The organism is Streptomyces prunicolor NBRC 13075 (assembly GCF_000367365.1).
Lineage (GTDB): Bacteria > Actinomycetota > Actinomycetes > Streptomycetales > Streptomycetaceae > Streptomyces > Streptomyces prunicolor.
Genome location: NZ_BARF01000027.1, coordinates 1 through 55,936 on the forward strand (window position 1 = coordinate 1; position 55,936 = coordinate 55,936).

Annotated in this window: 55 protein-coding genes and 1 riboswitch (1 of these 56 cut by a window edge); of the genes, 24 read left to right on the plus strand and 31 right to left on the minus strand. The window is 69.7% G+C overall.

Features of this window, described 5'->3' with window-relative positions; translation table 11 throughout:
• From SPR02S_RS58925 to SPR02S_RS11885, 3 genes are all read right to left on the minus strand, one after another.
• Positions 1 to 1,363 (minus strand): glycosyl hydrolase (locus SPR02S_RS58925; protein WP_019057181.1); only part of this gene is annotated, 1,363 nt, incomplete at its 3' end.
• A gap of 77 nt (positions 1,364 to 1,440) precedes the next feature.
• Positions 1,441 to 2,697 carry a DUF1266 domain-containing protein gene (locus SPR02S_RS11880; protein ID WP_019057182.1) on the minus strand — a complete coding sequence of 419 codons (1,257 nt, stop codon included), beginning with the start codon at positions 2,695 to 2,697 and terminating at the stop codon, positions 1,441 to 1,443.
• 275 nt (positions 2,698 to 2,972) lie between these two features.
• Complete coding sequence (locus tag SPR02S_RS11885) at positions 2,973 to 3,548, minus strand: TerD family protein (RefSeq protein WP_019057183.1); 576 nt, start codon at positions 3,546 to 3,548, stop codon at positions 2,973 to 2,975.
• A gap of 198 nt (positions 3,549 to 3,746) precedes the next feature.
• On the opposite strand from SPR02S_RS11885, the gene arfB reads away from it, so the two are divergent.
• Complete coding sequence (arfB, locus tag SPR02S_RS11890; RefSeq protein ID WP_043258234.1) at positions 3,747 to 4,175, plus strand: alternative ribosome rescue aminoacyl-tRNA hydrolase ArfB; 429 nt, start codon at positions 3,747 to 3,749, stop codon at positions 4,173 to 4,175.
• Between the two features lie 40 nt (positions 4,176 to 4,215).
• Here arfB and SPR02S_RS11895 read toward each other — a convergent pair whose 3' ends face one another.
• Both SPR02S_RS11895 and SPR02S_RS11900 read right to left on the minus strand, forming a co-directional pair.
• Positions 4,216 to 4,704 (minus strand): GNAT family N-acetyltransferase, encoded by a 489-nt coding sequence (locus tag SPR02S_RS11895; protein ID WP_019057185.1) that lies wholly within the window; start codon positions 4,702 to 4,704, stop codon positions 4,216 to 4,218.
• Between the two features lie 48 nt (positions 4,705 to 4,752).
• Positions 4,753 to 5,325, minus strand: coding sequence for a flavin reductase family protein (locus SPR02S_RS11900; protein ID WP_019057186.1), 573 nt, complete (start codon positions 5,323 to 5,325; stop codon positions 4,753 to 4,755).
• A 317-nt stretch (positions 5,326 to 5,642) separates the two neighbouring features.
• Here SPR02S_RS11900 and cdgB point away from each other — a divergent pair, with 317 nt between their 5' ends.
• Entirely contained in the window at positions 5,643 to 7,301 is a 1,659-nt protein-coding gene (gene cdgB, locus SPR02S_RS11905) for a diguanylate cyclase CdgB (RefSeq protein ID WP_019057187.1), read from the plus strand.
• Between the two features lie 153 nt (positions 7,302 to 7,454).
• A complete protein-coding gene (locus SPR02S_RS11910) occupies positions 7,455 to 8,417 on the plus strand; it encodes a carbohydrate-binding protein (RefSeq protein ID WP_019057188.1) in 963 nt (320 codons plus the stop codon).
• Between the two features lies 1 nt (position 8,418).
• On the opposite strand, the gene SPR02S_RS11915 is transcribed toward SPR02S_RS11910, so the two are convergent.
• From SPR02S_RS11915 to SPR02S_RS11925, 3 genes are all read right to left on the minus strand, one after another.
• Entirely contained in the window at positions 8,419 to 9,351 is a 933-nt protein-coding gene (locus tag SPR02S_RS11915; protein WP_026150442.1) for a 1-phosphofructokinase family hexose kinase, read from the minus strand.
• 116 nt (positions 9,352 to 9,467) lie between these two features.
• Complete coding sequence (nagA, locus tag SPR02S_RS11920; RefSeq protein ID WP_052346968.1) at positions 9,468 to 10,598, minus strand: N-acetylglucosamine-6-phosphate deacetylase; 1,131 nt, start codon at positions 10,596 to 10,598, stop codon at positions 9,468 to 9,470.
• 104 nt (positions 10,599 to 10,702) lie between these two features.
• Positions 10,703 to 11,647: an ROK family protein gene (locus SPR02S_RS11925; protein WP_019057191.1), complete on the minus strand. Its 945-nt coding sequence runs from the start codon at positions 11,645 to 11,647 to the stop codon at positions 10,703 to 10,705.
• A gap of 110 nt (positions 11,648 to 11,757) precedes the next feature.
• Here SPR02S_RS11925 and SPR02S_RS11930 point away from each other — a divergent pair, with 110 nt between their 5' ends.
• The 4 genes from SPR02S_RS11930 to otsB all read left to right on the plus strand — a co-directional run bounded on the left by SPR02S_RS11930 (position 11,758) and on the right by otsB (position 15,742).
• Positions 11,758 to 13,023, plus strand: coding sequence for an extracellular solute-binding protein (locus tag SPR02S_RS11930; RefSeq protein ID WP_444545436.1), 1,266 nt, complete (start codon positions 11,758 to 11,760; stop codon positions 13,021 to 13,023).
• A 172-nt stretch (positions 13,024 to 13,195) separates the two neighbouring features.
• A complete protein-coding gene (locus SPR02S_RS11935; RefSeq protein WP_019057193.1) occupies positions 13,196 to 14,494 on the plus strand; it encodes an extracellular solute-binding protein in 1,299 nt (432 codons plus the stop codon).
• 56 nt (positions 14,495 to 14,550) lie between these two features.
• Positions 14,551 to 14,805 carry a DUF3263 domain-containing protein gene (locus SPR02S_RS11940; RefSeq protein ID WP_019057194.1) on the plus strand — a complete coding sequence of 85 codons (255 nt, stop codon included), beginning with the start codon at positions 14,551 to 14,553 and terminating at the stop codon, positions 14,803 to 14,805.
• 73 nt (positions 14,806 to 14,878) lie between these two features.
• Positions 14,879 to 15,742, plus strand: a complete 864-nt coding sequence (gene otsB / locus SPR02S_RS11945; RefSeq protein WP_020684169.1) for a trehalose-phosphatase — start codon at positions 14,879 to 14,881, stop codon at positions 15,740 to 15,742.
• On the opposite strand, the gene SPR02S_RS11950 is transcribed toward otsB, so the two are convergent.
• Together SPR02S_RS11950 and SPR02S_RS11955 are read right to left on the minus strand one after the other, a co-directional pair.
• Positions 15,730 to 17,229, minus strand: coding sequence for an alpha,alpha-trehalose-phosphate synthase (UDP-forming) (locus SPR02S_RS11950; protein ID WP_078622867.1), 1,500 nt, complete (start codon positions 17,227 to 17,229; stop codon positions 15,730 to 15,732). The genes otsB and SPR02S_RS11950 overlap by 13 nt on opposite strands.
• A 105-nt stretch (positions 17,230 to 17,334) precedes the next feature.
• A complete protein-coding gene (locus tag SPR02S_RS11955) occupies positions 17,335 to 18,279 on the minus strand; it encodes a glucosyl-3-phosphoglycerate synthase (protein ID WP_019057197.1) in 945 nt (314 codons plus the stop codon).
• Between the two features lie 190 nt (positions 18,280 to 18,469).
• A riboswitch (SAM riboswitch) is annotated at positions 18,470 to 18,627 on the plus strand.
• 15 nt (positions 18,628 to 18,642) lie between these two features.
• Between SPR02S_RS11955 and thrC the strand changes: the two genes are divergently transcribed.
• From thrC to SPR02S_RS11970, 3 genes are all read left to right on the plus strand, one after another.
• Positions 18,643 to 19,947, plus strand: a complete 1,305-nt coding sequence (gene thrC, locus SPR02S_RS11960) for a threonine synthase (RefSeq protein WP_019057198.1) — start codon at positions 18,643 to 18,645, stop codon at positions 19,945 to 19,947.
• A gap of 120 nt (positions 19,948 to 20,067) precedes the next feature.
• Positions 20,068 to 20,343, plus strand: a complete 276-nt coding sequence (locus SPR02S_RS11965; RefSeq protein WP_019057199.1) for a MoaD/ThiS family protein — start codon at positions 20,068 to 20,070, stop codon at positions 20,341 to 20,343.
• Positions 20,344 to 20,800: 457 nt separating this feature from the next.
• Positions 20,801 to 21,007 carry a cold-shock protein gene (locus SPR02S_RS11970; RefSeq protein WP_019057200.1) on the plus strand — a complete coding sequence of 69 codons (207 nt, stop codon included), beginning with the start codon at positions 20,801 to 20,803 and terminating at the stop codon, positions 21,005 to 21,007.
• Positions 21,008 to 21,113: 106 nt separating this feature from the next.
• Here SPR02S_RS11970 and SPR02S_RS11975 read toward each other — a convergent pair whose 3' ends face one another.
• Genes SPR02S_RS11975 through SPR02S_RS11990 form a run of 4 tightly spaced genes read right to left on the minus strand, consistent with a single transcriptional unit; the run spans position 21,114 to position 26,169 of the window.
• Positions 21,114 to 22,388, minus strand: a complete 1,275-nt coding sequence (locus SPR02S_RS11975; protein ID WP_218006576.1) for a hypothetical protein — start codon at positions 22,386 to 22,388, stop codon at positions 21,114 to 21,116.
• 13 nt (positions 22,389 to 22,401) lie between these two features.
• The gene (locus SPR02S_RS11980) at positions 22,402 to 23,409 is read right to left on the minus strand and encodes an EamA family transporter (RefSeq protein WP_019057202.1); all 1,008 of its coding nucleotides are present in this window, start codon (positions 23,407 to 23,409) and stop codon (positions 22,402 to 22,404) included.
• Positions 23,410 to 25,362, minus strand: a complete 1,953-nt coding sequence (locus tag SPR02S_RS11985; RefSeq protein WP_019057203.1) for a KedN5 family methylcobalamin-dependent radical SAM C-methyltransferase — start codon at positions 25,360 to 25,362, stop codon at positions 23,410 to 23,412.
• Positions 25,363 to 25,398: 36 nt separating this feature from the next.
• A complete protein-coding gene (locus SPR02S_RS11990) occupies positions 25,399 to 26,169 on the minus strand; it encodes a B3/B4 domain-containing protein (protein WP_019057204.1) in 771 nt (256 codons plus the stop codon).
• A 354-nt stretch (positions 26,170 to 26,523) separates the two neighbouring features.
• On the opposite strand from SPR02S_RS11990, the gene SPR02S_RS11995 reads away from it, so the two are divergent.
• The 4 genes from SPR02S_RS11995 to SPR02S_RS12010 all read left to right on the plus strand — a co-directional run bounded on the left by SPR02S_RS11995 (position 26,524) and on the right by SPR02S_RS12010 (position 32,170).
• Positions 26,524 to 27,381 carry a HalD/BesD family halogenase gene (locus tag SPR02S_RS11995; RefSeq protein WP_245607553.1) on the plus strand — a complete coding sequence of 286 codons (858 nt, stop codon included), beginning with the start codon at positions 26,524 to 26,526 and terminating at the stop codon, positions 27,379 to 27,381.
• A 187-nt stretch (positions 27,382 to 27,568) separates the two neighbouring features.
• Positions 27,569 to 28,879, plus strand: a complete 1,311-nt coding sequence (locus SPR02S_RS55595; RefSeq protein WP_019057206.1) for a cation:proton antiporter — start codon at positions 27,569 to 27,571, stop codon at positions 28,877 to 28,879.
• Between the two features lie 290 nt (positions 28,880 to 29,169).
• Positions 29,170 to 30,798 carry a chaperonin GroEL gene (gene groL, locus SPR02S_RS12005; protein WP_019057207.1) on the plus strand — a complete coding sequence of 543 codons (1,629 nt, stop codon included), beginning with the start codon at positions 29,170 to 29,172 and terminating at the stop codon, positions 30,796 to 30,798.
• Between the two features lie 241 nt (positions 30,799 to 31,039).
• Positions 31,040 to 32,170: an NADH:flavin oxidoreductase gene (locus SPR02S_RS12010; protein ID WP_019057208.1), complete on the plus strand. Its 1,131-nt coding sequence runs from the start codon at positions 31,040 to 31,042 to the stop codon at positions 32,168 to 32,170.
• A gap of 35 nt (positions 32,171 to 32,205) precedes the next feature.
• Here the strand turns inward: SPR02S_RS12010 and SPR02S_RS12015 are convergent, their stop codons facing one another.
• Positions 32,206 to 32,481: a hypothetical protein gene (locus SPR02S_RS12015; RefSeq protein ID WP_019057209.1), complete on the minus strand. Its 276-nt coding sequence runs from the start codon at positions 32,479 to 32,481 to the stop codon at positions 32,206 to 32,208.
• Complete coding sequence (locus SPR02S_RS62980; RefSeq protein ID WP_019057210.1) at positions 32,478 to 32,624, minus strand: hypothetical protein; 147 nt, start codon at positions 32,622 to 32,624, stop codon at positions 32,478 to 32,480. Before SPR02S_RS62980 ends, SPR02S_RS12015 begins: the two co-directional genes overlap by 4 nt.
• Positions 32,625 to 32,735: 111 nt before the next feature.
• Here SPR02S_RS62980 and SPR02S_RS12025 point away from each other — a divergent pair, with 111 nt between their 5' ends.
• Positions 32,736 to 33,602 (plus strand): metallophosphoesterase family protein, encoded by an 867-nt coding sequence (locus tag SPR02S_RS12025; protein ID WP_019057211.1) that lies wholly within the window; start codon positions 32,736 to 32,738, stop codon positions 33,600 to 33,602.
• Between the two features lie 26 nt (positions 33,603 to 33,628).
• Here the strand turns inward: SPR02S_RS12025 and SPR02S_RS12030 are convergent, their stop codons facing one another.
• From SPR02S_RS12030 to SPR02S_RS12050, 5 genes are all read right to left on the minus strand, one after another.
• Positions 33,629 to 34,195, minus strand: a complete 567-nt coding sequence (locus SPR02S_RS12030) for a hypothetical protein (protein ID WP_019057212.1) — start codon at positions 34,193 to 34,195, stop codon at positions 33,629 to 33,631.
• A 73-nt stretch (positions 34,196 to 34,268) separates the two neighbouring features.
• Complete coding sequence (locus SPR02S_RS12035; protein WP_019057213.1) at positions 34,269 to 34,940, minus strand: SCO4225 family membrane protein; 672 nt, start codon at positions 34,938 to 34,940, stop codon at positions 34,269 to 34,271.
• Positions 34,941 to 35,065: 125 nt separating this feature from the next.
• On the minus strand, positions 35,066 to 35,233 hold the full coding sequence (locus SPR02S_RS55600) for a hypothetical protein (protein ID WP_019057214.1): 168 nt from the start codon (positions 35,231 to 35,233) through the stop codon (positions 35,066 to 35,068).
• Positions 35,234 to 35,273: 40 nt separating this feature from the next.
• The gene (locus tag SPR02S_RS12045) at positions 35,274 to 35,480 is read right to left on the minus strand and encodes a DUF397 domain-containing protein (protein ID WP_019057215.1); all 207 of its coding nucleotides are present in this window, start codon (positions 35,478 to 35,480) and stop codon (positions 35,274 to 35,276) included.
• The gene (locus tag SPR02S_RS12050; protein WP_019057216.1) at positions 35,464 to 36,303 is read right to left on the minus strand and encodes a helix-turn-helix domain-containing protein; all 840 of its coding nucleotides are present in this window, start codon (positions 36,301 to 36,303) and stop codon (positions 35,464 to 35,466) included. The genes SPR02S_RS12045 and SPR02S_RS12050 overlap by 17 nt, the downstream gene beginning before the upstream one ends.
• A 113-nt stretch (positions 36,304 to 36,416) precedes the next feature.
• Between SPR02S_RS12050 and SPR02S_RS12055 the strand changes: the two genes are divergently transcribed.
• Positions 36,417 to 36,809, plus strand: a complete 393-nt coding sequence (locus tag SPR02S_RS12055; RefSeq protein ID WP_019057217.1) for a hypothetical protein — start codon at positions 36,417 to 36,419, stop codon at positions 36,807 to 36,809.
• A gap of 110 nt (positions 36,810 to 36,919) precedes the next feature.
• Positions 36,920 to 37,606 carry a class I SAM-dependent methyltransferase gene (locus SPR02S_RS12060; protein ID WP_026150447.1) on the plus strand — a complete coding sequence of 229 codons (687 nt, stop codon included), beginning with the start codon at positions 36,920 to 36,922 and terminating at the stop codon, positions 37,604 to 37,606.
• A gap of 83 nt (positions 37,607 to 37,689) precedes the next feature.
• On the opposite strand, the gene SPR02S_RS12065 is transcribed toward SPR02S_RS12060, so the two are convergent.
• Both SPR02S_RS12065 and SPR02S_RS12070 read right to left on the minus strand, forming a co-directional pair.
• Positions 37,690 to 38,595 (minus strand): TIGR03620 family F420-dependent LLM class oxidoreductase, encoded by a 906-nt coding sequence (locus tag SPR02S_RS12065; RefSeq protein ID WP_026150448.1) that lies wholly within the window; start codon positions 38,593 to 38,595, stop codon positions 37,690 to 37,692.
• An 88-nt stretch (positions 38,596 to 38,683) separates the two neighbouring features.
• Entirely contained in the window at positions 38,684 to 39,721 is a 1,038-nt protein-coding gene (locus SPR02S_RS12070; protein ID WP_019057220.1) for an AraC family transcriptional regulator, read from the minus strand.
• An 88-nt stretch (positions 39,722 to 39,809) separates the two neighbouring features.
• On the opposite strand from SPR02S_RS12070, the gene SPR02S_RS12075 reads away from it, so the two are divergent.
• Positions 39,810 to 40,952, plus strand: coding sequence for an acyl-CoA dehydrogenase family protein (locus SPR02S_RS12075; protein WP_019057221.1), 1,143 nt, complete (start codon positions 39,810 to 39,812; stop codon positions 40,950 to 40,952).
• Between the two features lie 16 nt (positions 40,953 to 40,968).
• On the opposite strand, the gene SPR02S_RS12080 is transcribed toward SPR02S_RS12075, so the two are convergent.
• The 3 genes from SPR02S_RS12080 to SPR02S_RS12090 all read right to left on the minus strand — a co-directional run bounded on the left by SPR02S_RS12080 (position 40,969) and on the right by SPR02S_RS12090 (position 44,418).
• Entirely contained in the window at positions 40,969 to 42,387 is a 1,419-nt protein-coding gene (locus SPR02S_RS12080; RefSeq protein ID WP_019057222.1) for a PTS transporter subunit EIIC, read from the minus strand.
• Positions 42,388 to 42,403: 16 nt separating this feature from the next.
• Positions 42,404 to 43,339 (minus strand): N-acetylmuramic acid 6-phosphate etherase, encoded by a 936-nt coding sequence (murQ, locus tag SPR02S_RS12085; protein ID WP_019057223.1) that lies wholly within the window; start codon positions 43,337 to 43,339, stop codon positions 42,404 to 42,406.
• A 158-nt stretch (positions 43,340 to 43,497) separates the two neighbouring features.
• Positions 43,498 to 44,418, minus strand: a complete 921-nt coding sequence (locus tag SPR02S_RS12090) for a MurR/RpiR family transcriptional regulator (protein ID WP_026150451.1) — start codon at positions 44,416 to 44,418, stop codon at positions 43,498 to 43,500.
• A 55-nt stretch (positions 44,419 to 44,473) separates the two neighbouring features.
• Between SPR02S_RS12090 and SPR02S_RS58930 the strand changes: the two genes are divergently transcribed.
• Together SPR02S_RS58930 and SPR02S_RS12100 are read left to right on the plus strand one after the other, a co-directional pair.
• Positions 44,474 to 44,905, plus strand: a complete 432-nt coding sequence (locus SPR02S_RS58930; RefSeq protein WP_245607554.1) for a DUF8819 family protein — start codon at positions 44,474 to 44,476, stop codon at positions 44,903 to 44,905.
• The gene (locus SPR02S_RS12100; protein WP_019057226.1) at positions 44,902 to 45,168 is read left to right on the plus strand and encodes a DUF4031 domain-containing protein; all 267 of its coding nucleotides are present in this window, start codon (positions 44,902 to 44,904) and stop codon (positions 45,166 to 45,168) included. Before SPR02S_RS58930 ends, SPR02S_RS12100 begins: the two co-directional genes overlap by 4 nt.
• Positions 45,169 to 45,242: 74 nt before the next feature.
• Here SPR02S_RS12100 and SPR02S_RS12105 read toward each other — a convergent pair whose 3' ends face one another.
• Positions 45,243 to 46,292, minus strand: coding sequence for a GNAT family N-acetyltransferase (locus tag SPR02S_RS12105; RefSeq protein WP_019057227.1), 1,050 nt, complete (start codon positions 46,290 to 46,292; stop codon positions 45,243 to 45,245).
• Positions 46,293 to 46,417: 125 nt separating this feature from the next.
• Complete coding sequence (locus SPR02S_RS12110) at positions 46,418 to 47,098, minus strand: HD domain-containing protein (protein WP_019057228.1); 681 nt, start codon at positions 47,096 to 47,098, stop codon at positions 46,418 to 46,420.
• A 44-nt stretch (positions 47,099 to 47,142) separates the two neighbouring features.
• Between SPR02S_RS12110 and SPR02S_RS12115 the strand changes: the two genes are divergently transcribed.
• Positions 47,143 to 47,826 (plus strand): maleylpyruvate isomerase family mycothiol-dependent enzyme, encoded by a 684-nt coding sequence (locus SPR02S_RS12115; RefSeq protein WP_019057229.1) that lies wholly within the window; start codon positions 47,143 to 47,145, stop codon positions 47,824 to 47,826.
• Between the two features lie 206 nt (positions 47,827 to 48,032).
• Entirely contained in the window at positions 48,033 to 48,725 is a 693-nt protein-coding gene (locus SPR02S_RS12120) for a copper homeostasis protein CutC (protein WP_019057230.1), read from the plus strand.
• 30 nt (positions 48,726 to 48,755) lie between these two features.
• Here the strand turns inward: SPR02S_RS12120 and SPR02S_RS12125 are convergent, their stop codons facing one another.
• Entirely contained in the window at positions 48,756 to 50,819 is a 2,064-nt protein-coding gene (locus SPR02S_RS12125; RefSeq protein ID WP_019057231.1) for a HelD family protein, read from the minus strand.
• A 305-nt stretch (positions 50,820 to 51,124) separates the two neighbouring features.
• On the opposite strand from SPR02S_RS12125, the gene SPR02S_RS12130 reads away from it, so the two are divergent.
• Positions 51,125 to 51,307, plus strand: coding sequence for a hypothetical protein (locus SPR02S_RS12130; protein WP_019057232.1), 183 nt, complete (start codon positions 51,125 to 51,127; stop codon positions 51,305 to 51,307).
• Between the two features lie 26 nt (positions 51,308 to 51,333).
• On the opposite strand, the gene SPR02S_RS12135 is transcribed toward SPR02S_RS12130, so the two are convergent.
• Both SPR02S_RS12135 and SPR02S_RS55605 read right to left on the minus strand, forming a co-directional pair.
• Positions 51,334 to 52,977, minus strand: a complete 1,644-nt coding sequence (locus SPR02S_RS12135) for a DNA repair helicase XPB (protein ID WP_019057233.1) — start codon at positions 52,975 to 52,977, stop codon at positions 51,334 to 51,336.
• 135 nt (positions 52,978 to 53,112) lie between these two features.
• Complete coding sequence (locus SPR02S_RS55605) at positions 53,113 to 55,671, minus strand: tetratricopeptide repeat protein (RefSeq protein WP_052346967.1); 2,559 nt, start codon at positions 55,669 to 55,671, stop codon at positions 53,113 to 53,115.
• A gap of 257 nt (positions 55,672 to 55,928) precedes the next feature.
• On the opposite strand from SPR02S_RS55605, the gene SPR02S_RS12145 reads away from it, so the two are divergent.
• On the plus strand, positions 55,929 to 55,936 hold the beginning of the coding sequence (locus SPR02S_RS12145) for an NUDIX hydrolase (RefSeq protein ID WP_019057234.1). It continues 475 nt past the right edge of the window; the window shows 8 of its 483 coding nt (coding positions 1–8); it begins with the start codon at positions 55,929 to 55,931; its stop codon lies off the right edge, out of view.

Genomic DNA, 55,936 nt, shown 5'->3' on the forward strand with positions numbered 1-55,936 from the left:
AGTGGGCGTGCAGCGACCCCCAAGCGAAGTTCTGCCCGAACCCCGTGCCCGAACCGCCCGTGTACACCTGGTCCGTGGCGTAGTACGTCGCCTTCACGTCCGCGTTCGAGTTGATGGCCGTCTTGGTCAGGCCGGAGCCCCAGGTGCTCCAGATCACCCACGGGCTGCGGGTCAGCGCGTTCGAACCCGCCGCCGTGATCGGCACGTTGTACGACTCGGCGAGCATCCGCGGCTTCGCGTAGTCGACCAGCCCGGTGTAGTACACGTGCGTGAGGTCCGAGGCGGACGGGCTGTAGTCGTCGACGCCGACGACGTCGACGAGGTCGGACCCGGGGTAGAAGTCCCAAGGGACATCGGTCCCCTGCGGGTCCCACGCGCCGGGTGACCAGACGAAGATCAGGTTGTGCAGGCCCTTCGTCTTCACGAGGTAGTCGTACGTGATCCGCCACAGCTTCTTGTAGGAGGCCGGAGTCTTCCCGCCCCACCAGAACCAGTCGCCGTTCATCTCGTGGTACGGCCGCAGGAGCACGGGGACGTCCCACGCGGCGAAGTACGAGAGCGTGGCCGCCAGGAAGGCCAGGTCCGCCAGGAGCGCCCGGTACTCGTCGGTGTCCGACTCCCAGTCGAGGACGCGGTCGAACCACGCCTGGTCGGTGGTGAGTGTCGCCAGGGGGTAGGACGCTTCGCCGCCCGGGTGCTGCCCCGCGACCTGGGTGAGGACCCGGCTCCAGGACTTCACCGCGGAACCGGGGTAGGGCTGGTGGAAGCTCATGCCCACGATGCCGGAGGCCGCGCCGCCGTTGGCGAGGGTCGCCGTCGTACCGTCGAGCCGGACCATCGTGCCGTCCGGGTTGTACGAGCCGTCCGCCGCGCGCGGCAGGCCCTTCCACACACCGAAGGCCAGGTCTACGGCGTCGTCCGTGTACTGCCACGAACGCACCCCCGTCGGCAGCGCCAGCGGGCGGTTGTAGGACCGGTCCCCGTACGTCCCCCAGCCGGTCGCGCCGTAGCCGGGGCCGAGGTCGATCTCGACGAAGCCGGACAGCTTGCCCGTGATGTCCGCGGCCTTCTTGTAGTAGTAGCCGGAGAACGTCGTGCCGCCCGTGTCCCCGTAGCTCGCGTTGTACAGCTCCTGCTGGGTCTCGACGTGCTGGCCGATGATCGTCATCGGGTGGGTGCCGGAGCGCGCCGCGTTCTCCAGTGACACCAGGTGGCTGTAGACCTTCTGCGCGTTCGCCGACGCCGACGGGTCCCGGCCCGTCAGCGTGGACGCTATGAGCGGTGTGGCCGCCCGTGCCACTCCCGGTACGACGGACGCGGCGACGGTGGCGCCGAGGGCGGTGACGAACGTACGTCTTCGCAAGGCTCAACCTCCAGGCAGGGAAAGGATCTTCGCCAGGTTATGGTCCCGCCTGCCGGAACCCGCCTGCCGGAACCCACCTACCGGAAAGGGATGTTCAGCCAAGGACTCCCCGCCTCCGACATGAGGATCCGGTGCGCCGCGACCATGTCCTGGTACCAGTCCCCGAACTCCTCCTCGTCGAAGTGCAGGCAGCGGCCGAGGATGTAGCCGGTGGAGAAGTCGGCCCAGGAGCGGTACGCGAGGGCGGCGGCCCGGCCCGCCCGGATCACCGCCGACTCCGTCTCCGGGAGGGTGGCGAAGCGGGCGCCCAGGCCCCAGCGGGCCATCTTCGAGGCGCGGCCCAGGTCCCAGGCCTCCACCGAGGTGACGTAACGGTTCTCGGCGAGGATGCCGTCGGCGCGCATACGGGCCTCGTAGCGGGTGATGCGGCCGATCAGGCGTTGTACGCCTTCCACCCGGGCCTCGGTCTCCGACGCCGGGCGCGGGTCCGTCTTCGTCACGCCGTCCTCCGTGATCACCGTGGAGCCCTCCGAGCTGGCTCGGATGACGGTGGCCACCGCCTGGCGCCAGTACCCCGTGTCCACGTGGCCGCCGAAGTCGCGGGCGATCGTACGGCGCAGGCTCAGCGCGAACTCCCATACGGAGCTGGACGCTTCGCAGGCGAGCAGGTTGCGCAGGTGGTGCTGCCACTCGGCGCGGTTGGTGATGCCCCACCACTCGCGCAGTCGCCGGCGCTCACCGTCGTAGCCGCTGCCGTGCCAGGCCAGTGCGTTCCAGAGGGAGCCGTTGCTGACGCAGAGGAGGGCTCCGCAGGCCAGGCCGTGGGCCACGGGGCCGTGCAGCGCGCCGCCGACGTGGAGTGCGCGCAGGCGCATGGCCGTGGAGGGGGCGGCGCCGATGCGTTCCGCAGTGCGTGACCAGTCCGTCGTGCCCGGGGGGCCGTAGGGGAGGGGGAGTTCGCAGGGGGTGCCGGGGTTGATGACTATGGTCGGCGGGCAGCGCGGGTTCCAGGCTTCGGCGATCCAGCGCAGCGACGCGCGCGAGTAGACCAGGTCGGGGCGGGGCGCGGGCAGCATGCCGTCCGTGAAGAGTTCCCAGCGTTCCGCGCCGGTGCGGGGGTCGCGGGCGAACGTTCGGTGGGTACGGTCCGGTTGGGCGTCGTAGGACTCGCGCGACATCACGTAGTAGAGGCGGACCCGGGCCAGTGCGTCGTAGTACGCGGGCCAGTCGCCGCGCGCCCTCGCCTCGGCCAGCGCGCGTTCCGTCTCGGTCGGCGGGGTCCAGGCGGGCGGTCGAGGAGGCCCGAAACCGGCGGGGGACGGTCCGAACGACATAGGGCTCGCTGTCCTTCCATGTCCTTCCAGGGGCAGGCCGATCGGGCCGGTCGGCCAGGCCAACCACTGTTGATCCCGGCACATTGCCATACGCGGCTGAGACACCCCTGTGCGGCCCCCGCGCCGTGCACCCTCAACTCCCGGTCCGCCGCGTCGCGTTCCCCAACTCCCGGTCATCCGGCTCCCGTTCCCGCACATGCCGAAGCCCCCGGCCACAACCGCAGCCAGGGGCCTCACACACGGCACTACGAACGCGACTACGAACGCGGCGAACGTCAGACGTTCACGCCGAAGTCCTGGGCGATGCCGACCAGGCCCGAGGCGTAACCCTGGCCCACCGCGCGGAACTTCCACTCCGCGCCGTTGCGGTACAGCTCGCCGAAGACCATCGCCGTCTCCGTCGCCGCGTCCTCGGAGAGGTCGTAGCGGGCGATTTCGGCGCCGCCGGCCTGGTTCACGATGCGGATGTACGCGTTGCGCACCTGGCCGAAGTTCTGCGAGCGGGTCTCCGCGTCGTAGATCGAGACCGGGAAGACGATCTTCTCGACGTCGGCCGGGAGGCCGGCCAGGTTGACGTTGATCGCCTCGTCGTCGCCCGCGCCCTCGCCCGTGCGGTTGTCGCCGGTGTGGACGATCGTCTGGTCCGGGGTCGACTTGTTGTTGAAGAAGATGAAGTGACCGTCCGAGTAGACCTTGCCCTCGGGGTTGACCGCGATCGCCGAGGCGTCGAGGTCGAAGTCCGTGCCGGTGGTGGTGCGGACGTCCCAGCCGAGGCCTACGGTGACGGCCGTCAGGCCCGGGGCCTCCTTGGTGAGCGAGACGTTGCCACCCTTGGACAGGCTTACAGCCATTGTTGGGAGTCCTTCCCTCGTTGCGGTGCGGGCTTCGTACTGAGGACGAAGCTACCGGTACCTCTATGAACGCCAAGAGGGGTACCGAAGGTTCCAGGCGACTTTACTTTCTTTACCCGGGGCGGCGGCCCGACGGAGAACCGGCCGCCACGCGTATTTCGCGTGACGTGGACCGGACAGCTGCGCGACCATGGGGGCATGTCCGGTCCTTATCTCATCCGCGGCTCCGTCTCCCTGCCCGAGGCCGAGCTCATGTGGCGTTTCTCGCGGTCGTCAGGGCCGGGCGGGCAGCACGTCAACACCAGTGACTCCCAGGTGGAGCTGCGCTTCGACCTCGCGAAGACCGAGGCCCTGCCCGACGTGTGGAAGCAGCGCGCGCTGGAGCGGCTCGCCTCGCGACTCGTCGACGGCGTCGTCACCGTACGGTCCTCCGAGCACCGCTCCCAGTGGCGCAACCGCGAGACCGCCGCCGTACGCCTCACGGCACTCCTCGCCGAGGCCACCGCACCGCCGCCGAAGCCGCGCCGGGCGACCCGCATTCCGCGCGGTATCAACGAACGCCGGTTGCGGGAGAAGAAGCAGCGCTCCGACACGAAGCGGGGGCGGACCGGGCGGGACTGGGGGTAAAGCCCGCCTTGCTGGTCGCAGACCTCGTCCGACCGCGCCGCTACGCCAGCTCCAGCACCCCCACCGTCTCTCCCCCGCTCAGCTCTCCGTTGGGCCGGAACCCCAGCCCCAGGTAGAACTTCGCCGGGCCGAGCGGACCCTCGTGCCACGTCACGTACAGCTCCTTGCCGCCCCGGCGGCGGATCTCCGCGGCGACCGACTCGACCGCGAACCGGCCGTAGCCGCGCCCCTGTTGGTCCGCCGCGATGTTCAGCCGCCACAGACCGGAACGGATGACGGAGCCGTCCAGGTTCCAGTCGATGTCGAAGAAGGCCATCACGAAGCCGACGGGCCGGTCCTCGTCGATGATCAGGCGGGGCCAGGCGGTGCCCTGATGGACGTAGGCCTCGGCGAGGGACTTCACGACGGGGGAGACCGCGAACTCCTGGTCGGGGCGGACCCTTATGCCCAGGGCGGCATCGATGTTGAGCGGGGTGATCTCTTCGAGGCGCGGCCCGGGAGCTGCGGCGGTGGTGGTCGTCGGCGTCATGCGTGCACGGTAGGCGGGCGGATCACCGGTGAGCGACCGAATTCACGCTCACCCCAACTGCCGGTACCTGCCCCGGAAATAGGACAGCGGGCCGCCCTCCGCGCTGCCCACCTCCGCCGTCAGCACCCGCCCGATGACGAGGGTGTGGTCCCCGGCCACGATCCGCTGTTCCGTCCGGCATTCGAGCGTGGCGAGGGCGCCGCGGACCAAGGGCGCCCCGGACGCCTCCCCGTGGACGTAGGGAATGTCGTCGAAGAGGAGACGGTCGCTGATGCGGCCCTTCATGGCGAAGCGGCCGGCGATGTGGCGCTGGCTCTCGGAGAGGACGGAGACGGCCCACAGGGGCTGTTCGTCGAGGAGGTCGTCCATGCGGGAGCCGTTGCGGAGGCTGACCAGGACCAGGGGCGGGTCCAGGGAGACCGACATGAAGGCGGTCGCCGTCATGCCCACGTCCTCGCCGACCGGGGCCTGCGGGTCGTCCGGGTCGTACGGCTCCTCGTGCGCGGTCACCAGGACCACGCCCGCGGCCAGCCGGGAGAGGGCGGCGCGGAACTCGTCGTTGCTCACCCCCACAGCATGCCCGGAGGGAGCGGCCTTGATGATCGCGGCGGTGTTCAGCACGTTCGAAACGCTAGCCTCGTGTGTCCGCGCACCACATCGGACCTGCGGCCCATCCGGGCCCTAGGACCGGTCCTAGGACCAACGGCCTACGCGACGGAACATCGTCGTGCATCATGTCCACACACCCGCATGGTTTGCGTTCAGGAAACGCACAGGGAAAAAGCAGAAACTCCACTCAATTGTTCATCTTCTGCTGTGACTTGAGTCACAAGGGGTAGTAATTGTTGACCCTGTGTACCGAGTGGGCAGCGCGCTGTGATTCAGTGGCGGGGAAGATGACCCTTGATTCGCTGCGAGGTCTCGGGGGGAGGGTGAGTATGGAGACCGAGTCGGAACCCTACGTCCGTCTTGCGACCCTGCGACAACTGCACACGGTCATGGCGGACATGAACACCGCCCGCAGCCTGGCGGACACCCTGCAGACCGTCGCCGACGGCGTCGTCAACGGTCTCGGGTACGAGCTGGCGTGCGTCAACCTCGTCCGCCCCGACGGCGACCTCGTGGTCGCCGCCTTCGCGGGCAACTCCGCCGCCGAGTCGCTCATCACCGGCCGCGTCGGCTCACGCACCTCCTGGGAGCGCCGCCTCGGCATGGGCGAGTCCTGGGGCGACCTGCGGTTCATCCCGCACACCGAGGGCTGGGTCCTCGACGAGGACGACGTACCGCAGTGGTACACCGACGGCCCCGCACCCCGCTTCGAGGACGAGTGGCACCCGTCCGACCGGCTCTTCGCGCCCATGTACACCCCCGGCGTCTCCGGCGGCTCGTGCGGCGAGCTGATCGGCGTCCTGTCCGTGGACCGCCCGCGCAACGGGCGGCGGCCGGGCGCGTGGGGGCGCGAGGCGCTCCAGATGTACGCGTTCCAGGCGGCCATAGCGATCAGCAACGCGCGTCTACGTGCGAATATGCAGCGCGCACTTGTCAGGCTGGAGCGGGAGCAACAGGCCCTGCGCGCAAGCGAGGAGAGCTTCCGGCAGGCCTTCGAGTACGCGCCCTCCGGCATGGCGATAGCCGAGATGGGCGGCGACCAACACGGCCGAATACTGCGCAGCAACGACGCCCTGTGCCGCCTGCTGGGCCGCCCCGCGTCCGCGATGCGCCGCTACTCCTTCTCGGACCTCGTCCACCCCGAGGACATAGGCACCCTGCTCAGAACGTCTGCGGAGGGCGGACGCGCGGAGCTCCGCCTGGGCCGCCGGGACGGCACGTACGTCTGGGTCTCGCTCCGCAACTCCGTCGTCGCGGACGCCGCCGACGGACCGCGCTTCCTCCTCTCCCACGTCGAGGACATAGAGGACCGCAAACGCCGCGAGCTCCAGCTCGCCCACCGCGCCGCGCACGACGCGCTCACCGGCCTGCCGAACTCGGCGGAGCTGCGCACCCGCCTCTCCGCCCGCCTCTGCCAGCGCCCGCAGACCGGCCACCCCGGCGAGATCGAGTCCATCGACGCCGCGTACGGACACGCCGCCTACGACGCGAACGGCCACGGCTTCGACTTCCGCCCCGGCGCCGACCTCCTCGACGCCTACGACCGCCACGTCCACACCATCGCCCCCGAGGGTGAGCGCGACGACGGCACCAAGGGGCTCGCGGTCCTCTTCTGCGACCTCGACGGCTTCAAGTCGATCAACGACCGGTTCGGGCACAACGCGGGTGACGCCGTGCTCATCGAGGTCGCCCGGCGGCTCGGCCGGGCGGTGCGCGACGGCGACACGGTGGCCCGGCTCGGCGGCGACGAGTTCGTCGTCCTGGCCGACGGACTCGGCAAGGCCGACGCCGCCGACCTCGCCGTACGCCTGCGGAACGAGATCATCCAGCCCATCCGGGTCGACGGCCGGGCCATGCGGGTCGGCGCCAGTTTCGGTATCGGATGGGCCCACTGCGGGATGACGGCGGACGAGGTCTTGAAGTCCGCTGACGAACGGATGTACATCGAGAAACGATCTCGTCCCAAACAGCACAGACGCGCGGGATGATCTCCAGGTCAGCGGTCTGATGCGGTGTGAGTCACCCGTTTGGACGACGCGGAGCGGGTAGGCTCGCAGTTCTCCAGACGTATCGACGACGTGTCTGAAGACGCATCTGAAGCTGACGTATCTGCACCCGCACCTGTTGAGGAGTACCTAGGGATGACGCCCGGCAACAACGGAGCGAGCACGCCCGAGGACGACGACCCGTTCGGCTACCTGTACGAGGACGGCCAGGCCGCCGGCGCCCAGCCGCCGTCCGGCGGTGGCTACGGCTACCCGGGTTCGGTCAACCGAGTGCGCCCGGTGGGTGAGCGCCAGTACGGCGGCCAGCAGGCCGCCGCGGCCCCCACCGCCCAGTACCAGCAGCAGCCATACGGCCAGACCGTCCCGCAGCAGCAGCCCTACGGCGCCCAGCCGAACGCGCACTACCAGGCCCCGGAGACCTTCCCCGGCGGCCCGCCCGCCGGCCAGCAGCCCCCGTCGTACAACAACGGCGGCGGCAACGGCCGGGGCCGCGGCCCCAACACCAAGGGCCTGCTGATCGGCGCGATCGCGGTCGTCGCCGCGGTGGTCATCGGCATCAGCGTGGCGATGATGAACGGCAACGACGACAAGAGCGGCGACCAGGCGGGCAGCACGCCGTCGGCCTCGTCGAGCGCCTCGTCGAGTCCGTCGGCCAGCAGCAGCGCCGCCCCCGAGGCGGAACTGCCGAAGATCGACGCCAAGGCCCTGCTGCTGGGCGGCGGCGCCACCACGTCGTCCGACGTCTCCGGCGCCGAAGCCGCCGGCGGTGTCTATGTGTCGGGGTTCAACGCGGTCGGCGCGTCCGTGACCTGGAACATGAGCGGCCTCGCGAAGACCGGCAACTACCGCCTGTACGTCAACTACGGCGTACCCGGCAAGGCCGCCACCGCCACGCTCACGATCAACGGTACGGCCCAGTCCCGCCCGCTCAACCTGGGCAACTTCGCGAAGGCGTCCGAGGGCGACTACGAGAAGGGCTGGACGGAGACCTGGGCGTCCGTTCAGCTGAACAAGGGCTCCAACACCATCAAGATCTCCTGCGAGCAGGGCAACCAGTGCGACGTCAACTTCGACCAGCTGTACCTGGTCAAGGCCTGACCTAGGCCGCGCTGGCGTCCCCCGTCACCGCGACCCGCCCCACCAGCTCCTCGTACGCCGCGCGGTCGAACTCGCCCGCCACCGGCGCCAGTACGGTCGCCGCCGACAACGCGACCGCCCGCGCCAGCCGGTCCGGCCACGGCAGCCGCTCGACCCATCCCGACAGCAGGCCCGCGACCGCCGAGTCGCCCGCGCCGGTCGGATTGCCGTGCACCCGGGCCGGAGGCGTCGCGTGCCAGGTGCCCTCCGGGGTCGCCGCCAGCAGGCCCCGCGCGCCCAGTGAGGCGACCACCGCCCGCGCACCCCGGCGACGCGCGTCCTGGGTGGCGCGCAACGGGTCGTGGGAGCCGGTGAGTTCGGCCAGTTCGTCGGCGTTGGGCTTGACGATGTCCGGGCGGGCGGCGACTCCCCGGCGCAGGGGTTCGCCGCTGGTGTCGAGGAGGACGGGGACGCCCGCTGCCCGTGCGGTGCGGATCAGGCCCGCGTACGCGCCCACCGGCACCCCCGGCGGCAGACTTCCGCACAGGGCCACCGCCGACACCCCGTCGCCCAACAACCCCTCGTACGCCTCCTGGAAGGCCGACCACTCCGCCGAAGTGACCGTCGGGCCGGGCTCGTTGAGTTGAGTCGTGTCACCAGTGCGGTCGTCGACCACCGCTATCGTGCGGCGGGTCGCGCCGGAGACCGGGACGAGCGCGTCCAACACGCCTGGGGTGTCGGTGAGTTGCTCCTGGACCACGCGTCCCGTCGCGCCCCCGGTGAAGCCGGTGACCGTCACCTCGTGGCCGAGGGCGGCCAGGACGCGGGCCACGTTCAGGCCCTTGCCGCCGGGGCGTTCGGTCACCTCGGAGACGCGGTGCGAACCGTGCGGTCGCAACTCCCGTACCCGATAGGTGATATCGAGAGCGGTGTTCAGCGTCACCGTGAGGATCACCGGCCGACCTCCCCCGAAGTGTGTGCATCCGCCGTCCGGTTCGGGCTCGATCATGCCAAAAAGGCGACGGTCCTCCCAGTGTCCCGGGACAACCGCCGCCTCAACAGCAGTACATTTCACCCCAGTTGGGGCTCGACCACCCAAGTGCCGCGCCGCATCACGCCCTTGAGGTCGAACGCGGAGTCCAGCAGCACGAGGTCCGCGTACTTGCCGGGTTCCAGCGAGCCGATCTCGTCGTAACTCCCCAGCAGCCGGGCCGGGTTGGCGGAGATCGCGGCGACCACGTCCTCGACCGGCAGCCGGTCGACCGTCACCGAGCGCTTGAAGGCCCGGTCCAGGGTGAGGGTCGAGCCCGCGATGGAGCCGCCCTCCACCAGCCGCGCCACGCCCTCACTGACCTCGACCTCCAGCGGGCCGAGCATGTAACGCCCGTCGCCGAAGCCCGCCGCGTCCATCGCGTCGGTGATGAGCGCGACCCGCTCCGCACCGGCGTGGTGGAACGCCAACTCCAGTGCCGCCGGGTGCAGATGGGTACCGTCGTTGATCAACTCGACCGTGATGCGCTCGTCTTCGAGGAGAGCGGCGATCGGACCGGGGTCACGGTGACCGAGCGGCGGCATCGCGTTGAACAGGTGCGTGGCGACCGTCGCGCCCGCGTCGATCGCCTCGACCGTCTGCTCGTACGACGCGTCGGTGTGCCCGATCGCCGCGATGACGCCGTGTTCGACGAGCAGGCGTACGGAGTCGAGGCCGCCGGGGAGTTCGGTCGCGAGGGTGACCATCTTGGCCGTGCCGCGGGCCGCGTCGACCAGCTTGCGGACGTCCGCGGGGTCGGGGTCGCGGAGCAGGGCCTCGGAGTGGGCGCCCTTGCGGCACGGGGAGATGAACGGGCCCTCGAAGTGGATGCCGGCGAGGTCGCCCTGTTCGGCCAACTCGGAGAGGAGACCGGCGCGTTGGGCCAGGAAGTCCATGTCGCCGGTGACGGTGGAGGCGACCAGGGTGGTGGTGCCGTGGAGGCGGTGGGTGTGGATGCCGTTGAGGACGTCTTCGGGGGTGCCGGAGGTGAAGGAGGCTCCGCCGCCGCCGTGGTTGTGGATGTCTACGAATCCCGGTACCAGCCAGTGGCCGGTGAGGTCGAGTACCTGGGCGTTCTCCGGGGCGGCGCCGGTGATGCGGGTGCCGTCGATGATCACTCGGCCGTCTTGGACGGTTCCTGTGGGGAGGACCACTGTGGCGCCGGACAGGATGAGGGGCCTTGTGCCGGTTGCGGGCTGCGGGTCGCGTGTGGCTGGTCGCGCCCCGCGGCGGAGCCGCATATCGACGCTGTCCCGCGCCCCTGGGTCGGCTGCCATCAGCGTGCTACCTCCGTGCGGTCGGTTGAGTTGAGGAGGTCCCAGGCCAGTAGGCCTGCACCTAGGCATCCAGCCGTGTCCCCCAGAGCCGCGGGGACGATCGTCGGCAGCTTCTGGAAAGTGATCCGGGATCGGACCGCCTCCCGTAGCGGTGTGAACAACGTTTGCCCCGCTTCCGCCAGGCCGCCACCGATGATGATCGTGCGGGGGTCCAGGAGGGTGAGGGCGGTGACGAGGCCGTCGGCGAGGGCGTCTACGGCTTCCTGCCAGACCTTCTCCGCGCGCGGGTCCCCGGAGGTGACCGCCTTCGCGCAGTCCGCCGCGTCTGCCTCCCTGTCCCCGGAGACGGTCGCCCACGCCTCGGTCACCGCCGCCGCGGACGCGTAGCGCTCCAGGCAGCCGGTCTGGCCGCAGGGGCAGGGGGTGCCGCCGGGGCGTACGACGATGTGGCCGATCTCGCCGGCGAAGCCGTGCGCGCCCGCCTCCACCCGGCCGTCGATGCCGATGGCGCCCGCTATGCCGGTGCCGAGCGGGACGAAGAGGAAGCGGTCGGCGCCCTTGCCCGCGCCGATGCGGCCCTCGGCGAGGCCGCCGGTGCGCACGTCGTGGCCCAGGGCGACCGGGACGCCCCCGAGGCGCGCGGCCAACAGGTCGCGCAGGGGTACGTCGCGCCAGCCGAGGTTGGCCGAGTACGCGGCGATGCCCCGCTCGGCGTCGACGATGCCGGGGACGGCGACGCCGGCCGCCGCCGCGGGCTCGCCGTGGTGCTCCTCGCCGTACGCGCGCAGCTCGGCGGCGAAGTCGAGGATGTGCTCGACGACCGCGTCCGGACCGCGCTCACGGCCGGTCGCCCGGCGGGCCCGGTGGAGCAGCTCGCCCTCCGCCCCCACGAGGGCGGCCTTCATCCCGGTGCCGCCCACGTCGAGGGCGATGACATGTCTCACGGGGGACAGTGTGGCCCGTACACCCGCGAGAGGTCTAGTCCACTCACGTGGTGTAGACCTTATGGGTTCGCAGAGCGAACGTCACTACAGCAAAGGTTGGGGATTCGGCAGTGCAGCGGCGTAGGACAGGAATGATCGCGGCGACGTCCGTACTGGGCATGACGGCGGTCCTCGGTGGCTGTGGCCTCGGCGGGGGCTCCGGTGAGGTCACCCTGAGACTGGTCGCCGCCGACTACGGCGACTCCGCGTCGAACAGTTCGCAGAAATACTGGGACAAGCTCGTCAAGGCGTACGAGGCGAAGCACACGAACGTCAAGGTCGAGGTCAGCGTCTACTCCTGGAACGACGTCGACCGCAAGGTCAAGGAGCTGGTCGCCGCCGGCAAGGCGCCCGACATGGCGCAGATCGGCGCGTACGCGGACTACGCGGCGGCGGGCAAGCTGTACTCCACCGCCGACCTGCTCTCCATCCCCGTCGAGGCCGACTTCCTGGAGCCGCTCGCCGACGCGGGGGAGGTGAAGCACAACAAATACGGCCTGCCGTTCGCCGCGTCTACGCGCGTCCTCTTCTACAACAAGACCCTCTTCACCGAGGCAGGCATCACCCCGCCGAAGGACTGGAGCGAGCTGGCCGCCGACGCGGAGGCGTTGAAGGCGAAGGGCGTGAAGTACCCGTTCGCGCTGCCGCTCGGCTCGGAGGAGGCGCAGGCGGAGACCATGCAGTGGCTGCTCGGCGGGGGCGGTGGCTACACCGACGACATCGGCACGTACACCCTCGACTCCACCGAGAACGTCTCCACCTTCACCTGGCTGCGCGACAACCTCGTCGCCAAGGGCCTGACCGGGCCCGTCGCACCGGCCGAGCTGAACCGCGCGGACGCGTTCGCCGCCTTCGCCGACGGTGACGTCGGCATGCTCAACGGGCACCCGACCCTCATCCAGCAGGCCGCCAAGAAGGGCGTCAAGTTCGGCACGGTCGCGATGCCCGGCCGTAACGGCAAGGCCAAGACCACGATGGGCGTCGCCGACTGGATGACCGCGTTCAAGCAGAACGGCCACCGCGAGCAGATCGGCGACTTCCTCGACTACGTCTACAGCGAGCAGAACGTCCTCGCCTTCTCCCGCGAGTACGACCTCCTGCCCGTGACCAACTCCGCGTCCGAGGCGATGCAGGCGTCGACGCAGGACAAGGACCTGCGGCCCTTCCTGGAGGAACTCCCGCTGTCCACGCTCTACCCGGTCGGCAACACCTCCTGGGCCGCGGTCAGCGCGGACATCAAGAAGGGGATAGGGCGGGCGGTGGCCGCGAACGGCAACCCCGCGGCGGTGCTGGGGCAGTTGCAGGCGGCGGCGACGTTGGCGGAGAGCGGGAAGTAGCGGCGGGCGTCAAAGGGTCGAACAGGGGCCTCGGAAAAGGGAATTGAGGCCCCGTCCGGTGAAATGTTGCACGGCGGAAACCCCACGGGCACAGAGGAGTACTCTCGGCCGCGGGAGGCTCTACGCGCGTCCACGCGAGGTGGCGCGAGGGTTTCCCGGAGGGCGGTCTGCCGTGCGACGAACCGACCGGAACAGACGTATCGCGCGGGCTGCCGCCGCCCTGCTGACGGCGACCGTGACCGTCGCACTCGCCGGCTGCGGCACGGACGCCGCGAGCGAATCGGACGGCGTCACCCTCACCGTCGTGGCGACCAACTACGGCGAGGAGGAGGTCAAGAACTCCGAGTCGTACTGGAACGCCGTCGACACCGCATTCGAGGCGACGCACCCCGGCATCAGCATCGACGTCAAGGTGTACGAGCCCGGGGAGGCGGCGACCCAGGTCGCCAAGCTGGTCAAGGCCGGGCAGCCGCCGGACCTCGCGCAGATCGACTCCTACGCCGACTACGCGACGGCCGGCCTCCTCTACCCGGCCTCCGACCTGCTCTCGATCCGGACCGAGGCGAACTTCCTGCCCAACCTGACCGACGCGGGCACGGTCGACAACGCCCAGTACGGACTGCCGTTCCTGGCCTCCACGCGGCTCCTGTACTGCAACAAGAAGCTGTTCAAGGCGGCCGGCCTCGAACCGCCCACCACCTGGCAGGAACTCCGCGAGGACGCCGGCGTCCTCGACGAACAGGGCGTGAAGTACCCGTACGCCCTGCCGCTGGGCCCCGAGGAGGCCCAGGCCGAGACCCTCCAGTGGCTGCTCGGCGGGGGCGGCGGCTACACCGCCGACAGCGGCGCCTACGCCCTCGACTCCGCCCGCAACGTCTCCACCTTCACCTGGCTGCGCGACGACCTCGTCGGCGCGGGCCTGACCGGCCCGGTCGCCCCGGCAAAGCTCAACCGCAAGGCCGCGCTGCAGGCCTTCGTGGACGGCGAAGCGGGCATGGTCAGCGCACCGGGCACGCTGACCCGGCAGATCGCCCGCTCGGTCGACCCGGTCGACTACGAGGCCGTCCCCATGCCCGGCCGTACGGTGGGACGGACCACGCCGACGGTCGGCACCACCGACTGGATCACCGCGTTCAAGCACCGCGGGCACGCCGAGGAGATCGGTACCTACCTCGACTTCCTCTACCAGGACAAGTACGTCATCGATCTCGCCGGCACCTACCAGCTGCTTCCCGTCACCGCCTCCGCCTCCGACGCCATGCGCGCCGACAGCACCTACAGCGGCCTCTGGCAGGGCCTCGACGCCCTCGCCGGCGCCCGGCTCTATCCGATCGGCAAGGCGTCCTGGACGTCGGTCAGTACGGAGATCCAGCGGAAGATCGGCACCGCGGTGGCCCCCGACGGCAGCCCGCCGAGCGTCCTGGGAGCACTCCAGCGGCAGGCGGCCGCGGCGGAGAAGGCGAGCGGGTAGGCAGGCGGGTGGGCGGTGGGGCGGGCGTTGTCAGCGGCGGGAGCTACGGTGCAGGCATGGACAAGGACCGGCCGCCGCCACGGCTTCCCGCGCTCAACCGGAGGGAACAGGACATCCTCGCGCTGGAGCGCCGCGGCTTCCCGGGCCCCGGTGTGAAGGAGCGCGCGATCCGCGAGGAGCTCGGCCTGGCCCCCGTGCGCTACTACCAGCTGCTCAACGCCCTGCTGGACGACGAGCGGGCGCTGGCCCACGACCCGGTGACGGTGAACAGGCTGAGACGGGTGCGGGAGACGCGGCGCTCGGAGCGGTGAGGGCAGGTGTGGGTCTTGGCCGCGCGGCGTCGGGCGACGAGTGAGCCGGGCCCCGCGCGGATAGGGTCGCCGTATGGGCAGCCCTAAGGACTCCACCGATTCCCCGCACGCACTGCCGACCCCGGTGACCCGCGCCGGGCGCGAGGGCCTGGAGGCGATCCTCGCGCACCCCGCCACCGCGGTGATCGGCCTCGACTTCGACGGCACGCTCGCCCCGATCGTGCCGGACCCCGAGCAGGCCCGCGCCCACCCGGGCGCGGTACCGGCGCTGGCCGCGCTCGCCCCGAAGGTGGCGTCCGTGGCCGTGATCACCGGCCGCCCGGCCGGAGTGGCGGTCCGCAACGGCGGCTTCGCGGGCGTCCCGGGCCTGCGACACCTCGTCGTCCTGGGCCACTACGGCACGGAACGCTGGGACGCGGTGAGCAGCACGGTGAGCGCCCCCGCGCCGCACCCCGGGGTCGCGGCGGTCCGCGCCGAACTCCCGGGCTTCCTGGACGGGATCGGCGCCTGGCAGGGCACGTGGATCGAAGAGAAGGGCCGCGCGCTGGCGGTCCACACCCGCCGGGCGACCGACCCCCAGGCGGCCTTCGAAGCCCTCCGCGCCCCCCTCACCGACCTGGCCACCCGCCACGGCCTGATCGTCGAACCGGGCCGCATGGTCCTGGAGTTGAGGCCACCCGGCATGGACAAGGGCGTGGCCCTCCTCGACTACCTCCGCGAGACCGGCGCCGAGTCCGTCCTCTACGCCGGCGACGACCTCGGCGACCTCCCTGCCTTCGCCGCGGTGGAGAAGCTCCGCTCCGACGGCGTTCCGGGCTTGCTGGTGTGCAGCGGCAGCAGCGAGGTGACCGAACTACGGGAGCGCGCCGACCTGGTGGTGGACGGCCCGGCAGGGGTCGTGGACCTGCTGTCGGCGCTCGCGGCTCAACTCGCCTGATCCCGCAGCGCGTTCAGCTGTTCCAGGAACCACTGGGCCGGGGGGAGGGCCGTGGCCGCGGCGGCCAACCGCTTTGTGCGTTCGGCTCGTTCCTCGGTCGGCATGGTCAACGCCTCGTGGAGCGCGGTGGCCGTGCCGATCACGTCGTACGGGTTGACGGCGATCGCGTCCTTGCCCAGTTCCTGGAACGCCCCCGCCTCCCGGGACAGCACCAGCGCGCACCCCTCGTCGGAGACGACGGGCACCTCCTTGGCGACGAGGTTCATGCCGTCCCGGATCGGGTTGACCAGGGCCACGTCGGCGAGCCGGTACGCGGCCAGCGAGCGCGCGAAGTCGTCCTTGACGTGCAGCACCACCGGGGTCCAACCGGGCGTCCCGTACTGCGAGTTGATCTCGTCCGCGACCCGCTGCACCTCGGCGGTGTAGTCCCGGTACACGGCGAGATCCTGCCGGGAGGGGTAGGCGAAGGCCACGTGCACGACCTGTTCCAGCAACTCCGGGTGGTCGTCGAGGAGTTGGCGGTACGCCAGCAGCCCGCGCACGATGTTCTTCGACAGCTCGGTCCGGTCCACCCGGACGATGGCCTTGCGGCCCGCGCCGATCTCCTCGCGCAGGGCCGCCATCCGCTCCTCGACGTCCGGCTCGTGCGAGCGGGCGTGCAGGAACTCGGCGTCGGCACCGAGGCTGTGGACACCGATGAGCGTCTTGCGGGTGATCCGCTCGCGGCCGGTGCCCGGATCCTTCCGCACATGCTCGACCGCACGGGGAGCGCCCGACGGCCACAGGGGCAGCCACCGATAAGGGTCGAGCCCCTGCACGCAGTTCTCGAACGCGGTCGCCCACCGCCAGGTCAGGAACGCCACCCGGTCCGCCCCGAGCATGCCTTCCATCAGCCGCACCTGGATGTCGTCCGGCAGCATCGCGAAGTACTCCGGCGGTGCCCACGGGGTGTGCGAGAAGTGCCCGATCCGCAGATCCGGCCGCAGCTCGCGCAGCATCCCCGGCACCAGACACAGGTGGTAGTCCTGCACCAGCACCGCGGCCCCCTCCGCCGCCTCCTGGGCCAACGCCTCCGCGAACGCCCGGTTGTACGTCTCGTACGACGCCCACTGGCGCCGGAACTCCGCGTCGAAGACCGGCTCCAGCGGGGTCTGGTACAGCATGTGGTGGACGAACCACAGCACGGAGTTGGCGATGCCGTTGTACGCGTCGGCGTGCACGTCCGCCGGAATGTCCAGCATCCGTACGCCGTCCTCGCCGACCCCGCGCCGTACCGCCTCGCGGTCGCCGTCGGACAGCGCCGAGCACACCCACAGCGCGCCCGCGTCCGGGCCGATCGCCGACAGGCCCGACACCAGCCCGCCGCCACCCCGCTTGGCGCGGAGCGAACCGTCGTCGCCCACCTCGTACGAGACCGGGCCGCGATTGGACGCCACGAGCACCTGAGCAGCACCGGACACGGGCGAGGGAGACGACGTAGAAGCCATACGGCACAACCTAGCCCGGCCCGGAAACGCTCAAACGTACGGACGGCCGTCGGCGGACTGTATGAGTCCGTATACGACCGTCCGTGAGCGTCTGTAACTGTGCGGTTATGCGACCTTGCGTGACTGGTACTCGGTGATGTCGACCATCGGCGGGCGTTCCTCCGTGTCCACGGAGTAGGTGCGCGGCTCGAAGCCGTCCGGACCCCGCTCGAACTGGGTGAGCGAGGGCCGGATCAGATGCCCGCGGGCCAGCCTCAGCTGAGCCGTGCGGTAGATCTGCGCGGCCATGCGACCCAGCGCCTGCCCGTCCTGGTGCCGGTGCTTGCGCACGCCCACGTCCACCTGCGCGAGGGCGTCCAGGCCCACCAGGTGCAGCGCGTCGACGAGCATGCCCAGCTCGATGCCGTACCCGACGGGGAACGGCAGTTGTTCGAGCAGGGAGCGGCGGGCCGCGTACTCGCCGCCGAGCGGCTGCACGAAACCGGCCAGCTGCGGCCAGTGCATGTTCAGCAGCGGGCGGGCCATCATCTCGGTGACCCGGCCGCCCTGGCCGGCCGCGCCGCCGAGCGGGCGGTCGTACATCGCCTTGACGAGGTCGACGCCGGGGTCGGTGAGCAGCGGGCCCACGATCCCGGTGACGAAGTCGGAGGAGAACTCCTTCAGGTCCGCGTCGATGAAGCAGACGATGTCGCCGCTGGTGACCAGTAGCGAGCGCCACAGCACCTCGCCCTTGCCGGGCACGGCGGGGATGCGCGGCAGGATGTCGTCCCGGTGCACGACCCGGGCGCCCGCCGCGGCGGCCACCTCGGAGGTGCGGTCGGTCGACCCCGAGTCGACGACGACGATCTCGTCGACGAGCGGGACCTGCTGCATGAGGTCGTGACGGATGATCGCGACGATCTCGCCGACCGTCGCTTCCTCGTTGAGCGCGGGGAGCACGACGGAGACCGACTGGCCCGTACGGTGCTTCGCGGCCAGGATCTTGTGGAGCGGCCGGTCGGTCATGGACCAGGAGCGGGTGCTCAGCCAGTGCTCGACTTCCTTCAGCACGTTGCGCGGCTCCTCTGCGTTCTCTCGGCGATCAGTGATCACACAGAGTGTGTGATCCATCTCGCGGTTCGGACGGCTCACTCAACTGTCCTGGCCTTCGGTTACAGTCTTGAACAACGCTGATGACCATCGCATGTCGGGGGTCGTCAACGCTCACGCAAGTGACACAACCGCATACACAACTGAACACCGCTCATCCAGAGGGGCAGAGGGATACGGCCCGTTGAAGCCCCGGCAACCCTCCAGCCGGTCTTGGCACGCAGCTAGCACGCTGACGTGGTGAGGCTCCCGGCTCGGGAAGGTGCCAAATCCGTCTCATGGCGAAATGCGTCATGAGGAAGATGAGGAAAGGGCCTCGCCTCCATGGCTGCGCAGACAGTTGCAAGCACCACGAACTCCGCGAACATCGCCAACTCCGTAGACCTCGGCCCCGCCGCCGCGCTCTCCTGCCGCGAGTGCGGCCACCGCGTCCCGCTCGGCCCGGTCTTCGCCTGCGAGGAGTGTTTCGGCCCGCTGGAGATCGCCTACGACTTCTCGGGCTACGACACCGAAGAGCTCCGCAAGCGCATCGAGGCGGGCCCCGCGAACATCTGGCGTTACGCGCCCCTGCTGCCCGTCCCCGCCGACGTGGCCGACAAGCCGAACATCAACCCCGGCTGGACCAAGCTCGTCCAGGCCGACAACCTCGCCCGCGAACTGGGCGTCGACGCGGGCAAGTTGTTCGTCAAGGACGACTCCGGCAACCCGACGCACTCCTTCAAGGACCGCGTCGTCGCCCAGGCCATCGAAGCGGCCCGCGCCTTCAACTTCACCACCCTCTCCTGCTCCTCCACCGGCAACCTCGCGGGCGCCGTCGGCGCCGCCGCCGCGCGGGCCGGCTTCCGTTCCTGCGTGTTCATCCCGCACGACCTGGAGCAGGGCAAGGTCGTCATGGCCGCGATCTACGGCGGCGAGCTCGTCGGCATCGAGGGCAACTACGACGACGTGAACCGCTTCTGCTCCGAGCTGATCGGCGACCCGGCGGGCGAGGGCTGGGGCTTCGTCAACGTCAACCTCCGGCCGTACTACGCGGAGGGCTCCAAGACCCTCGCGTACGAGATCTGCGAGCAGCTGGGCTGGCGGCTGCCGGACCAGCTGGTCGTGCCGATCGCCTCCGGGTCGCAGCTCACGAAGATCGACAAGGGCCTGCAGGAGCTGATCAAGCTCGGGCTCGTCGAGGACAAGCCGTACAAGATCTTTGGCGCGCAGGCGGAGGGATGTTCGCCGGTTTCCGTCGCGTACAAGGCCGGTCATGACGTCGTACGGCCGCAGAAGCCGAACACGATCGCCAAGTCGCTGGCCATCGGGAACCCCGCGGACGGTCCTTACGTGCTGGACATTGCTCGGCGGACCGGTGGGGCGGTGGAGGACGTCAATGACGAGCAGGTTGTCGACGCGATCAAGTTGCTTGCGCGGACCGAGGGGATCTTTGCGGAGACCGCGGGTGGGGTGACCGTTGGTGTGGCGAAGAAGTTGATCGAGAGCGGGTTGCTGGATCCGACGCTGACCACTGTCGTGTTGAACACCGGTGACGGTCTCAAGACGCTTGATGCGGTTGCCGGGACCGGGCTGACCGCGACTATCCGGCCGAGTCTTGAGTCGTTCAGGGAAGCTGGGCTTGCCTCGTAAGCGTCGTTGTTCGTCTGCGGGCCCGGTGGGGGCTGGTCGCGCCCCGTGGCGGAGCCACAAATCGATACAGCCCCGCGCCCCTAAAAGCACAAAAGCCACACCTGACCGGAGGTCATCAGCATGAGCGTTAGCGTCCGCATCCCCACCATTCTCCGCACCTACACCGGCGGTAAGGCCGAAGTGACCGCCGAAGGTGCCACCCTCGCCGAGGTCATCTCGGACCTGGAGAAGAACCACGCCGGGATCTCTGCTCGCGTCCTGGACGATCAGGGCAAGTTGCGGCGGTTCGTCAACGTGTACGTGAACGATGACGACGTGCGGTTCGAGCAGGGGCTGGAGACGGCCACTCCGGACGGGGCCGGGGTGTCGATCATTCCGGCCGTCGCCGGAGGCTGACCATCGAGCACAGCGCCGGTGGCTGATAATTACCCTTGGTAACGCCGATTACCGAGAGTTCATCGAATTGCCCCCTCCGTGAGAGAAACGGAGGGGGCAATTCTGTATGGTTGAGCGGGGTACAGTTGGGGAACGCGCTCCACTCCGCATGCCGGACGCATATGAGTACCGGCTCCGCGTGCGATGAGAAGTAGCCAAAGTGTGTAGGCATTTTGCGCGTTATGTTCCCTTTATCTGGCCCGACTTGCCCTGAAGTCGGGCGAATTCTGCGTATATTCCCGACCGGTCCTGCCCGGAATTCTCGTCGGATTGACCTGTTGCAGACGGCAGTTGGGCGGATACATTCGGCCGCGGTCGACGCGTTCCGGCGCACGCCCCCAAACCTGTGGGGGGTGAGGTCTGACCCGGGTCCGCGAAGTGCGGGTCCGTGCAAGGGCCAGTAATAGGGGAGTTAGGCATGGCTCAGGGCACCGTCAAATGGTTCAACGCGGAGAAGGGGTACGGCTTCATCGCGGTCGACGGTGGTGCGGATGTTTTCGTCCACTACAGCGCGATTCAAATGGACGGCTACCGCACCCTGGAAGAGGGCCAGCGGGTCGATTTCGAGATCTCGCAGGGTCAGAAGGGGCCGCAGGCGGACATGGTCCGGCTCGCGACCAGCTGAAGCACGCGCCGACGAACAGCAGCGACGTTCTTCGTTCCTCACCGAAGGGCTCGTACTCCTGGGGGGTCACCTCCTGGGGTACGGGCCCTTCGGCATGTCCTCCGTCTCAGCCGCCCGCGTACAGACCGGACCGCTCCAGCGCGCGCAGCCGGAGTGTGTCCGCCTCGATGACGGCCGGGTCGTCGGAGGCGAGGTAGACGGCGCCGGGGCAGGTGGCCAGGTCGACGGTCTGCGGGGCCGGGCCGCCCTCGGGAAGGTTCATGACGAGCCCGGCGAAGGAGGCGAGCGACCGCACCGTGTCCCAGCCCGCGCCGGAGGGCACGACGCCGTCGGTCTCGCTGATCAGGTTGACGCACCGCAGCCGTGAGTGCAGCCGGTACGGCTCCCGGGCGCGGCGCAGGAACTCCTCGGGCCGCGCGATGGACAGGGCCAGGGATTCGACCTGGTTGGTGCCGACGCAGCGGGAGAGCACGTCCGGCAGCTGGCCGCCGCCGATCCGGGCACCGCACTCGACCAGGACGGGCCCGTCATCGGTCAGCATGACTTCCGTGTGGGCCGCTCCGTTGCGGATCTCCAGCGCGTCGAGGACGTCGAGGACGTAGGCGGCCACGCGCGAGCCGCCCGGGTCGTCGGGCGGGAGCAGGTCCTCGTAGTCGTTGATGGAACGGCCGCCGGGTACCGGGCGCTTGTAGTAGTGCCAGATCTCGATGACGCGGTGCACGCCGTCCCGGCTGACGGTGTTGACGTAGTGCTCCTCGCCCGCGAGGAACTGCTGGGCGAGGACGGTGGGGTTGCCGCGCCCGTAGCGGTCGATGCCGGCCGCGATCTTGCGGTGCGCGGCGACGACCGCTTCCGCGCTGTCACAGAAGATGACGTTGTCGGTGCCCGCGCTGGACGGTGGCTTGAGCACGACGGGCCACGGACCGCGAGCTTCCGCCCAGGCCAGGATCTCGTCGGCCGAGGTCGAGGTGATGCTGTCGGCTGCGGCGAGACCCGCCTCGCGCACCGCCTTGTGCATCGCGTACTTGTCCCGTCGGGCCTCGGGGTGGCGCATGCCGTTGCCCGGGGTGCCGAGCGCGGCCGAGAGCTCGTTGGCGAGGAGGACGCCGGATTCGGCGGCGGCCACCACGATGCCGACACCGTGCTGCCGCAGTCGCTCGGCCGTCCTGCGTACGTCGCCGTCGTGCTGGAACTCGACGGTGAAGTCCTCGGGGCAGTAGGCGAGTTTGGTGTCCGGGAACGGGGAGCGGACGTGGACGTGGTCCACACCGTAGCGGCGCAGTGCCGGGGGCAGCAGGCGTCCGGCGCCGTAGGCGTCGACCACGGCGCACGTCACGCTTGAGGGCGGTTCATTCATCGGATCGACTGGGATGTTGTTCATCTGCGGTCACCCGTCACAGGGTCTTCGTGTCTTCGGGGGGATTGAGCGAGGCGCCGTCCGGCAGGGGTGCCGATGGCTCCTGTCTGCGGTCTTCCTGGGCGCGTTTCACGACGCCCACCGACATCAGGACGATCAGGGCCACGGTGCACACCCAGCTGACCGCTGAGGTGGTCAGCCGTCCGTCGAGGAGCTGCAGAAGCAGCGTGATGAGGGGAGACACCGAGATCAGCAGCGACGTGGTGATCGGCTCGGTGTGCTTGATGCCGATCTGCAGGACGTAGATGGGCAGGCCCACACCGATGACGGCGACGATGAGCGAGGGCCACAACGCCGCGCCGACTCCGGGCCGTTCGCTCAGCGCGGTCAGCACCCAGGTGATGGCGATCATCAGGAAGAAGCGGATGGCGAGGACCGCCTGCGGCGTCTGCCCGGCCTCGCTCAGCCGCTTCATGTAGATGATGTTGGCGGTCGAGCCGATGCCGCAGGCCAGCGTCAGCAGAAATCCGGCGACGGCGTGCCCGGGCTCCAGCGATCCCACCGCGCTGCGACCGGTGAACGACTCCCACACCAGGACCGCGAGCACGACGCAGACACCGAGGGACGCGGCGACCTCGGCCCTCAGGGCCTTGCTTCCGCGCCGCAGCACGGGACCCATCAGGATGGTGAGGATCGGGCCGAGCGCCACCACCACCACGCTGACCACGGCCGGCTCCAGGTACTTGAGCGCGAACAGCATCGAAAGCCAGGTGACGGCGGTGGTCACGTTGATCGCGGCCACGTCGTACGGGTGGGTGCGCAGGGGGCGAAGTGCGGCGGGCAGGCCGACGCGTACAGCCTGCAGGGTGAGGAAGAACGCCGCGGTCATGGAGAACGAGACCGCGGCGAGCACCTGCGGGCTGACGTCCTGGACCGTGCTGCCTCCGTAGACGTCGAGCGCGGCGGTCAGGAAGGCGAAGCCGAGGATCGGGGCGATGCCGCTGACGACGTGGGACGTCTGGGGTTGTTTGGGGCGGTCAGGCAATTACGAGGTCTCCGATACGGGTGTGAGGGTGTTGCGCGGGATCCGGGAACCGGGCGCCGTGGGCTCGGTCCGGTCGTCGGGTGCCGGCGGGGTGGCGGTCCCGAAGTAGTGTGCACCGGTCTCGTGGTTGTCGAGATGGTGGTAGAAGCCGCGCCGGGACCGGAACTCGTACGCGGTGTCCAGTGGCTCGGGAGCCGTCAGGTCGCCCGTGGCGAGCCGGTCGTAGGCGGCGGTGACGTCGAACGGGAAGCTCACGAGGCCGCTGCTCACGTAGGTGTCGCCCTCCTCGCGCCAGCCGTCGGGCAGCGCGGCGCCGGGGGGTTGGTAGACAGGCCGTGCCAGGCGCTCGAAGCGGTAGAAGTATGGGCCGAACTCGGTCCACCCGGCGGGGAACCGTGGCACGACCGTCTCGTTCCACCACCGCTCGATCTCCGCGTCGAGCTCCGGGCCCGAGTAGAGCAGGCGGTGCCCGCTCGCCACGGCGGGGGACTCGGCGAGCACGGGGAACGCCTCGCGGAACGCCACCACGGACGGGTGGTCCGAGGCGCTGATCCACTCCAGCAGCGAGTGGATCACCTCTGACTGGCTCATCCCGGCCAGCACGCGGGCCGGACGCCATAGCCGTTTGAAGTACTGGTTCTCCCCCAGGATGCGGGCCAGGAACATGAAGCGCTGCATCGCGAAGTTCTCCGCCAGCGTGGAGGTCCGGTTGGCGAGGACGTACTCGAAGTCGTCCGACTCGCCGCGCACGGTGACGAATCCGTGCAGCTCGCGCTGTTCGCTGTAGGCCGTGTTGGGCAGCAGGAGCAGCGGGTACACGGCGATGCGCGGCACCTTCTCGGCGATCCTGTCGTATCCGTCGAGGAACGACTCGACCGTCTCTCCCGGCGCTCCCCAGATCAGCTCGACGAAGGCGTCCATGCCTTCGTCGGCCAGCCAGTCGCTGAGGTCCTGCCACTGGTTGAGCTTCATGTTGCGGCGCTGCATGCCGGTGAGCGCCTCGTCCGAGAGTGTCTGCAGGGCGAGCGTGAACGAGCTCTTGAAGCCGCGCTCCTTCAGGGTGCGCACGATGCGGTGGAAGCGCTGGGACTTGTTCTTGGCCCAGTTGGCCTCGAGCGACGTGGGAAACCCGTACTTCTCGTTGATCTTCAGGAGGTCTTCGGTGAACTCCTCATCGGCTTCGAGCATGCCGAAGTTCGCGTCGCACAGGAAGACCGTGGGGACCTGGTGGTATCCGAACAGATCGAGTTCGGCGGCCAGCCGGTCCCGGGAGAAGGAGCGCACCCGCTGGCCGGTGGCGCCACCCCAGTAACAGAAGGAACAGCGGTACGGGCAGCCCCGGTTCGTCTCCAGTAAAGCGAATTCATAGGGAAAGTTTCCGTTGCGATCGAGTAAGGGTATCGCGCCGGTGAGAAACGGGGACGGAATGATGTCCAGGTCATTGATACGGTCACGGTCCGGCGTGGTGATGAAATCGGTGCCGTCCGTGCGGAACGAAATTCCGGATATGGGGGGCAGGTTGGGATCCCGGCGGTCGGCGAGGACCGAGCTGATCAATTCGCGGAACGTCAGCTCGCCCTCGCCGTTCACCACGATGTCGACCGATGGGCATTCGCGGAACACCTTCGGCGCCTGATGGCTCACGTGGTTTCCGCCGAAGATGGTGAGGCCGTCGGGCCTCAACTGCTTGTGCACTTCGGCCAGGAGGGAGAAGTTCCGATAGTTCCAGCCCACCACGGAGAAGGCGAGCACATCGGGTACCTCGTCATGAAAGATGGTCCGGGTCATCTCGTTCACGGACCATCCACCGCGCATGTTGTGGATTCGTACGTCGACTTCTCGACCGATGTCGGGATCAGCGTCGAGCACTGCCTTCAGATAACCAGCCGCGAGGGGCATGGAATCAACCGGCAGGTCCCAGGCACTCTGCTGCACCAAGGCGATCTTGAGCATGTACGGATGCCTCCATGATGAAGATGAAGTGGGCCGTCAGCCGCTGGCCACCCAGGTGACCTCCGTGTCGGCGGTGGGGTCGAAGTGGTACAGAGTCACGCTGTCGCTGTGCGGGGTCACCCGGTCCGCGAGTTCTCGTTGCGCCTGGGCCAGTACATCCGGGGGGATCACCGATGCGATGCCCTCCAGGAGCAGCATCACGTCCCGGGTCGCCGCGGTGACCTTGGTGTTGTCCGCGTCCCGGTGGTTCCAGTGGCGGGTCAGGACGTGGGAGCCGTCGCCGTAGACGACCTCGCCCTCGACGGGCGTCTCCCGCTCGTCGGGCTTGCCCAGCGGCACATGGGTGTCGCCGGGGCGTGCGTAGCGCAGGCAGAAGCCTTCCCGGATGCCGGTCAGGTCGTAACCGCCCGTCGGCAGCATGTACTTCATGGACACGAGGTTGCAGGTGTCCACGAGCGGGGAGATCCGCGGCAGCCGACCCGCCTTGAGGAGCCGGCGCCGCAGCGCGTCGACACTCGGCCGCGTCCTGCGGGGGTTGGTGCCGAAGCTGCGCAGCAGTTCGTGCCAGGCGGCGATGGTCGGCTCATCCTCCTCCGACAGGGTCCGCGTGCCCGCGCGTACCTCGGCCTCGAAGCCCGCCAGCTCCTCCTCGGTCTCCGGCCACGGCTCGGCGTTCTTCAGGCCGAGCACGAGGACGGCGGCGGTGCGGCAGTCGGGGTAGCGGGCGGCGATGTCTGGAGCCACGCTCAGCTGGAGGGTGCGGGCCTTGGCGGTCGTGCGGGCGGCGGCTTCGGTCTCGTGGTTCATCAAGCACTTTCCGGTGAGGTGGTGCGCGAATCTCGGTCAGTTGACGGACGACTGATCAACGGGCGGCCCGCCGGGCTGGACACGGGGCGGCCGGTGGAGCACCGGCGCATGCCACCACCTACGGGCGGCGGTTAATTCAGCCGAACCAATTTTCCGCAGACCACGGGCTTTCTTCCTGGTCAGGACAGGCCCGATGGCGGAGCCGCCGCTCTGGCGACAGTACGTCAAGGCCGATATCGAAGACAGAATTCCGGATGGGAATGGCTCTCGCACGGCGGGAATCGGCCATTGTTTAGATGTGGACATTCGAGGCAGTCGCCGCATGCGGGGCGGCTGGAAGGCGCGAATACGGGAGTGACTCGCGTCACACTTGCAGGGGGCGGGGTTGCTGTCGGAGCCGAACGCGGCTCACCGTTGAATCGAGCCATCGGGTCCATTCGAGATGAAGGGTCAGATGAATTGAGCTCCACGCAGGTCACCCCGGAAAACATCGATTCAATTCTCGCCGAGCACATCTCTGAGGTGTTCGACGATGAACGCTTCAGGCGAGACTCGCAGAAATTCAGGCGCGAAGGTTACATAAAGGTCCGCGAACTGGTTCCGGACGCCGTCTTCGAAGGGCTGCAAAAAGAAGTACGCGACATCATCGCGCAGCACGAGAAACGCATCGACGTCCATCTGCCGGAGACCAGCAACTCGCCCCGCTACATGAGCACCGTGAGCGCCTCCGCCATCATCAAGGACGGCAGCCTCATCCCGGCGGTCTACAACTCCTCGGCGCTCAGGGACGCGTTGTCCAGGCTCGCGGCCGAGGCCGTCATCGACTGTTCCTGGGACGGCGAGAAATACGCGATCCTGCACCAGCACAAGAAGGGCGACACCCACGGCTGGCACTGGGGCGACTTCAGCTACGCCATCGTGTGGATCATCGAGGCCCCGGACCTGAAGTACGGCGGGGCCCTGCAGTGCATCCCGCACACGGACTGGGACAAGTCCGATCCGCGGGTGATGGACTACATCCTCGAAAACCCCATCCGCACCTACGGAAACGTCACCAGGGACCTGTACTTCTTCCGCACGGACACGACCCTGCACCGGACGATTCCCTTGTCCGAGGACAAGACACGCATCATCCTCAACACCACGTTCGCCGCTGAACGCGACCTGAAGAAGAACGTCACCCACGAGACGATGGGCGCCATGTTCGACTGACCGCCCCCGGTCGGCGCGACCGGCGCACTGCCGGCATCGACCCGCCCAGCCGTTGCCCCGACCGGTCCCTGAGCAGCCTTTACCGCGAACCGACGAACTCACCGGCCCCTTGCGAACGCGCGCCGGTGGGTTCGTCGTATGGGCTCAACTCCCGCCGCCTGCTGGCCACTTGGGAAGGCACGAAACCATGCACCCTTGGCACCACGGGCTCCTCCTGCTGCACCTGGCGACGGTCATGGCCGGCGCCGTAGTGGTCGTGGCCGCAGGTCGGTGGGCAGCCCGCCGGACCCGGCAGCCCGAGGTCATCGGAGAGATCGCCGCGGGAATGCTGACCGGTCCGCTCCTGCTGTGGGCCCTGGGGGCCGACCGGTTCCACACCGTCCTTCCCACGGAGATCCTGTCCTGGCTCAAGCACCTGGCCGAACTCGGACTTGTCCTGTTCCTCGTCGAGTTCGCCCACCGCCTGAAGGACCGGCATGCCCGCCCCTCCCTCAAGTCGGCGGCCTGGGTGACCCTGGGCTCCTTCGTGCCGGCCCTGGCCGCGGGCGCGCTGCTCGCCGCCTGGGTCACCCGCTTCGGAGCCCCTTCGGTACGCGGCTCGGCGCCCGCCCCCGCCTTCTTCCTGCTCGTCGCGGTGACCCTCGCCGTCACCGCCGTGCCGGTCCTGGCCCGTGTCATCACGGACCGCCATATGACGGACACGGCCCCGGGCAGGCTCGCGCTGAGTTCCGCCATCGCCATCGACTCGGCCGCGTGGCTGCTGCTCGCGCTGGCGGTCGGCTTACGCACCGGTCAACCCGGCTCCTTCCTCAAGTCGGTCGGCGTGCTGGCCCTGGGCGCCCTGACGGCCCTCCTCCTCAACCGCCTGCTGCGCACGCACCACGCGCAGCGGCTCTGCGACTTCGCGCCTCGCGCCGCCCAGCTCTGCACGGCAGCCCTCGCCATGGCCCTCGCCTTCACCACGGCACACTTCGGCATGACGCTGATCTTCGGAGCGGTCCTGGCCGGGTTCGCGCTGCCGGGCACCGTGTGCTGGAAACGAGTGACCCAATCCGTGGGCCGGATCGGCGCTCTCCTCCTGCCGATCTACTTCGTCGCCACCGGCCTCACCGCCCTGACCCGCGACCTCACCGGCTTCTCGGCCTCCTTGACGCTCCTCACCGTCGCGCTTGCCACCCTGGCGAAAATCGGCGGGGGCTGGCTCGGTGCGCGGCTCTCCGGCCACCGGGGCGCCGACGGCCTGCGCGTCGGAGTCCTGATGAACACCCGGGGCCTGACCGAACTGATCATTCTCCAGGTGGGTCTGAGCGCGGGCGTCCTCACTCCGCCGCTCTACCTCTCCCTGGTGATCATGGCGCTGGTCACCACGGCGTGCACGGCACCCGCGCTGACTCTCATCGACCGCTTCGACAACAGGGGCCGCACACCCGGCGCAGCGCCGGCCCCGCACGTCCCGGACCAGCACACAGCGGGCACGGCCAGGTCGGAAGAGATCTGACCTGGTTCTGAAGAGATCTGACCTGGTTCTTCTGAGTGTGGACACCTTGGACACCGCATGTCCCGTCCGAGGAGGGACAGGGTGCCAGAACTCGGGAGCCGCTTGCACTCGACCATGCCGAGTGCTAATCATTGGCGTTAGCACTCTGAAGGTGAGAGTGATAACGAAGGACCGGGTCGGTGAGGCCCGCAGGCCAGGTGGTGCAAGGAACCACGGGGCAGGCAGGCCGTCCGTCGCGGGCGCCAGCGCGGTCCGGAGCAATCCACCCCAGTCCGGGAGGACCACTTCACATGGCCAAGATCATCGCGTTCGACGAGGAGGCACGGCGCGGTCTCGAGCGCGGGATGAACCAGCTCGCCGACGCCGTCAAGGTCACCCTTGGCCCCAAGGGCCGCAACGTCGTCCTCGAGAAGAAGTGGGGCGCCCCCACGATCACCAACGATGGTGTTTCCATCGCCAAGGAGATCGAGCTCGAGGACCCGTACGAGAAGATCGGCGCCGAGCTGGTCAAGGAAGTCGCCAAGAAGACGGACGACGTCGCCGGCGACGGTACGACCACGGCGACCGTGCTCGCCCAGGCCCTCGTCAAGGAGGGTCTGCGCAACGTAGCCGCAGGCGCCAACCCGATGGCCCTCAAGCGCGGTATCGAGAAGGCCGTCGAGGCCGTCTCCGGTGCCCTGCTGGAGCAGGCCAAGGACGTGGAGACCAAGGAGCAGATCGCTTCTACGGCCTCCATCTCCGCCGCCGACACCCAGATCGGCGAGCTCATCGCCGAGGCGATGGACAAGGTCGGCAAGGAAGGCGTCATCACCGTCGAGGAGTCCCAGACCTTCGGTCTCGAGCTTGAGCTCACCGAGGGTATGCGCTTCGACAAGGGCTACATCTCGGCGTACTTCGCCACCGACATGGAGCGTATGGAGGCCGTCCTCGACGACCCGTACATCCTGATCGCCAACTCGAAGATCGCCAACGTCAAGGACCTGCTCCCGCTCCTGGAGAAGGTCATGCAGTCGGGCAAGCCGCTGCTGATCATCGCCGAGGACGTCGAGGGCGAGGCCCTGTCCACGCTGGTCGTCAACAAGATCCGCGGCACCTTCAAGTCCGTCGCCGTCAAGGCTCCGGGCTTCGGTGACCGTCGCAAGGCCATGCTCGGCGACATCGCCATCCTCACGGGCGGCGAGGTCATCTCCGAGGAGGTCGGCCTCAAGCTGGAGAACGCGACCGTGGACCTGCTGGGTCGCGCTCGCAAGGTCGTCATCACCAAGGACGAGACGACGATCGTCGACGGCTCGGGCTCGGCGGACCAGGTTGCCGGTCGCGTCAACCAGATCCGCGCCGAGATCGAGAACAGCGACTCGGACTACGACCGCGAGAAGCTCCAGGAGCGCCTCGCCAAGCTCGCGGGTGGCGTCGCCGTCATCAAGGCGGGCGCGGCCACCGAGGTCGAGCTCAAGGAGCGCAAGCACCGCATCGAGGACGCCGTTCGCAACGCGAAGGCGGCCGTCGAGGAGGGCATCGTCGCCGGTGGCGGCGTCGCGCTCATCCAGGCGGGCCACGTCTTCGACAAGCTCGAGCTCGAGGGTGACGAGGCCACCGGTGCCGCGATCGTCAAGCTGGCGCTCGAGGCCCCGCTGAAGCAGATCGCCGTCAACGGTGGTCTCGAAGGCGGAGTCGTCGTCGAGAAGGTCCGCAACCTGCCCATCGGTCACGGCCTCAACGCCGCCACCGGTGAGTACGTGGACATGATCGCCGAGGGCATCATCGACCCGGCGAAGGTCACGCGCTCTGCCCTGCAGAACGCCGCGTCCATCGCCGCGCTCTTCCTCACCACCGAGGCCGTCATCGCCGACAAGCCCGAGAAGGCCGGTGCCGGCGCGGGCGCCGGTGGCGGCATGCCGGGCGGTGACATGGACTTCTGATCGACCTCTGGTTGATCAACGGTCTTACCGAGGGCGGTACTTCCTGCTTCTGCAGGAGGTGCCGCCCTCGGGCATGTCCGGGGTCACGGGTGTTCGGGATCACAGGCCGAGGTGCCGGACGGTCGGAATGAGGGGCTTGGCCAGGTGGTTGTTGTTGACGCATGATCGATGCATACGCACATACCAACTGGTACCTGGTGCCCAGTGCCTCATACCCGGTAATCCCGAGGAGCCCCCACACGTGTCTACGACCGCCCCCGCCTCCCGAGCGGCCGAAATCCTCGGCCGTCCGATCACCCTCAACGGCCTGACCGTCCCGAACCGGATCGCGATGGCGCCGATGACCCGGCAGTTCTCGCCGGGCGGCATCCCCGGTGAAGATGTGGTCGGGTACTACTCCCGCCGTGCCGCCGCGGGTGTGGGCCTCATCGTCACCGAGGGGACCTACGTCGGCCACGAGTCCGCCGGTCAGAGCGACGACATCCCGCGCTTCCACGGTGAGGAGCAGCTCGCCGGCTGGGCGAAGGTGGCCGAGGGCGTGCACGCGGCGGGCGGCACGATCGTGCCGCAGCTGTGGCACATCGGCATGGTCCGCGAGCAGGGCCAGCCGCCGTATGCGGACGCGCCCGCCGTCGGCCCGTCCGGGCTGAGGATCGGCAGCGACGAGGTCACCGGTACGGCCATGACGCAGCGGGACCTGGACGACGTCATCGGCGCGTTCGCCGAGGCGGCGGCCGCGGCGGAGCGGATCGGTTTCGACGGGGTCGAGCTGCACGGGGCCCACGGCTACCTCCTCGACCAGTTCCTGTGGTCGGGCACCAACCGTCGTACGGATGCCTACGGCGGTGACGCGGTCGCCCGTACGAAGTTCGCGGCGGAGATCGTGGCGGCGGTTCGGGAGACGGTGTCGCCGGAGTTCCCGATCATCTTCCGTTACTCGCAGTGGAAGCAGGACGTCTACAAGGCCCGGCTGGCGGAGACGCCGGAGGAGCTGGAGGCGATCCTGACCCCGCTCGCGGCGGTGGGAGTTGACGTCTTCCACGCTTCCACCCGTCGTTACTGGCTCCCCGAGTTCGAGGAGGCCGGCTCCGATCTCAACCTCGCGGGCTGGACGAAGAAGCTCACCGGCAAGCAGACCATCACGGTCGGTTCGGTCGGCCTCGACGGGGACTTCCTCAAGGGGTTCCGGGGTGAGGGTGCTCCGCTCAAGGGCATCGACGATCTCCTCGACAGCCTGGAGCGGGACGAGTTCGACATGGTGGCGGTGGGGCGGGCGCTGCTTCAGGATCCGGAGTGGGCTGCGAAGGTCCTCGCGGGGCGGGTGGAGGAGCTGGCGCCGTATGACGCGGCGGCGCTGAAGTCGCTGAGCTGACGCCCGAGTTGACGATGGGGAACGGCCGGGGTGGTCTAATCGACCCTGGCCGTTCTTGTCGTTCCGCCGTCGTGGCCCGGACCGACGTGCCGCTCTCGCACCCGGCGCCTCAGGCGCACCACGCCGTAGAGCGTGGAGTGCGCCGCAGCCACCAGGACACAGAGGGCGAGCGTGGTCAGGCCCCAGTCGCCCAGGGCCGCCAGAAAGCCGCCCGACCACACGGCATGCAGCAGCGCGTCCGCCAGGTCGAAGACCGAGAACCCGAGGGTGACCAGGAGCGAGACCCGCAACTGCCTGATCAGCCCCGTCATGCCGCGATCCGTCCGAAGAACCCGAGGGCGGGCGCGTAGGGCGCCACCAGCAGGAGCGCGGGCCGTACGGCCTGCCCTTCCTGGTCCCCGCCGCAGGCGCAGGCCAGGGCGCGGACCCCGTAGACCCGGTCCGAAATGTTCATGCTCACCTCGCCGCGAGCATAAGCGGGGTTCCTGAGGGCTGAGGCGGTAGGGCCACCTGCCGAGCTCCGGCCCTGTCCGCCGGCCCCCAACTCGGGCTAGCGTTCGCGCACATGAGGATCCTGCACCTGTCCGACACCCACCTTGAACGCGACGACGCCCCCAACCGCCACGGCATCAACGCGACCGACTCGCTGCGGCTGATGCTCGCCGAGCTGCGGCATCAGCGGGGGGTGGACGCGATCGTCGTCACCGGGGACCTCGCCAACGACGGGGCGGTGGAGGCGTATGCGGCCGTGAAGGAGTTGGTGGGCGGGTTCGCGCGGTCGATGGGTGGGGTGCCGGTTTTCTACACGACCGGGAACCATGACGAGCGGGAGGCGTTCGGGAAGGTGCTCGGGAGTGGGCACGTGGCCGCGGACGCCGTGTTTCCGGTGGAGTTCGGGTGTGCTGCCGTCAGTACGGTCGGCGGGTATCGGTTCATCACGCTCGACTCGCTCGTGCCGGGGGAGGTGTACGGGGTGCTGAGTCGGGCCCAACTGGACTGGCTGGAGGAGGAGTTGAGGACTCCGGCCGAGCACGGGACCGTTCTCGCCTTCCACCATCCGCCGATCAACCTCGGTACGCCGATGCAGCGGGCCTTTGGGCTCAAGAACCCCGGGGAGTTGGCGGACGCGATCCGGGGGAGTGACGTACGGGTGGTCCTGACCGGGCACTTCCACCTCCAGCTCTTCGGCTTCCTGGAGGCGACGCCGGTGTGGGTCACGCCCGGTGTCGTCAACCGGATGGACCTGACGACGGCCTACGGCGCGGAGCGGGCGGTGCGTGGGGCTTCGGCGTCGCTGGTGGAGCTGGGCGGGGAGACCGGACCGATGTTCCACACCTTCCACGCGCGGGATCCTCGGGCGCACGAGACGGTGTACCAGTTGGACGCGGAGCAGGTCCGGTCGATCGTCGAACGGCACACGCCCGAGGGGTAGCCGGGGTCCCCGAGGGGTAGCCGGGGTCAGAGGTTTCCCAGCGGCTCGATATCCACGTGCACCGGTGTGCCCCAGACCCGCAGCACCTCGTAGTCGGTGAACTCGTGCACGAGCCGGTACGCCATCGCGGGCCGCGAACCGCGGCGCGCGGCGTTGATGTACAGCTCGGCCTCGTGGCGGTCGCGGCGCGGGGTGCCGCAGAGCTGCCAGGCCTGGCCGTTCCACAGTTCGGGGAGCCAGCGCTGCTGGGCCTGCGGGCGGTCCTCGCGGACGCCGTAGCGGGAAGGGGTGGTGTCGGTGGGCCGGGTCGGGGCGGGGCCGTTGAACTCGGAGCGGCGGGCCGAGCGGCGGCGGGTCTCGCAGAGCAGGCAGAGGTCGGGGGCGTCGGCGTCGACCGGGCCGTTGGGATGCTCCGGGCAGCGGGTGGTGGGCGCGGCGCCGCTGACGCTGTCGTCCAGGAGGTCCAGGGCGCGCTTGAGGTCCGCCTTGACCTCGTGGAGCTTGCCGTCGGGGGTGTCGGACGCGAGGGCCTCGCCGTGCTCGCCGAGGAGGCGGAGGGCGCGGCCTAGGGCGGTCTGCTGGGCGTGGTTCATGGTCCTGTCGACGATAGTCGGCTTTGCCGCGGGCCGGTTCTCCTGGATGGGGACGGCGGCGCCCGTTCTCCGCTCAGGTGGCCGGGTGTGCCGCCCCTGCCCGGAGCCGGTGGGCGAGGTGGCCGAGCAGTACGGCGTTGGCCAGCCCGCACAGGGCCATAGTGGCGGCGACGAAGGCCAACGGGCTCGACGTCGGCAGGAGGAAGGCGAGGAAGCCGGCCGGTGCCGTGGCCATCAGCGGCCAGAGTCCGGCGAATGTCGGGTCCGCCAGGATGTAGTCGGCGCAGAGGAAGAAGACCAGCGAGGCCGCGACCATGGCGAGGTATGCCCGCGCGGGCCAGTTGTCCACGGCGGGGGCGAGCAGGGTGCGCAGCCGAGCAAGGGTGCGGGTGCGGGTGGGAGGTGCCGAGGCTGTTCGCTCCTGCGCGGTGATTGTCGTCGTCGTGGATCTCTTCGCGAGGGCGCCGAGTACGGCGGCGTTCACGAGGGCGCAGAGCAGTAGCCATACCGTCCACGAGCCGAACGCCAGCGCTTGTAGTGGCCCCTCGGTGCCGGGGCCGAAGGGCAGGATCACGCTCAGGAGGGAGAGCGGCGCCGTGAGGATCAACGGGCCTGCGGCGACGGGGCTTTCCGGGGCGACGAACATCGCCGCGACCGACCCGGCTACGGCGATCAGGTAGGCCCGGGCCGGCCAGTTGTCCGTGGCGAGGGCGAGGAGACGGCGCGGGCGGGAGGTCTGCGGCATCGAGGTGTCGTCCTTCGCGTCGGTCGGTCCTGGGTGGTGAGGACAACGGTGGACCGGGGGGCGCGTTCGGACATGAGTACCGGTACTCAGTGGGAGGGGCGGAAGGACTTACCTCCCGCCGTCCCTCAAGCCGCCGGGTGGGCGGTGAACGTGACTTCTTCGTGGTCGTCGTCGAGCGCGATGTTCAGTGAGGCGTTCAAGGCCAGGGTCAGGCGGCGCAGCAAAGAGAGGATCGGTATGGTGTCGGCGCCCTCGACACGGGAGATCTTCGCCTGCGTCAGCCCCGGTTCCACCCGGCGGTCGTACGGCGGTACGCAGCTGGTGACATTGGTGTCAGGCGTGCTTGAGGTCTTCGACGAACGTGGACCATGCGGAGGCCGGGAAGACGAGTTTCGGGCCGAGGGGGTTCTTGGAGTCCCGGACGGGGACGAGGGCGGGATGGCCGTTGGCGACCTCCAGGCACTCGTTGCCGCCCCCGCCGCTGTAGCTGGACTTGTGCCACGTGGCCGTGCTCAGGTCGTAGTCAGGGAAGTTGCTCATGGGCGTAATCCTGCGCCATGGCTTCGATCAGATCCAGGGAGTTCGCCGGTGGGAGTGCCGAGGCTGAGAGCAGCTCGAAGGTGAACCTCAACTGGGCGACGGTGGCCGGGTCGTCCTCCAACCGTCCGGTTCCAGGTCCCTCGAAGTAGACCAGTGGAGGGGCGTCCCCGAAGTCCATCAGCCTCATCGAGCCCTCCATGGCCTTGTGCGCACCTGCGCTGAACGGCAGTACCTGCGCGATGACTCGGCCTCGACGGGCAACACCCGCGACGTGGTGCAGAGCTTCAGCCATCACCGCACGGCCGCCGGTCTCACGGCGCAGCACCGCTTCGTCAAGCACGACCCACAACAACGGTTTTGTTGGGTGTTCCAGTAGGCGCGTCCGCGCCATCCGGCCGTCCACCCACTCGTCGATCGTCCCCTCCGGCGCAGTCGGATCGTAGGCGCGGTTCACCGCTCGTGCGTACGCCGGGGTCTGAAGCAGTCCGGGGATCAGGAGCGGTGCGTACTGCCTGATCGCTGTGGCCTCCGTCTCCACTTCCGCCGCCTCCGCGAAGTGCTCCGGATACCTCGACTTCGCCGCCGCCCCACAATTCCTGGCGAAGAAATCCCCCGTCCCCAACTCCGCGTCCAGCATCCGCGCATACTCCGGCACCATCCGCCGCGTCCCCGCCTCCAACTGCCCGATGAACGACCCGCTCACGAACAGCCGTTGCCCCAACTCGTCCTGGCTGAGGCCCGCCTTCTCGCGGGCGTGACGGAGTTCGGCGCCGAGCAGGGCGCGCGGTGACGAAGACGGGTCGAGATCTTTCGGTCCTGCCACAGCAACTCCCTGTCCTAACAGCCAAATTTGTTGGGACTCCCCGTATAGCCAGGTTAGACACGTTGCCGACACGCTGTGTTGCGAACAGCAAACTCTGTGTGGAGGTGCAAGGCATGCTGCGATCGACTGAAGAAGTCGTCGCCACATTGCGGGAGGCGCTCACCGATGTCGGTGTCGTCCTGCCGTCCCTGTGCGTGGACCCGGTGACAGGCGCGAGCGACGAAAAGTTCGCGCTGGTCACGCTGGGGCGCTGCAACATCCGTACCGCCGAGAAGCTCGCGTCCGTGCTGCGCGGCGAACGGCCCCCGATCGGCGCGCACGCCGTGGACGTACGGGACGGGCGGGTCGGCGAAGTGATGGGACACGTGGGCGGGAATGTGCAGTTGCGGCCCGTGGCCGGCGGCCGGGAGTGGGACTGCCCGCCGGAGTCGACGGGACCCGCCGGGCAGGAGGAGGTTCTGCGGGCGAGGGTCCGGGAACGGAACCGCGAAGCCCGCCTGCCCTGAGCCCCTGCCCTGAGCCCCTGCCCTGAGCCCCGGCCCCGAGCCCCTGCCCTTCCCCGAGCCCCTGCCCTGAGCCGCCTGCCCTGAGTCGGCCGACGTGCTCGACTGACCCCATGCCCACACTCCCGCCCCGCCTCCTCCGGGCCCTCGAATCCTTCAACTCCGCCCGCCCCTGGAGCCACAACGCCCACTACCACCCTTGGCTGCTACGGCAGTTGCCCCGCAGGTTCGGGCGAGCCCTGGACGTGGGTTGTGGGAGCGGCGACCTGGTGCGGCTGCTTGCCGCGAGGAGTGCGGGTGGTGTGGAGGGCATCGACTCCGATCCCCAAATCATCGCCCGGGCACGGGAGTTGACCCCACCCGGCGTCTCCGGCGTCTCCGGTGTCCCCGTGGTCTTCACCGTCGCCGACGCCCGGGCCGGAATCCCCGCCGGCCCCTACGACGTCATCACCTGCGTCGCCGCCCTCCACCACCTCCCGTTCGCCGAGACGCTCACCCGCTTCCGTGACCAACTCGCCCCGGGTGGAACCCTCGTGGTGGTCGGCTGCGCCCGCGAGGCGGATGCCGTCGACGACGCCCTCGGCCTCGTCTCCGTCCCCCTGAACCTCGCCATGGGCTGGGTGAAGAACCGGGGCCGTAGGGCCGTGTCCCGCCCGGTGGCCATGACCGCCGTCACCCGGCCGCCGGAGATGACCTTCGCCGAGGTCCGCCGCGAGGCGATCCGCGTACTGCCGCGGGTCCGGCCGCGGCGGCGGTTGTTCTGGCGGTACACGCTGGTGTGGCGGGCACCCCTGGCATGATTCCGTCCACCCGATGCACCACCTCGTCGAGAGGGTCGACGGCAGCCGCTCCAGGCACTGGTGGGCCCGGCGGCGCGCCATCGCTATGCACCCACGAGCGCGGGCGCCAGCTCCCGCCACGGCTCGGCCGGCACCTCGAACGGCGACTCCATCAGAGCCTGCACGCAGACATGGTCGGCCCCCGCGTCGAGATGCTCGCGCACCCGGTCGAGGATCGCCGTCTCGTCACCCCACGCCACGAGTGCCTCGGCCAGCCGGTCGGAGCCGCCGCGCACCAGGTCCGTCTCGTCGAAGCCGCCGCGCAGCCAGTTGTTGCGGTAGTTCGGCAGGCCGGTGTAGATGTCCAGGTGGGTGTGGGCCCGGCGGAGTGCGGTCTCGCGGTCCTTGGTGAGTACGGCGCCCATCTCGACGGCCACGATCTTGTCCGGGCCGAGCGCCGCCCGTACCTCGGCGGTCTGGGCCGGAGTCACCAGGTACGGGTGGCTGCCGTCGGCGAGTTCGCGGGCCGTCTCCAGCATCCGGGGGCCGAGCGCGGCGATCAGGACGGGCGGCCGGGGCGCGTCGGCCTCGGCGGCGTAGAAGGTCGCGCCCGCCATCGCCGTGAGGTACTCGCGCATCGCGGCGACGGGCTTGCCGTAATTGCCGCCGCGCACCCGCTCGACCAGCGGCCGGTGACTGACCCCGAGTCCGAGCACGAACCGGCCGCCGTACGCCGCCGACAGCGTGCGGGACGCCGCGTTCGCCGCGACCGCGCCCCGCGCCCAGATGTTGGCGATGCCGGTCGCCACGCGCATCCGTGAGGTCGCGGCGAGCAGCAACCCCGCCTGGCTGAACGCCTCCCGGCCGTACGCCTCGCCGAACCACAGGGTGCCCCAGCCCTGTTCCTCCAGCTCGGCCGCGATCTGCCCGGCCGCCGCCGGGGCCACGGCATCCAGGCTCGCGGTCCAGATCCCCACGCGGCCGAGTCCCGCTTCTTCCACCACTGTCATACGGGGACGGTAGGGGGTGGGGGCGGGCGGTTGCCGTGACCGTGCCGCTCAAGGTCCTTGACCCGGGCGTTCGCAGGAGGGAGGTGGCTCAGCCTCCGGGCTGGTAGGAGCGGGGCGCGGAACCCGTCCAGCGTTTGAACGCGCGGTGGAAGGCGCTCGGCTCGGAGAAGCCCAGTCGCCGCGAGATGTCCTCGATGGAGACCGTGCCCGTGGCCAGCGCCGCGATGGCCTCGTCGCGCCGCAGCTGATCGCGGATCCGCTGGAACGAGGTGCCCTCCGCCGCCAGCCGCCGCCGCAGGGTCTGCGCGCTCACCGCGAGCCGGGCCGCGATGTCCTCGGGGTCCGGCATCCGGTCCGGCAGCGACTGCCCGAGGAGTCGGCGGACCTGGGCGGCGGCGGTGCTGCCGTAGTCCAGGCGGGCGAGTACGTCGCCGGGGGCGCGGCGGAGAAACGCGTGCAGCCCCGACTCGTCCTGGAGCACCGGCAGTTCGAGCAGGGCGCGGTCGAAGACGAGGGCGGTGCGCGGGGCCCGGAAGGTGCACGGGGCACCGTAGAGGAGGTCGTATTCGAGCGCGTGGGGTGGTGCCGGGTGGCTGAACTCGACCCGGGTGAGGGCGATCCGGCGGCGGATCAGCCAGCCGGCGAAGCGGTGGGCCACGACGGTGGCGGACTCGGCGAGGTAGTGGTCGGGGTCGTCGAAGGCGGTGAGGTCGAAGACGAGTGCCGCCTGCTGTCCCAACTCGCCAGCCCCTTCCTCCAGTTGGAAGCGGGGGCCGCCGGGGAAGAGGCCGTAGAAGGTGCTGCTGCGGTTGATCGCGGTCCGTAGATCGGGGCTGCAGTGCACCACCGCGTGGCACATCATCGCGAAGGTGCCCACCTTGAGGGGCTGTGGGCCGAGGCCCTGGAACTCGTCGTCCAGGGCCTGCCATACCGCCTTCGTGAGCCGGGCGAACTGCTGCGGTGATACGCGGGCGAGCGGGACGTTCAGCAACTCCGGTGGTACGGCGGCCTGTTCGAGGAGCGGGGTGATGTCCACGCCGTGCCGCTCGGCTCCGCGCAGGGCGGCCCGTACGTGGTGGATGGCGACCGAGCGGGTCGGAGCGCTGTACGCGGGAGGCGTGGCCATGAGCGCCGATCGTACGGGACACGCAGGTCAACGACCGTGAGCGCTGCGGTCATGACGGCCATCCGCGCCGCGCGCCTACCGTCGGGGCGTGATCAGAAACGGATATTTCGACGAGGCCCATGAGGCGTACCGGACGGCCTGGCGCGGCTTCATCGAGCACGAGGTCGTGCCGAGGCAGGACGGCTGGGCGCGCGAGGGGATCGTAGGGAAGGACGTCTGGCGGCTCGCGGGCGCGCGGAACCTGCTCTGCCCGTGGGCCGATCCCGCGTACGGCGGTCTGGGTCTGGCCGACCTGCGCTACGAGCAGATCATGATCGAGGAGCTGGCGGACGCCGGTGAGTCCGGCTTCGCGGCCCCGCTGCACTCGTGTGTCGTCGCCCCGTACCTGGCCGAGTTCGGCACCGAGGACCAGAAGACCCGGCACCTCACCCGCGCGGTCTCCGGCGAGACGGTGCTCGCCATCGCGATCACCGAGCCGGGGACGGGGTCGGACGTGGCTGCCCTGCGCACCCACGCCGTACGCGCCCCGGACGGGGACGGCTGGCTGCTCAACGGGGCCAAGACCTTCATCTCCAGCGGCGTCAACGCCGACCTCGTCATCGTCGCCGCCCGCACCGGCGAGGGGCATGCCATCGGTCTGTTCCTGGTGGCCGCCGGGACCCCCGGTTTCACCCTGGGCCGAAAGCTCGACAAACTCGGGCTGCGGACCTGGGACACCGCCGAGCTGTTCTTCGACGACGTGTACGTTCCGGACGCCGATGTGCTCGGCGGCCCGGACCAGGGATTCGCCCTGCTGATGCGGCAGTTCGCCCTGGAACGGCTCGTCGTCGCGATGGGTGCGGTGGCCGAGGCGGGGGCGGCACTGCGCGAGACCATCGCGCACACCAAACAACGCACCGCGTTCGGGCGGCCGTTGGCGAGATTCCAGGACACCCGCTTCCGGCTGGCCGCGATGCGGGCCGGGATCAGCTCCGCCCAGGCCTTCGTCGACACCTGCGTCCTCGCCCACAACCAGGGCCTCCTCACCGCCGACCAGGCCGCCGAGGCGAAACTCGTCACCACCGAGCTGCAGGGCGAGGTCGTCGACGACTGCCTGCAGATGTTCGGCGGCTCCGGCTATCTGTGGGAGTCCCCGATCTGCCGCCGGTACGCCGACGCGCGCGTCCAGCGGATCTACGGCGGGACGTCCGAGATCATGAAGGAGATCATCAGCCGCGCGCTGGATCTCTGACCAACTCCGTTCTGCGCTAGGCGACTTGGCCCTGGATGACTTGATCATCGGCGGCTTGGTCATCGGTGGCTCGGTCCCGTCGGGTGAGGCCGAAGGCGTATGTGGCGAGGAAGCCGACCGCGTACCCCGTCAGCAGCCCGCCTCCATAGATCGCCACCGTCATCCCCAGCCCCCTGCTCCCCGCCAGCAACGGGAACAGCGCCCACCCCGACGGCCCGATCGCCGTCGCCCCCACCTTGTCGCCCAGCATCGCAAAGAACCCGACGAACGCCCCGCCCGCCGCCCCGCCCGCGCACGCGGTCAGGAACGGTCGGCCGAGGGGGAGCGAGACGCCGTAGATGAGCGGCTCGCCGACGCCCAACAGCCCTGCCGGGAGTGCCGACTTGATGGTCGTACGGAGTGAAGTGTCGTGGCGCATACGGAAGTACACCGCCACCGCCGCACCGACCTGGCCCGCGCCCGCCATGGCCAGGATGGGCAACAGGACGGTGTAGCCCTGCTGTTCGATGAGGGTGGTGTGGATGGGGATGAGGGCCTGATGGAGGCCCAGCATCACCAGAGGGAGGAAGAGGCCGCCGAGGATCAGGCCCGCGAAGGGGCCGGTGGTGGACAGGAGCCAGTTCGCGGCCGTGCCGATCGCGGTGGAGATCTCACCGGCCACGTACATGAGGCCGTAGAGCGTCGCCAGGCCCGCGACCAGGACGGTCAGGGTGGGGGTGACGAGAACGTCGAGGGTCGCGGGGACCCAGGTGCGGCACCACTTCTCGACGTACGTGCCGAGCAACGCGGCGGCGAGTGCGCCGAGCACCCCGCCCTGGCCGGGGGAGAGGGCGACCCCGAAGGCCGTGACCTTCGCGACCCCGGGGTACACCACGACCGCGGCCACCGCCCCGCCCAGCACGGGTGTCCCACCGAACTCCTTCGCCGTGTTGTAACCGACGAAGACCGCGATGAGGGTGAGAAACGCGGAGGGGATGACGGCGAGGGCGCCGGTGACTCCCGGGAGCCAACCCATGTTGATCAGCAGCCCGTTGAGACCGGCGAGGACCCCGCAGCCGATGAGAGCGGGGATGAGGGGGACGAAGATGTTGGCGATCCGGCGGAGGAGGAGTTTGCCGGGGGTGGCGTTGCGAGCGCGCTGTGCTTCCTTCAACTCGGCGCCGCGCGCGGCCAGTTCACCGGCTGCGCCACGCACCAGCTTCTCGAACTCCGGGGTCACCCGGGCCACCACCCCCGGCCCCAGCACGATCTGGTACGTGTCGTCGGCCACGACCCCGAGCACGCCGGGCAGTGCCCGCAGCGCTTCCTCGTCCACCAGTGACCGGTCGGCCAGGCCGAGGCGGAGGCGGGTCATGCAGTGGGCGACGGAGGTGACGTTCGCGGGGCCGCCGACGAGGGGGAGGAGGGCGGCGGCGGTGTCGTACGGAGTATCCACCCCCTGAGCGTGCTGGTCAGTCGGCCGCAGCGGTCAGCGCCGCGCGCAGTCGGCCGCCGGACTCCTCCAGAAGGCGGGCGGCCGTCGGGCCGTCGACCCCGGCGAGGACCACGAGGATCGCGTTCTTCACCTCGCCGTCGGTGGCGGACAGGGCCCGCTCGATCTCCGCGTCGTCCGCGCCGGTGGCGAGCGCGACGATACGGCGGGAGCGGGCGCGCAGCTTGTCGTTCGACGCGCGTACGTCGACCATCAGGTTCCCGTACGTCTTGCCCAGCCGGATCATCGTGATCGTCGACAGCATGTTGAGCACGAGCTTCTGGGCCGTGCCCGCCTTCAACCTCGTTGATCCGGTGAGGAGTTCGGGGCCTACGACGACTTCGATGCCGTGTTCGGCGGCTGCGGCGAGGGCGCTGTGCGGGTTGCAGGAGAGGCCGATGGTCAATGCCCCGAGCCGGCGCGCGTGCGCTACGGCTGCGATCGCGTACGGGGTGCGTCCCGAGGCGGAGATGCCGACCACCGTGTCGTCGGGGGTCAGCGTGAGCGCGTCGAGGTCGGCCTCGGCCAGTTCTCGGGAGTCCTCGGCGCCTTCGATCGACGTGACCAGGGCGTCCGGGCCACCGGCGATCAGGCCGACGACCTCGGAGGGGCCCGTGTTGAACGTCGGCGGGCACTCGGACGCGTCGAGTACGCCGAGGCGTCCTGCGGTACCGGCGCCCATGTAGATCAGCCGGCCACCCTTTTCCATGCGTTCCGCTACGGCGTCGATCGCGGCGGAGATTTCGGGGAGGCGGAGGGCTACTGCGGCGGCGACGGTCGCGTCCTCGGCGTTCATGAGGCGGGCGATTTCGGGGGTGGGGAGTTGATCGATACCGGCGAGTTCGGGGCGGAAGGCTTCGGTGGTGAGTGACTCCAACTCGGAGCGGAGGTCACGGGGGTTGGACGTTGAGGTCATGGATCGGCGGCTCTTTCTGTTCGTTCTTGTCTGCCGGCCGGTGGGGGCTGGTCGCGCAGTTCCCCGCGCCCCTTAAAAACGCAGGTCGACCGGTGCTTTTTAGGGGTGCGGGGAACTGCGCGACCAGCCACGACGCACCCGCAGAAAACAACGCGCCTCTAACGCCTATGCCGATGCGCCAGCGCCTCGTACGACGCCGACAAAGCCGGTGCCGCCTGTTCATACGTCCGCTGCGCCACCCCGATGAACAAACAGTCCACCACCAGCAACTGACTCGTCCGGGACGACATCGCCGCCGGCCGAAGCTCACTCTCCCGAGCCGTGGACGTCGTGAGGATGTGATCGGCGTACTGCGTCACCGCCCCGTCCGGCCGCCCCGTGATCGCAACGGTCGTAGCCCCATGCTCAAAAGCCACCCGCAACGGCTCGATGACGTCACCCGTGGACCCGGAGTGGGTGATCGCGATGGCCACATCCCCCGCCTTCAGCTGCACGGCGTTCGTGACGGCAAGATGCGGGTCGCTGTGGGCGTGGGCTATGAGGCCTATGCGGAGCAGCTTCTGGGTGAGGTCCTGGGCGACGAGCCCGGACGCCCCGACGCCGTACACATCCACCCGGCGCGCCCCGGCGAGCGCGGTGACGGCCGCGCCGAGCTGGACGGTGTCGAGCCCGGCAGCCGTGTCCGCGAGGGTCTGCTGCTCGTCGTAGGCGAGTTTCGCGACGACGTCGGCGATGGGGTCGTCGACGGCTATGTCGGTGGTGAGGGCGGGCGCCCGCCCGGACTGCTGCTGCGCGGCGAGCCCGGCGAGGGCGAGGCGCAGGTCGCGGTAGCCGGGGTAGCCGAGGACGCGGGCGGTGCGGACGACCGTGGCCTCGCTGGTGCCGGTGAGTTCGGCGAGGCCGGTGACCGTGAGGGCCGCGCAGCCCGCCGGGTCGGCGGCGACGGTCTCGGCGACCCGCTGCATGGAGCGGGTCATGGAGGGGGCGAGGGTGCGCACCTTGGCGGCGAGTGCGGCGGGTGGCGTACTCCCGGGACTCCCGGAGGCGCTTCCGAAAATTTCCTTCACGTCCTGGGTCACCTTTGAAAGATATTTTCGCGGCGGTGGTCCGGTCAAGGGTGCGCACAATGGGTGCATGGCATCATCCGACAGCACCCCTGACGACGACCCCATTGACGAGCGCGTTGACGACCCCCGTGACGAGCCCGCCCCCATAAGCCCCCTGGAGCGGGCGCTGCACGCCGCCCGCGCCCTCGTGCTGGCCGATCTGGCCGCGCGCGAGGTCGTCGCGGCGGACGTGGTGTCCATGATGGAGGAGTCCATCGTGCAGCGGCGCTGGTGGGTGGAGCAGTGGCCGGAGGGCGTGGAGTACGTCGCCGGGCTGGTCGCGCAGGACGTGCAGGACGCGCTGCTGGAGGCGTACGGGCGCTGGCCGCTCTGCCCGGTCTGCGCGTCCGGCGACCCGCACGCCCTGGAGGTCGAACCGGAGCTCGGACCCGACCCGCACTGGGTCTGCCACCAGGCGGGCGTGAAGGTCGCGGCTGTGGGAAACCTGGGCTCCCTGTGACCGTGTACATCGACCCGCCGACCTGGCCGGGGCACGGACGCCTCTGGTCCCACCTCGTCAGCGATGTCTCGTACGACGAACTCCACCTGTTCGCCGAGGAGTTGGGCGTACCGCGCCGGGCCTTCGAGCGCGATCACTACGACATTCCGTCGCATCGTTACGCGGCCATGGTGGCCGCGGGTGCGGTGGAGGTGAGGAGCCGGGAGGTGGTGCGGCTGCTGACGGCGGCGGGGTTGCGCAGGCCCAAGGGGCGCGCACAGTAACGGAGTTACTCGGTGCGGCCGAGCGGAGTCACTCGGTGTGCCCGAGCGGAGTCACTCGGTGTGCCCGAGCGGAGTTACTCGGTGCGCCCGAGTTCGTAGCCGAACTCCTCGTCCTCCTCGCTCACCTTCTTGAACCCCGCCCGGGTGACCACGGCCTGCGACGCGAGGTTGTCCCGTTCGATCATCGCGAAGACGGTGCGTACGTCGTCCCGGGCCAGCGCCCACTCCGAGAGCGCGCGCAGCGCCTCCGTCGCGTAGCCCTGGCCGCGGGCGCCCTCCGCCAGGTCGTAGCCGATCTCCGTGCGGCCCTCCTCGTCGGGGACGCCGTGGAAGCCCATGCCGCCGACCGCCCGGCCGTCCTCGCGGCGGACCAGGGCGAACACGCCGAACTCCGGGCGGTGCACGCCCGATACGTAGGCCTTCAGCAGGAACGTCGAGGCCTCCCGGGTGCCCTGGTACGGGCCGCCCTCGATCCACTCGAACCCGCCGTCGCCGCCGGCGACCAGGTCACCGGCGGACCTGGGGGTGATGCCCTGGAGGGTGAGGCGGTCGGTGGTGTGGACGAGGTTGTTGCTCCAGCGCCAGTCGGTGACGGGGGCGCGGCCGGGGAGTTCGGCGCGGCCGGTCGCCCACAGCAGGGTGCGCCAGTGGTCGGCGCCGGGGCGGATGTGCGGGAAGATCCGGCCGAGCACGAACTCGCTGATTTCGGGGGCGGGTTGGTAGGTCAGGCCCAGGCCCTCGGCGATGTCGTGCGTGTGCAGCAGCACCTCGGCGGTGCCCATCGCGGCGAATCCCTCGCGGTCCGCGCTGCGGAACGGGTACGGGTGGAAGGCGCGCACCTCGCGCGGTGTGGTGCGGATCGCGGCGGCGAGCAGGGCGCCGGTCGTCCGGATCACGTCCAGGACACCGGAGTTGTCGGTGCCGTCGTCGAGGGTGAGGGCGAAGGGGACGTACGCGTGCTGCGCGCGACCGGCCAACTGCCCCGCGTACGAGATGAGATCGTCGGCGATGTGCTCGGCGGTGTACCGGCAACTCCACTCCAGCCGGCCGGCCTTCACCCCGTCCCAGTCCCGGTCCGTCGCCGTCCCCAGCAGTGCGAGACAGCTCGCGACGGCCTCTTCCACCTGGTGTGCGCCTGTATGTCCGGCCATATTTCCGCCCGTGGTCCCCATGCCGGGGAGCATACGGGCGGCGACCGACGCCCGCTGTGAATACCGACGCCCGCCGTGATTGCCGACGCCCGCCGTGATCAAGGTGCCAGCAGTTCCAGCTCCGCCGCCAGGTTGTAGCGCGCCGTCGCCTCCCATTCCGCGGCCCCGTACGGCGTCCTGAACAGCCGTGGCAGATCGAGCAGTTGACGCAGGATTGCCGAACGGCCGTCCCGGAAGGCGTCGTTGGGCACGAAGTGGTACTCCTCGCGGACGGCCGCGGTGTAGGCGGCGTACGCCGACGGCGGCGCGGCCAGGATCGCGAGGTCCGCGTCGCACAGCACCTGGCCGTCGCGGTCGTCGTCGGCGGGGTCGTGGGTGATGGTCAGCCGCACCAGGCGGGCGACTTCCGCCGTCCTCGCCTCCGGCACACCCGCCTCGGTCAGCGCCCGCTCGGCCAGCCGCGCGGACCGTTCCTCGTTCTCGGAACGGTCCGGGAGATACACCGCGTCGTGGAACCAGGCCGCGAGCCGTACGACGTCCGGGTCGTCCGCGTGCTTCTCCAGCACGTCGATGTGGTCGAGGACCGAGGTGAGGTGCGTGAGCGTGTGATAGTGCCGCTGCGGCTCCTGCCAGCGGGCGAGGAGATTCTCGGCGTACGGCGACGGGTCGGGACCGCCGTCGGGTGTGCGGGCAGGTGTGCTGCCGGGTGTGTGGGCGGGCGTGCGGGCCCCTTCGAGGGCGCGGGTCCAGCGGGTGCGGAGGGCGTCGAGATCGGCCATGCCCCTTATTTTCCTCCCCCGCCCGTGCCCCTAGCGTGGAACGCATGACTTACGCCGACACAGCACACGACGTACGTGACCCCGAACTCCCCGGTCGCCTCCTGACCGCCGAGCGCGACGCGCTGATCCCGCTCCTCCGCTCCCGCCCCGACGCGGACTTCGCGCTGGCGACCCTCGCGTGTCCGGGCTGGACCGTGCGGGATGTGCTCGCGCACTGTTCGGCCGCGCTGACGCGGGTGGTGGAGCGGCGGTTCGAGGAGGGCGTGTTCTCGCCGGAGGCCAACGACCGGGACATCGCGGAGCGGGCCGACTGGACGAACGCGCAGGTCATCGACGAACTGGAGCGGGGCATGACCGAGGCGGGCGCCGCGATCGCCCGCGCGGGCGGCGCGCTGGACGCGGTTGCGCTGGGCGAGTGGGTGCACGCCGGTGACGTACGGGACGTCCTCGGCGTGCCCGGCGCCTACGGTGGCGCGGGGCTGGGGTCCGCTCTCACCCTTCTCGGCCTCGTGACCCGTCAGAAAAACCACCGGCCGCTGCACGCGGACCTCGACGACCTGGACGATCCGCTGCGCCTGGGCGACCTGTCGGGCGAGCTGACCCCGGCGCGCTACATCGGCGACGCGCCCACGCTCGTACGGCTGTACTCGGGACGCCCGGTGCCGGACGGAACGGGATACGAGCTGGCGGGCGCGGAACCGGCCGAGCTGAACATCTTCGGCGACTGACGGCGACTGACGGCGACTGACGGCGACTGACGGCGACTGACGGCGACTGACGGCGACTGACGGCGACTGACGGCGACTGACGGAGGTTGACGGATGCCCGGCGACGCGCGGCGACGGGGGTGATCTCGCAACCCCCTGACCTCCCGCGTACCCTGAGATTGGACTAGACCTGTAGCCGCTCCAGGGAACACGACGGAAGGGGTCCTATGAGCACGCGTGCAGTCCTGGAGGTGATCGCCCTCGGCGCCGAGGACGCGATCGCCGCCCAGGCCGGAGGCGCGGACCGCCTCGAAGTGGTCACCGACATCGCGGCCGACGGACTCACCCCGCCGGTGGAGACCTTCGCCGCGATCCGCGCCGCCGTCGACATCGACCTGCGCGTGATGCTGCGCCTCGCGGACGGGTTCGCCGCGGGCGACGTGGACCGGCTCGTCCGGGTCGCGGGGGAGCTGCGGACCGCCGGCGCCGACCAGTTCGTGCTCGGCTTCCTCGACCCGGACGGCTGCGTCGACCTGGACGCGGTGGAACGCGTCGTCGCCGAACTGGACGGCTGCGCCTGGACGTTCCACCGCGCGATCGACCGCGCCGCCGACCGCGACGCCCTGCGTAAGCAGCTCGCCGACCTGCCGGGCCTGGACGCCTACCTCACCGCCGGCTCGGCGGACGGCGTCGACGACGGCCTCCCCACGCTGCTCCGCGAGGCGGCCCTGCGCGGCGAACCGGGCTATGAGCAGCGCATCCTGGTCGGCGGCGGCCTGCGCCTCGACCACGTACCGACCCTGCTCGCCGCCGGAGTCGACGCCTTCCACATCGGCGGGGCCGCCCGCCCGGCGGGCTGGGAGCGGCCGGTGTCGGCGACGGCGGTGGCCGAGTGGCGGGCGGTCCTCGACCGAGCCTGAACCGCCCCCTCCCTCAACAGCCCTTTCCGCTCAGGCGAGTTGGGACGGCAGCGGGGCCGCGTGCGTGACGATCAGGCCCGACACCGCTCGGGTCAGAGCCACGTACAGGCGCCGCAGGCCGGTGCGTTCGTCCGGTTCGCCGTCGACCACGGCCTGCGGCTCGTCGAGGACCACGTAGTCGTACTCCAGCCCCTTCGCGAGCGACGCCGGGACCAACGTCAGACGGGTCTCTACGGTCGTCTCCTCACCCGGGTCGATGTAGCCGATGCCCGCCGCGGTGAGGGCTTCCGCCAGCGCCGGGATCCTGGCATCGGCGGCGATCAGGCCCGTCGACCCCTCGTTGCGCAGCAACTCCTCGCAGGCGGCGACCACTTCGGTGGTGTCGGCGACGGAGCGGAGGTCGAAGAAGCCCGGGTTCTCACGGACCGAGGCGACGGGCGTGAGCCCCGGGGCGATGTGGGGGAGGAGTCGGGAGGCGTAGGTGATGACGTCCGTCGGCACGCGGAAACCGGCCGTCAACTCCTCGATCACACCGTCCGATTTGCCGAGGTGGGCCAGCGCCTCGTCCCAACTCCTGGTCGCCCAGGGCGTGGTGCCCTGCGCCAGGTCGCCGAGGACGGTCGCGGAACCGGTGGTGCAGCGGCGGCCGACCGCCCGGTACTGCATGGGGGAGAGGTCCTGCGCCTCGTCGAGCACGACATGCCCGAGCGAGTGCGTCCGCTGGACCAGGTCGGTCGCCTCGTCGATCAACACGGCATCGGGGGCAGACCACTTGGCGGCCTTCACGCTCCGCACGGCCTTCGCCCAGAGGATCGTCTTCTGCTCGTCCTCGTCGAGGATCCCCTCCGCGTGCGCGGCGAGGAAGTCGGCGTCGGTGAGCAGCCGCAGTACGAGCTTCGCGGGCTCGACCGGCGGCCACATCGCCTTGACGGCCGCCTTCACCGCCGCGTTGCGGGCCACGGCGTCCTGCACCCGGTCGTCCGGCGCCTCCCCGGACCGCTCCATCTGCACCAGCACGACATGCGCGATGCGCTGCGGCAGCGCCTCGCGGGCGGCGCCGTAGCGGATGTCGCGGTCGAGCAACTCCCGCACGATGGCTTCGAGTTCGTACGCCGGGACCCGCCAGCGGCGCGAGCCGCGCACCACCATCACCGGCTCGGTGGGAATGGTCACGTGCGAGTAGATGGCTCGGCGGAGGACTTCGGCCATCCGCGCGTCGCCCTTGATGACGGCGGCCGGTGCCTCGTCCGTGCCGCGCACCTCGACGTGGGCGACCAGGTCGTCCACCGTGCCCTGGCGGACCGTCAACTCGCCCAACGCGGGCAGGACTTGCTCGATGTAGTGCAGGAAGGACTTGTTCGGCCCGATGACGAGCGTGCCGGTGCGGGCGAGCCGCTCACGATGGGCGTAGAGGAGATAGGCGACCCGGTGCAGGCCGACGGCGGTCTTTCCGGTACCCGGACCTCCCTGCACGCACACTGTCCCGCCGAGACCGGATCGTACGATCTCGTCCTGCTCGGGCTGGATGGTCGCGACGATGTCGCGCATCGGGCCGACGCGGGGCCGCTCGATCTCCTGTTGCAGCAGCTTGCTGGTGGCGGCGGCCTCGGCGGGGTCCATGAGGTGCTCGTCCTCGTACGCCGTGAGGTCGCCGCCCGTGTAACCGAACCGGCGGCGCAGCGAGACGTCCAGCGGGTCCTTCTTGGACGCCCGGTAGAACGGCTGCGAGACCGGCGCACGCCAGTCGATGACCATCGGGTCGCCGTCGGCGTCGTGCACATGCCGGCGCCCGATGTAGAACTGTTCTCCCGCCGCGCCCTCGGCCTGCTCGGCGCCGGGTGAGTGCAGGTAGTTCAACCGGCCGAAGAACAGCGGGGTGTCGCTCAGGTCGGCCAGCGCCTTGATGCGGTCGTCGATCTGGCGGGAGAGGACCGCGGCGTTGACCCAGTTCGCCGTGACGTCCTTGATGTCGAGCGACTCGACGTCCTCGCGCATGGCGCGCAGCGCGGAACGGGAGGAGGCCAGGTGGGAGCGTTCGCGGGAGAGGGGGTCGTCGGGATGGGCGCCGAGGGGGTCGGCGGCGGGCGTGGACAAGGGGGTGCCTCCAGAGGGCCTGCTGATGCGGCTGCTGGGTGTGTGCTCGATGGGATACCGGCCGGTTTCCGTCCGGGCGGTGGCACTCCCTGCGGGGAGGCGGGCAAGAGCGGAGATTCTAGGTCAGCGGAAGTGGCGGAGGCGAATGGTTTTACGGCGGCGTTGACGCTTGCGCGGGTTTCCCCTAGGGGACGCCCCCTCCACCCAGGAGGGGAACGGGTCCACCCGGAGGCGTACATGGGCGGTCCGCAGATTGGCTCTCTGGACCGATGCCGCCCTTATGTCCCAAGACGCACCATGGAGTCATGAGCGCAGCAACCATCACCCCGGTCCCCGCCCGCCCGTCCGGTGCCACACCGGTCGCCGGCGGCAGCCACCCCCATCGCCTCGGCAATGCCCTGCGCGCGATAAAAGTGTTCGCGGGCGCCGCGTTCAGCGTGGTCGTCCTCGGCGAGTACGGCGAGGAAGCGGGCGTTCGCCGTAGGTGACCACCGGGGTCACCTACGGCGGGTGCTCAGTTCTCCGCGAGGATCTCGTCCGCGTCCATGATCCGGTAGGCGTACCCCTGTTCCGCCAGGAAGCGCTGGCGGTGGGCGGCGAAGTCCTGGTCGATCGTGTCGCGCGCGACGACGGAATAGAAGTGGGCCTGGTGCCCGTCGGCCTTCGGCCGCAGTACGCGGCCCAGCCGCTGAGCCTCCTCCTGGCGCGAGCCGAACGTGCCCGACACCTGGATGGCGACGGTGGCCTCCGGCAGGTCGATGGAGAAGTTGGCGACCTTGGAGACCACGAGCACGCTGATCTCACCCTCGCGGAAGGCGCCGAAGAGCTTCTCCCGCTGGGCGTTGGAGGTCTCGCCCTTGATCACGGGCGCGTTCAAGTGCTCGCCCAGCTCGTCGAGTTGGTCGATGTACTGCCCGATGACAAGGATCTGCTGACCGGCGAACCGGCGCACGATCGCCTCCGTGACCTTCCGCTTCGTCGCGGTGGTCGCACAGAAGCGGTACTTCTCCTCGGCCTCGGCGGTGGCGTAGGCGAGCCGCTCGGACTCCGTGAGATTGACGCGTACCTCGACACAGTCGGCGGGCGCGATGTACCCCTGCGCCTCGATCTCCTTCCAGGGCGCGTCGAACCGCTTCGGCCCGATGAGGGAGAACACGTCGGACTCCCGGCCGTCCTCGCGCACGAGGGTCGCGGTCAGGCCCAGTCGCCGCCGTGCTTGCAGATCCGCCGTGAACTTGAAGACGGGCGCGGGCAGCAGGTGCACCTCGTCGTAGAGGATGAGCCCCCAGTCGCGGGAGTCGAAGAGCTCCAGGTGGGGGTAGATCCCCTTCCGCCGCGTGGTCAGCACCTGGTAGGTGGCGATGGTGACGGGCCGGATCTCCTTCCGCGTCCCGCTGTACTCGCCGATCTCCTCTTCCGTCAGCGAGGTCCGCTTGATCAGCTCGTGCTTCCACTGCCGGGCGGAGACGGTGTTGGTGACGAGGATGAGCGTGGTCGACTTGGCCTGCGCCATGGCCCCGGCGCCGACGAGGGTCTTCCCCGCCCCACAGGGCAGTACGACGACACCGCTCCCACCGTGCCAGAAGTTCTCCACGGCCTGCTTCTGATACGGCCGCAGCGCCCACCCGTCCTCGTCCAGCTCGATCGCGTGCGCCTCACCGTCGACGTACCCGGCGAGGTCCTCGGCCGGCCAGCCCAGCTTCAGCAGCACCTGCTTGATCTGCCCGCGCTCGGAGGGGTGCACGGCCACGGTGTCGGGGTCGAGCCGGTTGCCGACCAGCGGGGCGACCCGCTTCGAGCGCAGGATCTCCTCCAGCACGGGCCGGTCGGTGGTGGTGAGCACAAGCCCGTGCGCCGGGTGCTTGCTCAGCGTCAGCCGACCGTACCGGTCCATGGTCTCGGCGATGTCCACGAGCAGCGCGTGCGGCACGGGATACCGGCTGTACTCCACCAGCGCGTCCACGACCTGCTCGGCGTCGTGCCCGGCGGCCCGCGCGTTCCACAGCCCCAGCGGCGTCACCCGGTACGTGTGGATGTGCTCGGGCGCCCGCTCCAGCTCGGCGAACGGCGCGATGGCGCGCCGGCACTCGTCGGCTCGCTCGTGATCGACCTCAAGGAGCAGGGTCTTGTCGGACTGGACGATGAGGGGGCCATTCACGCGCGACTGCCTTTCTGCGGGGCTCGCCGGGCCTGGAGGACTCGGGACGGCCAAACGTCCAGTGTGCACTACTGAGGGGATCGGGCGGATAGCCGGCGAGAGGGGGCAGGGTGTGTGATCTGGGCCTCTTTCATATCAGGGCTGGTGGTACAGGGATTTCTGACGCCGCAGCCACCAGTGCGGCCGCCAATGGCGCGTTTTCCGGGTCTCGTTCCGGAGTTCCGTGACCCTGGCGAGAAGCACCTCGTCGCCAGTCTCCTGGAAGGCGGCGGCGGACTCGCCGAACGCGTCGTCCGCCGTTCGCAGGTCCCCTGTACGTCGGAGGGCGACGCCGAGGTTGAACAGGGCTTGCGCTTCGTGGTGCCGTTCCCCCAGGCGCCCGTAGAGGGTGACGGCCTTTCTCTGGGCTCGTACAGCCTCGCCGTACCTGCCAGACAGTTCCAGGGCCGAGCCGAGGTTGGTCAACGCCATTGCCTCGGTGTACGGATCCCCGGCCCGGCGGCTCGCCTCAAGCACTAATGACAGAGACTCAATCGCTTCCTGCGGGTTGCCGACTTCTATAAGGACCATGCCGAGGTGGTTCCGTGCCTGAGCCGCCATGTGTTCGTCGCCCAGCGAGTCCAGGATGTCCACAGCCGTCGTAAGCCTGTCGATTGCCTCGCGCGGTCCGCGTCCCTCGCGGCCCAGGGCAAGGACCAGCCCGAGGTTCGCCTGGGCCATGCCCTCGCTGCGTAGGTCTTTGATCTCCCTGGCGACTGCAAGGGCGCGTTTGTGGGCTTCCGCGGCAGCCGGGAACTGCCCCATGTCCCGCAGCACCATCCCCAGGTTGTTGAGCGCGATGCCCTCACCTGCGCGGTCGCCGACCTCCTTGCAGATGGTGATGTCCTCGGTGATGGCCTCGGCCGCCTCTTGAAGTCTGCGCAGGTTGTGCAGGGCCTGGCCGAGGTTGTTGTAGGCCATGCCCAGGAGACGGCGGTCGGTCTCCGGCGAGTACAGAGCCAAGGCCTGCCGGAGGAAGTCCACGGCCTCCTCCGGCCGGTTCATCTGCTGGTAGGTCAGGCCGAGGTTGTTCAGGGTGCCGGCTACGGAGATGGTGTCTCCCTTGAGCGCGAGCAGGCGCTCCGCCTCCCGGTACGAGGCCACCGCGTCGTCGAACCGACGCAGTTCGCGCTGGGCCGTGGCCAGGTTGTTCAGGACACTTGCTTCGTGGTCTCGTCGTAGCAGTGGTCGATCCGGTGACCGGACCGTCTTGAGCGCCGCGAGAGCGAGCTCGGCGTACTCGTCGAGGTGCCGACGCCGGGACTGGAAGTCGATCAGTGAATAGTGCAGTTGGAGCAGCACCTCCGGCCGTCCCAACGCCGGTGCGGCGAGAGCGGCGGCCAGCAGGTTGTGTCGTTCGGTGTCCAGCCAGGTCAGGGCGGTGTCCAGATCAGGGAAGAGGGGATCGGGCTGGGCTCCCGCGCCCACGTGGGCGTCGGCGGCGTGTGCGGTGGTGACGTAGTGCTGGAACAACCGGTCCACGGCCGCCTCCCGTGCCTGCGACCCGTCCTGCGCGTGGCACAGCTCGTCCGCGAACAGGCGCATGAGGTCATGCATGCGCCAGCGTCCGTACGACGATCCGGGCTCGACTAAATGGCCGCGAGCGAGCGGCAGCAGCAACAGCTCCGTCTCATCGCGTGCCATACCGGCCATCCGGGCCAGCGCCTCGGTGGACAGATCGGGCCCCGGATTGAGCGGCATCAGTCGGAAGAGTCTGGCCTGGTCCGGCCGCAGGTGCTGGTACGAGAGATCGAAGGCAGCCCGGACAGCGAGGTCCTCACGGCTGAGCCGCCCCAAACGGTGGCGCGCGTCGCTCAGGGCCATCGCCATGGAATGCAGCGGCCGGGTCGGGAGGTCGGCCAGCAGGGCGGTGACAACCGAGAGCGCGAGGGGGAGCCGGCCACACAGTGACGCCACCTCGTCGGCTGCTTCCGGCTCGTCCGCCACTCGGGTGTCTGTGGCACCGACAACCGCTCGCAGGCTCCGTTCGATGAATTGCACCGCAGCCTGCTGTTCCAGGACGGACAGGTCGAGCAGGCGGGCCCTGAGATCGCTCAGGGAGTGTCGAGAGGTGACCAGCACAGGAATGCGCGGGTCGCCGGGAAGCAGCGGACGGACCTGGGCGCTGCTCATCGCGTTGTCGAGGACCAGGAGGATCCGCCGCTGTTTCGCCGCGTAGGTGGCGAGGACGGAGCGGTACAGCCGCGCCCGGTCCTCGAGGTCGTCCGGGATGTATTCGTCCGGCACGGCCAGGGAGCGGAGCAGCGAGCCCAGAGCCCGGTGCGGGCCAACACGTCGCCGGTCGTCGTAGCCGAAGAGGTTGATGAAGAGAACTCCGCCTGGGAGAAAGTTCGTTGTGTCCAGCGCGCGATGGGCCACCTGAAGAACGAGTTCGGTCTTCCCCACCCCGGGCAGCCCCGCGATCACATGGCTCGTGCCGGTTGAGTCCTGGCCTGGCCGGAGCGCCGCGAGCAAGGTGTCTCGTTCTGTGTCTCGGCCCGTGAAGGCCGGGGAGGGCGTAGGCATGCCGGTGAGTGCGGGTGGGACCGTGGCGGGGAGCTGGAGTGTCACATTGGCGCCTTGGACCACGGCGTTGAAATACAGCCCACCACTGATCTGGTTGTGGACGCCGTAGCTGTCCTCCGAGCCGGTCACATGTTCCTCGCCTTCGCCCGATGCCAGAGCCTTAACGCTAGGAGCTGGCCGAACGCTCTGTCCGTCAGTGTTGCGAGAAACGCGTCGGCCTTCACGGCGCTGACGCATAGCCTCCGAGCATTGGCTGACGATCAAAACGGCTTTCTGCCAAACGAGTTCGAGGTGCCGGTTCCCTTCGGCAGAGTGTGCACTACCGGCCGATGATCACGGCGGGGCGCTGAGAGGGTGGGGCCATGGGAGAGCTGAGGGTGGAGGCCATGGGCGA

Bases quoted from the DNA above. Each gene is read 5' to 3' on its own strand.
- SPR02S_RS11880 (WP_019057182.1), bottom strand. From the start codon at position 2,697: ATGTCGTTCGGACCGTCCCCCGCCGGTTTCGGGCCTCCTCGACCGCCC.
- SPR02S_RS11885 (WP_019057183.1), bottom strand. From the start codon at position 3,548: ATGGCTGTAAGCCTGTCCAAGGGTGGCAACGTCTCGCTCACCAAGGAG.
- arfB (WP_043258234.1), top strand. From the start codon at position 3,747: ATGTCCGGTCCTTATCTCATCCGCGGCTCCGTCTCCCTGCCCGAGGCC.
- SPR02S_RS11895 (WP_019057185.1), bottom strand. From the start codon at position 4,704: ATGACGCCGACGACCACCACCGCCGCAGCTCCCGGGCCGCGCCTCGAA.
- cdgB (WP_019057187.1), top strand. From the start codon at position 5,643: ATGGAGACCGAGTCGGAACCCTACGTCCGTCTTGCGACCCTGCGACAA.
- SPR02S_RS11910 (WP_019057188.1), top strand. From the start codon at position 7,455: ATGACGCCCGGCAACAACGGAGCGAGCACGCCCGAGGACGACGACCCG.
- SPR02S_RS11940 (WP_019057194.1), top strand. From the start codon at position 14,551: ATGGACAAGGACCGGCCGCCGCCACGGCTTCCCGCGCTCAACCGGAGG.
- otsB (WP_020684169.1), top strand. From the start codon at position 14,879: ATGGGCAGCCCTAAGGACTCCACCGATTCCCCGCACGCACTGCCGACC.
- SPR02S_RS11950 (WP_078622867.1), bottom strand. From the start codon at position 17,229: ATGGCTTCTACGTCGTCTCCCTCGCCCGTGTCCGGTGCTGCTCAGGTG.
- thrC (WP_019057198.1), top strand. From the start codon at position 18,643: ATGGCTGCGCAGACAGTTGCAAGCACCACGAACTCCGCGAACATCGCC.
- SPR02S_RS11965 (WP_019057199.1), top strand. From the start codon at position 20,068: ATGAGCGTTAGCGTCCGCATCCCCACCATTCTCCGCACCTACACCGGC.
- SPR02S_RS11970 (WP_019057200.1), top strand. From the start codon at position 20,801: ATGGCTCAGGGCACCGTCAAATGGTTCAACGCGGAGAAGGGGTACGGC.
- SPR02S_RS11975 (WP_218006576.1), bottom strand. From the start codon at position 22,388: ATGAACAACATCCCAGTCGATCCGATGAATGAACCGCCCTCAAGCGTG.
- SPR02S_RS11985 (WP_019057203.1), bottom strand. From the start codon at position 25,362: ATGCTCAAGATCGCCTTGGTGCAGCAGAGTGCCTGGGACCTGCCGGTT.
- SPR02S_RS11990 (WP_019057204.1), bottom strand. From the start codon at position 26,169: ATGAACCACGAGACCGAAGCCGCCGCCCGCACGACCGCCAAGGCCCGC.
- SPR02S_RS55595 (WP_019057206.1), top strand. From the start codon at position 27,569: ATGCACCCTTGGCACCACGGGCTCCTCCTGCTGCACCTGGCGACGGTC.
- groL (WP_019057207.1), top strand. From the start codon at position 29,170: ATGGCCAAGATCATCGCGTTCGACGAGGAGGCACGGCGCGGTCTCGAG.
- SPR02S_RS12015 (WP_019057209.1), bottom strand. From the start codon at position 32,481: ATGACGGGGCTGATCAGGCAGTTGCGGGTCTCGCTCCTGGTCACCCTC.
- SPR02S_RS62980 (WP_019057210.1), bottom strand. From the start codon at position 32,624: ATGAACATTTCGGACCGGGTCTACGGGGTCCGCGCCCTGGCCTGCGCC.
- SPR02S_RS12025 (WP_019057211.1), top strand. From the start codon at position 32,736: ATGAGGATCCTGCACCTGTCCGACACCCACCTTGAACGCGACGACGCC.
- SPR02S_RS12030 (WP_019057212.1), bottom strand. From the start codon at position 34,195: ATGAACCACGCCCAGCAGACCGCCCTAGGCCGCGCCCTCCGCCTCCTC.
- SPR02S_RS12035 (WP_019057213.1), bottom strand. From the start codon at position 34,940: ATGCCGCAGACCTCCCGCCCGCGCCGTCTCCTCGCCCTCGCCACGGAC.
- SPR02S_RS12045 (WP_019057215.1), bottom strand. From the start codon at position 35,480: ATGAGCAACTTCCCTGACTACGACCTGAGCACGGCCACGTGGCACAAG.
- SPR02S_RS12055 (WP_019057217.1), top strand. From the start codon at position 36,417: ATGCTGCGATCGACTGAAGAAGTCGTCGCCACATTGCGGGAGGCGCTC.
- SPR02S_RS12060 (WP_026150447.1), top strand. From the start codon at position 36,920: ATGCCCACACTCCCGCCCCGCCTCCTCCGGGCCCTCGAATCCTTCAAC.
- SPR02S_RS12065 (WP_026150448.1), bottom strand. From the start codon at position 38,595: ATGACAGTGGTGGAAGAAGCGGGACTCGGCCGCGTGGGGATCTGGACC.
- SPR02S_RS12070 (WP_019057220.1), bottom strand. From the start codon at position 39,721: ATGGCCACGCCTCCCGCGTACAGCGCTCCGACCCGCTCGGTCGCCATC.
- murQ (WP_019057223.1), bottom strand. From the start codon at position 43,339: ATGACCTCAACGTCCAACCCCCGTGACCTCCGCTCCGAGTTGGAGTCA.
- SPR02S_RS58930 (WP_245607554.1), top strand. From the start codon at position 44,474: ATGGCATCATCCGACAGCACCCCTGACGACGACCCCATTGACGAGCGC.
- SPR02S_RS12110 (WP_019057228.1), bottom strand. From the start codon at position 47,098: ATGGCCGATCTCGACGCCCTCCGCACCCGCTGGACCCGCGCCCTCGAA.
- SPR02S_RS12115 (WP_019057229.1), top strand. From the start codon at position 47,143: ATGACTTACGCCGACACAGCACACGACGTACGTGACCCCGAACTCCCC.
- SPR02S_RS12120 (WP_019057230.1), top strand. From the start codon at position 48,033: ATGAGCACGCGTGCAGTCCTGGAGGTGATCGCCCTCGGCGCCGAGGAC.
- SPR02S_RS12130 (WP_019057232.1), top strand. From the start codon at position 51,125: ATGAGCGCAGCAACCATCACCCCGGTCCCCGCCCGCCCGTCCGGTGCC.